The organism is Mesorhizobium sp. M4B.F.Ca.ET.203.01.1.1 (assembly GCF_004791025.1).
Classification (GTDB): domain Bacteria; phylum Pseudomonadota; class Alphaproteobacteria; order Rhizobiales; family Rhizobiaceae; genus Mesorhizobium; species Mesorhizobium abyssinicae.
In genome coordinates, this window is the sequence record NZ_SRUO01000021.1 from 57,672 (window position 1) to 108,264 (window position 50,593).

Here is a 50,593-nt window from a genome sequence, read left to right on the forward strand (position 1 = left end):
GCAACACCGTCAGCCGGATTGCGGTCGGATACACATCGTTGGTCGACTGGGAAAGGTTTACGTCGTCATTGGGGTGCAGTCTCGTATAGTCGCCAACGGCTGCGCCGAGCTTGATCAAGGCCAGGTTCGTTACAACCTCGTTGACGTTCATGTTCGTGGACGTGCCGGCCCCGCCCTGCATCATGTCCACGGGGAAATTCTCTTCGATCCCCCGAAGTCCGATGAGTTCGTCACAGGCATCCGATATGGCATGTGTCTTTTCGGGCGAGAGCAGTCCGAGTTCCATGTTCGCCAGGCCAGCGGCCTTTTTCACCATGGCCATCGACTGGATGAGCTCGGGGAAATCCCTCAGGCGCAGCCCCGAAATGTCAAAGTTCTGTTCCGCTCGACGGGTGTGCACGCCGTAGAGCACATTGCCAGGGATAGCGAGCGGTCCGATCAGGTCGGATTCGATGCGTTCGACAAACATGGTTGCTTCCTCTCTCAGGACAGGATCTGGCACCACACACCGCCCCATCGCTTGCCTGTGGACCCGATCGGCCTGACGGGGCTGCCGCAAGCCTTGGACCCGGGCCTCTGCGGGGTACGACGCTCAGGTTCTCGGCGTCCCACCAGGGCTCGCCTTCAGCGGCGTCCTCTCTGCCGCGGGAGGTGACACCGTCACCTCTGCTTGATGGCGGCGCCAGCCTTGATGGCGAGGGCCGCAACGGTCAGTGCGGGGTTAACGGCCGCTGATGTAGGAAGTACCGAAGCGTCGGTCACGTAGAGGTTTGAGATTTCGTGCGAACGGCAATCGGTCGACACGACCGACGTCTGCGGATCGTTCCCTAGTCTGGCAGTGCCGCACTGATGCGAAGTCGTCTTCCTGCCGAAAGTTCGGGTGAGAACGATGGGAAAGCCCGCCTTGCGCATGACGTGACGCGTCTTGCGGATGAGGGTCTCGTGCGCCCGCATGTTGCTGCGCACCCAATGCATGACGATGCGGCCGTTGCTGACCGTGACGCGGCTGTCGGGATTGGGCAGATCCTCGCTGGTTAGGAACCAGCCATAGCAATTGCGGGCTATCAGACCGGCCAGCCAGCGCGGCAGTAGTGGTGCGTTGGCCTTCAGGATATTTCCCGTAATGTGTCCGAGTAACTGGACGTTTCCGAGCGGAAATCCGGTCTCCGGATCGGCATTGTAGAAGTCGTTGAACGCAAGCGTCTTCTGGTAAACCGATGTGTTGGCGGATAGCGGATCGATCGTCAGCATGGCGGTGGTGTTGTGGTTCATGAAATTTCGGCCGAGTTGGTCGGAGCCATTGGCCAGCCCGCGCGGGTGCGCGCCATTGGCAGACCGCAACAGCAGCGCAGCGGTCTGGACGGCGCCGGCCGCAACAGCGAAGACGCCAGCGCTGATGCGTTGCTCAACGCCATCCTTCAGGAACACCGCGGCAATCACCTGCTGACCGGCCGGATCGGTCTCCAGGCGCAAGACATTCGCCCCAGTCAAGAGGCTGACATTGCCGTGCTCGAGCGCCGCCGCCAGCGGGCCGGCCTCAGCATCGACCTTGCCGGATCCAGTATTGGGAAAAGCATCCCATCCGGTCTTGGCGCGGCGAAGCCATTCATCGATGTCGATGGCCAGGGGAAGACTGGAGGGGTGTACGCCTGCCTTGTTCAGGCGAGCCCGCACAGCGGCGATGGCGGGCTCGTCCTGCACCGGGGGAAAGCGGTAGGGGCTCACACGCGGCGGCTCCGTCGGGTCCTGTGAGGCATCGCCGCGCACCTTGAAGATCGCCTCGGCCCGCTCGTACCACGGCTCGAGTTCGTCATAGGTGATCGGCCACCCTGGTGAAGCGCCATCCATGTGGGGGCGAGGCGAGAAATCTTCCTCTCTGTAGCGGTACAAGACCGCGCCAAAGAACTTGGAATTGCCGCCGACATAGTAATAATTGCCCGGCAGGAAAGCCTCGCCATCGGTGCCAATCCACTCTTCGCTCGATCGATAAAATCCCTTGAGGAATATGGCCGTATCATCGCGCGCTTCGGGGGTATCCCGCAGGTGCTCGCCACGTTCCAGGATCACGATACGCCTGCCGCTATCGGCAAGGCTATAGGCCAGGGACGCGCCTCCAATCCCCGATCCGATGATGACGATATCTGCTGTCTGGTCCAAGTCGGCGCCTCAATCTATGCGTTGTTCGGTCTCAGCATCGAACAGCACGATCTTGGCAGTATCGACAGCGAGGGTCGCGGGCGTGCGGGCTGCTACGGCTCGTGGTGGCACGCGCGCCGTGACCTCGACGCCACCTGCCTGGAACAGGGCAAGCGTGTCGGGTCCGGTCGGTTCGACAACGTCGATATTTACCGACAGCTTTTGCGCAGACTGTGCGCCGGCAAGGCTGAAAAGTTCAGGACGGATCCCGACAAGGACCCTGCGCCCGGCGTATTTGGCAGCCGCCTGCGACGAGACCGGAATTCCGGCGAGTTCAGTGGGCGCCGCGCCAGGGATGTCGATGACAGCAACCGCGCGGCCTTCTTTCACCTCGAGCTTCGCCGGAATGATGTTCATCGATGGCGAGCCAACGAACTTGGCCACATATACGTTCGCCGGCCGGTCGTAGACCGACTGCGGATCGTCGAGGTGCTGGACCACGCCGTCCTTCATCACGGCGACGCGCGTGGCGAGCGTCATGGCCTCGATCTGGTCGTGGGTGACATAGACGATGGTGGTTCCCAATCGTGCGTGGAGGCGCTTGATCTCCGTGCGCATATCGACGCGCAACTTGGCGTCCAGGTTGGAGAGAGGTTCGTCGAACAAGAACAGCTTGGGTTGACGCACGATCGCGCGCCCCATCGCCACACGCTGTCGCTGACCGCCCGAAAGTTGGGACGGCTTCCTATTCAAAAGATGCGTCATCTGGAGCAGGTCTGCCGCGGTCTTCACGGCCTTGTCCCGCTCGGCCTGTGGCACACCGCGTATCTTCATGCCGAACTCGATGTTCTGGCGCACGGTCATCGTGGGGTACAGCGCGTAGGACTGGAACACCATCGCAATATCCCGATCTTTCGGCGAGAGGTCGTTGACCACCTTGCCGGCGATGCGGATTTCTCCGCCCGATATCTCTTCCAGCCCCGCGATCATGTTGAGCAGCGTGGACTTGCCGCAGCCCGAAGGGCCGAGCAGTACGAGGAAGTCACCGGTTCCGATGGAGATGCTGACCTCCTTCAGAACTTCGAGTTCACCATAGAGTTTGCGAGCACGATCGATTTCGAGAGTTGACATGGCATCAGCCTTTCACGGCGCCGGCAGTAAGGCCGCGCACGAAATATCTTCCAGCGACGACGTAGACAAAAAGGGTCGGAAGCGCGGCGATCATGGCGGCAGCCATGTCGACGTTGTATTCCTTGCGGCCCATCGAGACGTTGACGATGTTGTTGAGCGCTACGGTGATGGGGGCATTTTCGCCAGCGGTGAATGACGCCCCGAACAGGTAGTCGTTCCAGATCTGGGTGAACTGCCAGATGCAGGACACGACGATGATCGGCAGGGCCGCCGGCAGCATGATCGATACGAAGATCCTGATGAAACCGGCACCGTCGATCTTCGCCGCTCTTACAAGTTCATCGGGAATGCTGACGAAATAGTTGCGGAAGAACAGCGTGGTGAACGCGATGCCGTAGACCGTGTGGACCAGCACGAGCCCCGGAAGAGACCCGGCGAGACCAAGAATGCCCAACGTTTGCGCCATGGGAAGAATCACTGCCTGGAAAGGCAGGAAGCAGCCGAACAACAGCAGCCCGAAGATCACGTTGGAGCCGGGAAACCGCCATTTAGTGATGACATAGCCGTTGATCGCACCGATGCCGGTCGACATGATTACGGCTGGGATCGTCAACAGCAGCGAATTGATGAAGTAGGGTTTCAGCCCTTTGCAGGCGGTTCCGTTGCAAGCCTCTGACCAAGCGGTGCGCCAGGCATCGAAGCTGATTTGCTGTGGCAGACCGATAAAGGAGCCGGCATAGATCTCATCGAGATGTTTCACCGAAGTGGTGATCATCACCCAGAGCGGCATCAGGTAAAACGCAGCCATGAAAAACAGGCTGCCGTAGATCACGGCACGGCCGATACGATGCTGTCGACGGAAGGACCTGGCATTGGTGGCCAAGGGCGTGGAACTGGTGGCCAAGGACGCGGCATTAGTGGCCATCGCGGGACTCCTTCAGCTCTGAATAGAGATACGGAACGATGATCGCAGCGACGGTCATCAGCATCATCATCGCACTGGCTGCGCCAACGCCCATCTGGTCACGCCGGAAGGTGGCGGAGTACATGAAGGTGGAAGGCATTTCGGTCGCGGAACCGGGTCCGGTGTTGGTCAGCGCCAGAATGAGATCGAAGCTCTTGATTGCGATATAGCTGAGCAAGACGATCACGCTCAGGAAGGCGGGGCGCAGCATCGGCACGACGATTGTCCGATAGATTCGCGGCAGGCTTGCGCCCTCGATCTGGGCGGCCTTGATGACCGAATTGTCGATGCCGCGCAGGCCGGCCAGGAAGATCGCCATGGCGAAGCCGGTCGATTGCCAGACGGCGGCTATCACCACGCAATAGATCGCGAAAGTCGGCTGTGCGATCCAGTCGAAAACGAAGCTGGTCCAGCCGAGCTCATTGATCACTTTCTGCACACCCAGAGCGGGGTTTAGAATCCACTTCCAGGCGGTGCCGGTGACGATGAAGGACAGCGCCATCGGGTAGAGAAAGATCGCCCGCAATGTGCCTTCGACGCGGATCTTCTGGTCGAGAAGGATTGCCATCAACAGTCCGAGCCCGGTGGTCAGGGCCAAAAACAGTGTTGAAAAGACGAACAGATTGAACACGGCCGTGTGCCAGCGCGGCGTCGACCACAGGCGGACATACTGATTGAGGCCGACAAAATCGTATTTCGGCACGATCATGGAAGACGAGAGCGAGATCCAACCCGTCCAGCAGATGAACAGGTAGACCGCAACCAGCACAACCAAGAGGCTGGGCGCCAGCACAAGCCGTGGCAACCAATGCTCAATACGGTTCGATAAAGGGGTGGGTCTGCTCATCGGCTTGCCCTCAGGTTGGGTCAATGGAGCTGCGAGAAAGGCGCTGCCGGGACCTCATGGGAGGCATTGCCCCGGCAGCGAACGCACGCCTCAGCGTGCGTTGTTGATCCCGTCGACCAGGGATTTGACCGCGTCTTCCGCGCTCATATCCGTGACGAAGAACTTGCCGACGACGTCTTGGAACACGCCAGAGAAACGCGGCTCGACAGCAAAGCCGTCGGTGAGCGATCCGTAGATGGCGTTGTCCTTGATGGCAGCGACGCGGTCCGAAAAGCTGCGCTTGGCGCAGTCGTCAAAATCGTCCATCGGCACATCGAGACGAGCCGGGATCGAGCCCTTGATCAGATTGAACTTCTTCTGAACCTCGGGGTCCATGATGGCTTCCGCGACCGCGTCCTGCCCCTTTGCGATATCGCCATTGTCGATCTTGAAGCCGCCGAAGGTATCGAACACGAACTTGTAATTCGGCGTGGCGGTCGGCGTCGGGAAGCAGAGGAAATCGACGCCGGGCTTCATGCCCTTGGCGAGGAATTCACCCTTCGCCCAATCGCCCATGATCTGCATGCCTGCCTGGCCGTTGGCGACCAAGTTGGTCGCAGCCGCCCAGTCACGGCCGGTGAAACCGGCATCATGCAATCCACGCACCTTGCCCAGAAGTTCAAACGTCTTGATCATCTCGGGGCTGGACAGCGCCGTCTCATCAAGATCGATAGCTGCTTTCTTGTAAAAATCGGGGCCGTTCACGTCGATCAGCATGGATTCGAACAGCTCTTCGATCTGCCAGCTCTCGTCGCTCATCGCTATCGGCGTAACACCAATCGCTTTCAGCTTTTCGGCACTGGCAATCAGTTCGTCCCAGCTTGTGGGAATGGCGATCCCAGCCTTGTCGAAGACGGCCTTATTTGCCCAAACCCAGTTCTGACGATGCATGTTGATCGGAGTCGAGAAAAAGCTGTCATCCTGCTCCAGGAATTGCAGCATGACCGGAGGAAGGGCGGCTTTCCAGCTGTTCTTGGCATAAAGGTCATTCAACGAACGCAGCACGCCTTCCTTGGCCCAGCCCAGTCCTTCGAAGCCGAGGAACTGCATCACCGCAGGCGGATTGCCGGCGGCGACACGAGTGCGCAACGCCTGCTGGGCATTGGCGCCATTGGCGCCACCAACCGCGCTGTCCTGCCACTCGAAGCCCATGGTCTTGAGCTTGTCGGTGATGACTTTCAGGGCCCCGACCTCGCTCGCCGACGTCCAGACATGCAGGCCTTCAATTTTGGTTTGTGCCATTGCCTGGCCCGCAAAGGGCAGTCCCAGGGCAGCGGCGAGCAGCATTCTCTTAAGGTTCGTCATCGTTCTTCCCCTTTTGGAGGTTGAAGCCCGGTCGCATTTTCGCTGTTATCGGGCCGGTTGCAGTCAGCTTGGATCGGCCGGCATGGCGTAGCCGACGTTCTTTCTTCCGTAGCGGCGGACCCGGATGTTGGCTTGTTCGGCATGCCCGGCGAACCCTTCCATCAGGCAGAGACGCGAGCCGTACTCTCCGATCAGGGCCGAGGCCTCGTCGGTCAGGATGCGCTGATAGGTGCAGGTCTTGAGGAATTTGCCGACCCAGAGCCCGCCAGTGTAGCGCGCGGCCTTGTTGGTCGGCAGCGTATGGTTGGTGCCGATGACCTTGTCGCCAAACGACACATTCGTGCGGGCACCGAGAAACAGCGCGCCATAGTTTTTCATCTTCTCAAGGAAGTAGTCCGGATCACGCGTCATGACCTGGACATGCTCGGAGGCGATGCGATCGGCCTCGGCCACCATCTCGTCGATCGTATCGCACAGGATGATCTCGCCGAAATCCTCCCAGGCTTTGGCCGCGACAGCCGCGGTCGGCAGGATTTTGAGCAGACGCTCGATTTCATCCAGCGTGTCGCGGGTAAGTTTTTCCGAGTTGGTGATCAGCAAAGCAGGAGAGCTGACGCCATGCTCCGCCTGGCCAAGCAGATCCGTGGCCACGATCTCACCGTCGACACTGTCGTCGGCAATCACCAGCGTCTCGGTCGGACCGGCGAAAAGGTCGATGCCGACCTTGCCGAACAGCAGCCGTTTCGCTTCTGCCACATAGGCATTTCCAGGGCCGGCCAGGATATCGACGGGAGCGATCGTCTCGGTGCCGTAGGCCATGGCGGCGATCGCCTGGACGCCGCCGAGGCAGTAGATTTCGTCGGCGCCGGCGAGCGCCTGGGCGGCGACAATCTTCTCGGCGATCTTGCCCTGAAACGGCGGGGCGCAGGTGATGACGCGCTCGCAACCAGCCACTCGGGCGGTCAAGACAGTCATGTGGGCGGACGCAAGCAGCGGATATTTGCCGCCCGGGACATAGCATCCGACATTCTGGATCGGCACGTTCTTGTGGCCTAGAACGACTCCCGGCAGCGTTTCGATCTCCAGATCGAGAAGGGTCGCGCGCTGGGCTTCGGCGAACCTGCGCACCTGGTCCTGCGCGAAATCGAGATCATCGCGTTCGCGCTTGGTCAACGCGTTGATGCACCCGTCGATCTCGGCCTTGGTCAGGCGATAGTCATCCCTGTCGAACTTGTCGAAGCGGACGGACAATTCGCGCACCGCCTTGTCGCCGCCCTTCTCGACCTGGGCCAGCAAGGCCTGAACTGTCGCGGTAACTGCCGGCTGACCATCGTCTGCGACACTGCCTCGGGCGGACTTGACGGTGCGTATCATTGCAATAGCTCTTCGTTCGCGAGCGCGTGGGCGCCGCATCCTCAACGAGATGGGTGGCGAAGTTTGAGGGCGGGGCCGGCCCGCCCTCACGTCGGTCCTGCTACAGGTGCTGCTCGCGGGCGCGCATCTCGGCGTATCCGGCCTGTTCTTTTTCGTAGTAGGCCGGCGACGGAAAATCCCACCAGCCGGTCGCGAACGGTCCCGCCGCGTCGCGCGAGACAATGACCTCGACAAGAGCCGGGCCTCCGCATTCCAGAGTTGCCTTCAGGCTGCTTTCGAGATCTTCATCCTTCTCGACTTTCCAGGCCTCGAGCCCGAATGCGCGGGCGGAGGCCGTGATATCGGCAGAGTAAGGCTGGCCATTCCCGGAGTGATGGGTAAATTCGGAAGCGATGTGACGGCCCATGAACTTGCGCTGGCCACCGCGGATCGACATGTAACCTGAGTTGTTCAACACGAGGAACACCACATTGATGCCGTTCATCACGGCAGTGCCCATTTCGGGCAGCGACATCATGAAGTCGCCGTCGCCAACGATCGCCACGACCTGGCGATCCGGGCATGCGAGCTTGGCGCCCAAAGCCGCCGGCACCGCCCAGCCCATCGGCGAATAGGAGCCGGAGGTCAGGTGGGTGCGAGGCTCGTAGACCGGGAAGCTTTGCTTCACCGAACCCTGGGTGTTGCCCGAACCGACAACCACAATACCATTGCGGTCGAGGACCTTGCGCAAAGCGACCAGTGGCCGCTGCGATGTGAAGGGCGTTTCGCGGCTGTTTTCGCGCGGCGACACCTGGGCGATCCAGTCGGCCTTCGCCTTCTGGACGTCCGCCAGGAACTTCTCGCGTTTTGCGAGGGCCTTCTTGGCATCTGCCTCCGAGATCAACGCCAGGATTGCCTCCAACGCCACCTTTGCGTCGGACACGATGCCAACCTCGGTCGGATAGGTTTTGCCGATCTCACGCGGGTCAAGATCAATGTGGATCAGCTTGCCCGGGGGGATCGAGAACGAAACGCCCTTGGCGTAGGAAGATGCCGACCAATCTGTAAAGCGGCAGCCTACCGAGATCACGACGTCAGCGGACGCGGTGATCTTGTTGCCGCATGTCGTGCCGGTCTGGCCGACTGCGCCGATGAAGAGCTCATGATCTTCCGAGATGGCGCCCTTACCGTTCCAGGTGATCGAAACCGCCGCGCCGAGCCGCTCTGCCAGACGGGTCAATTCGTTCGAAGCGTTAGCCGTGATGGCGCCGCCACCGGCGACGATGACCGGCCGTTCGGCGTTCAACAGAAGCTTTACGGCCGCCTCGATCGCGCTCGGATCCGGGTAGGCCACACCGATCGGCAGGCGCTTATCCAGCGGATGAATGCTCACCTCGGCCGCCTCGACCTGCACGTCCATCGGTACCTCGACGTGCACGGGGCCCGGACGGCCGGTGAGCATCTCGTTGAAGGCGCGATGCATGATGGTCGGCAGAACCTGAACGGATTGAGCCTGCCAGGCGCGCTTGGTCACCTGCTCGGTGATGCGCGCAAAGGCGTTGTCCTGCTGGCGCTCGATCTCCTGCATGGTGCCGTGGCCATGCATGTAGGTCTGTGGGGAGCCCGAGACATAGAACAAGGAAGTCGAGTCGCAGTAGGCTGTCGCAAGCCCAATGATCGTGTTGGTAGCGCCGGGTCCGACCGACGTCGAACATGCCATGGGCTTGCCGCTGGCGCGGAAATAGCCGTCCGCCATGTGAACGGCGCTCTGTTCATGCATGACCTGGATGAAAGGCAGCTGCGAGCCTTCCTCTAGAAAAGCATCGAACAGGGCCCAGATGCCATGTCCAGGTACGCCAGCCACATATTCGACGCCATATTCCTTGAGCGCTCTTGCGACGATCTGCCCACCGGTCAGTTTCATTGTTCGACCCTCTTATCTTTGGCTGACGAGGCGGTTGCGAGATATGCTCCTCGTTCATGCTCTTAGTAAGCAGCCATGGAAGGCCCTGCGACAAGTTCGCAGGGTAGGTTTATTCGAAGCAATGTGACGCGCTATCAGAGAAGAGTTGCGACAGTAGGGGTTGACCGCTTCCAGCCGCCGATGGGCGAAATATGCCGAGACTGGCTCCAGCCAGGCGCAACACGCGTCCAGATTCCAGGAGATTTTCGACGCGATATAACGCGATAAGTGCTGCATATCGCGCAAGAATTCGCACTACCGCGCAATTCCGCCTCAACAACGCGTATGGCTTGCTTGCTGGTAATGTCAACCACTTATGACGGTGGAACCCATGTCGAAGCGCAACCAGATTGTCCTGCATGCACTCGTCGCGCGATACGGCACGCTTGCACTTGATCTCGATATCGCACACCAGATCGGCTTCGATGGGCTGGAAGCATCCGGCGCCAAGATTCGCGCTTTCCTGGACGCTGGTTTCAGCCCGCAGGAGCTGCGGCGCGTTGTCGGCGATACTTTCATTCCAGGAATTGGATTTCTTCTCGACGTGGAACGCTACGGCGACGCCCGAAAGGACCTGCTGAAAGACGCGGAAGCTTTGACGGACCTTGCCTCGGCGGTTGGATCAAAGGGCATTCAGGTCATTACAGGTCCAATCAGTCTTGAGGCTCTCGATCCCACCAGCGTTACCCGGCTACCCGATCTCTACCGCGGCGTTGTTGGCCTGCCGATAGAGGAGCAGATCGACATCACGGCGTCTGGATTGGCCGCGGTCGCCGACATTGCCGCCCAGCGCAATGTGGTCATCTACCATGAAGCGTTGTCCTGGACGCCGCTCAACACCCTTGACAGGCAGCTTCGGACCATCAGGAAAGCAGCGCGCGACAACATACGTCTCGTCGTCGACTTCTGGCACTGTTACACCTCGGGCGATGGCCCCGAACAAATCTCGCGATTGGACAAGGATCTGATTTACGGCGTGCACATCTGCGACTCTCTGCCGTTTGCGGGCGGAGTCCCCAACGAGCCGGTGCTGCGCGACGTGGAAACAGGCAAGGGCGCGCTAGACCTTCGAGAGTGGGTAGCTGCCGTGAAGTCTACCGGCTACGATGGCTGGTGGAGCTGCGAGCTGTTCTGCAACAAGCAGCATCAGATGAACAGCTACGACGTCGCTCGCGATCTCAAAACCCTCATGCAGGATCTTGTTGAAGGTCCTTAGGTCGTCGATCGTCGAGGTTTCGATTTGGACCCCCCAATGCGCGGTGGATCACCGTGCCCTGCTTGCTAAACAATTGGAGGCTCTCGGCAGTTAGCTGGCGCCCGACCACCAAATGGTCGATCTCTCCAGGTCCCGAAACTTGAAAGGGCGCGACCCTCGACATCCTGTCTGCGGTCGCAAAAGCTACCCGAGCGATGCTCCGCCTGCACATCGCGCGTTTGATTTCAGCCTCGGCAAGGTCGAATGCGGTCAAGCCGACGGAAGCATCTATGGCACAATCGGCGGCAAAGAAGAAATCGGCATGGAACTGCTCCAACTGCGAGAGGCAGACAGGTCCAAAAGAGCATCCTTTGTCCTGGTCGTACAGGCCGCCCAACAGAACCACGCGCACTTGACGATGCCCTGATAATGCCGTCGCGACTGACGGAGCATTCGTCACAACCGTCAAGGCCATGTCACGGGGCAAAGCGGCAGCGCATGCGACGCTTAGGGCTGCTTGATCCATCAGGATCACCGCGCCGGGCTGCACGAGCTTGGTTGCGGTAGCAGCCGGCGCCGCGAGATCGGAGACGGAGATTTTCAACCGCCCGCCTCCCGTGCCGGTCGCTGATGATCTGGCGAGCGCTCCGCCGTAGACCCTGCGGCAAAACCCGGCTTTGGCAAGATCGCGAAGATCGCGGCGTACGGTGTCTTCCGACACACGGAATTCGAGCGCCAGCGCGTTGGCCAGGACCTTGCCTTGCTCCGCTAATCGATCGCGTATGATCGCCTGGCGCTCTTCCGAAAGCATCACCCAAACCTCCCAGACAGATCATGGGCAGCTTCTTTTTCCGTCTTCATGGCTAGCGGATATAACTCCCAACCGTCCCAGGCCACAATGTCATGATGAACCGTCGCTGCAGGTCGAGCCAAGGGCACTGTTCGTCGATCATGTGGTCGATAAGCCTCACTACCAGCCGCTCACCGATGCAATTTCGCACAGTCACCATTCCTGACGCATTTGGACGTTCATTTCCGATGTCGGGAAACGGGGAACGGGGGTCGTGGAGGCCCCCCCGTGATATCCTATCCATCAGACCAACCCCGGGCTGTCGTGATTGATTGCGGGCGCCGATACCATCGCGGCTGAGCGGCGCTCAAGTGGGAGCCTGGACTTGATGCACGACAGACAGCGACCTAGGCACATCGCGTCACTCTGCGTCACAGATTGGAACCGTGCGAACTTGTCGCTCGATCTCGCGAGTGGAAGGATACCGTCGACCGTTCCTCATCGCAGCCGCTGTCGAATAGGACGAGTGCGACACTTCCGACCAAGTCCAAAGATGGACCGAAATGCGCGATGGGGACCTATGAGCCTTCTGACGAACGACATCCCCCGCAAACGTCGCTTTCGCGCCGGCATGGTGGGAGGGGGGCGTGGTTCATTCTTTGCAAGCCGTCATCGAACTGCCATGCGGCTCACCAATCGTTTCGAATTGGTAGCTGGCGCCTTCTCGTCCGACCGGCAGACCTGTCTTGAAGCCGGCGAGGCGCTTGGGGTGGCCGCGGGCCGCAATTACCTCAGCTTCCATGACATGGCGGCCTTGGAAGCGGCACGCGACGATGCGATTGAAGTCGCGATCATCGTCACGCCCAACCATCTGCATTTCGAACCATGCAAAGCGTTTCTCGAAGCTGGCATTCCTGTCATCTGCGAAAAGCCGCTGGTCCACTCGTCGCAGCAGGCGCGCGAGCTTCAGCGGATAGCGGCGGCAAATGACACGTTCTTTGCCGTGACATACACCTACACCGGCTATCCCATGGTCCGAGACGCGCGCGCTCGCATCCGCGCGGGCGAGATCGGGCAGGTTCGCTTCATGCATGTGGAGTATCTGCTCGAATGGCTGGTCAACGACCCGTCGAAGCTGGGCAAGGGCGGGATATGGCGCGGCGACCCAGCAAAGGCGGGACCGACGGGCGCGCTAGGGGATATCGGCACGCACGCTTTCAATATCCTCGAGTTTGTGTCCGGTCTCCGGTGCACCGCACTCAGCGCCAACCTGATGCGAACCGTCGACTCCTTCGGGTTAGACGACACTGACTTGATCCAGCTGGAATTCGAGGGCAACGCCAACGGCCTTTTGTGGTCCTCCTTTGCCGCTCCTGGCCATCGCAATGGCCTGCGCTTCAAGATCGTCGGCTCCAAGGCCACCATGGAATGGCGGCAGGAAGCACCGGAAACGCTCAGTGTCTTCCGGCTTGGCCAAGGCGACCTCACCTATCGTCGCGGAAACAGCGACCTCTCGGCCGACGCGAAACAGGCGACCAGCCTGCCGGCCGGCTCTCCCGAAGGCTACCTCGAAGCGCTCGCCGTCTTGTACAGCGACTATGCGACGGCGCTCGAGGCAGGACGTAACTGGCGAGAAGCGCTGCAGGTGCCGGTTTCCGATGTTTACGAAGGGCTGCGGGGTGTTCTGCTGTCCGAGGTCAGCGTCACGTCGTCAGCGTCGAAATCCTGGGTTGCGTTCCCAGCTTCCTGAAGCAGACAACCACCAAATGATTGGACTCTGCCCTCTCAGAGCCAAAACACATCAGGACTGAAAAAATGGATGACCTCTCTCGCGACGCTTACGCAGTACTCCTGCCCGCCTTTGACAAGGTTGAGTTCACACAAGCGTCGACGTCTTTCTTCACTGCCGGCGGCGTCGCTTCCCTTCTCGGTTCGACGCGCGAAGAATATGTGGCGCGGCGCATGTCGCCGGCCAGGCAGCAATCGGAAACGCCGCAGCTTCTCCTGGACTACCACGACCGTGCGCGGGCGCTTGCTGGCGACGTGCTGGTCGCAATCGATTACGAACTGGGAGGTGTCCACCGCCTCCACAACCTCGGACCCCAGCTTCCTCATCCGCGCGAAGTTCTGGAGATGAAGGAGACCGAGATCGAGCACTTCGGGGCAGAGGCCGCTCGCGCCGCCAGGTCCTGCGGCATCAACTTCTTCCTGGCGCCCGTCGTCGATCTGGTGACCGGAAGCAACCCGTGGCTGCGTGACCGCACCTTTTCCGCGGATAGCGACCTGGTCAGTCGCGCCGCGTCGGCATTCATTAGAGGCGTTCAGAACCAGGGAGTTGCGGCAACAGCAAAGCACTTTCCCGGGCATCCCCATGTGCCGGCCGACCCGCACGACAGCGCGACTGTGACGGTCACTGCTTCGCTGGAGCAGCTGAAACCCAATCTAAAGTGCTTCGACGCGGCCATTGCAGCAGGTGTGTGCGCCATCATGACCGGGCCCATACCGGTCGATGCAATCGATTCGTCCGAGCCTTCGTCGACTTCGGCAAAGGTAGTCGCGATGCTTCGCGGCGCCCACAGGTTCCGTGGCCTGATCGTCTCGGACGATCTCGATCTGCCCGGAACGTTGCGCGGCCGCACGGTTCCGGAAACCGCGGTGGCGTCGCTCAAAGCCGGCGTCGACCTTCTCCTGTTGGCGGGCGGGCCTCAGGTCGATGATGTGGCAAACAGTATCATCGCCAGTGTCCGCGCCGGCAAACTCGAACGAGACGTCGTTGCCCGTTCGGCGAGCGCGGTGCGCCGTCTGGCCGCGGATTCTGATCGGTCCTTGCAGGCTGCCTGAGCAACCACCGGTGCAAATGCGCATGCTTTTGCCGGATGCGATCGCTCGGTGCTGTTCTAGACAGATTAAAGTCGCGCGCCCAGAAATTCGGTCTCGATCCGGCGTTCGACCCAAGCGGCGGCCGCATCGACCAAATGGAGATGGAACCCATGTCAAAGCTCCCGGACTCATCCTTCCTGCACCATCTGGCCGATTTGGCGGATGCCGAGACCCTGCCCCGCTATCTGGTTGACCTCGCCGTAGAGACCAAGGTGAAGGCCGGATACAGGTTCGATCCGGTTACGGAGGCAGATCGCGAGGCTGAAATCGCGTTGCGCGCCGCCATAGTGAAAGAGTTTCCGGACCACGCCGTACTCGGCGAGGAATTCGGCGAGACGGGCGGCGGCAGCGACTGGCGATGGGTCCTAGATCCCGTTGACGGAACGCGACCTTTCATCTGCGGCATTCCGGTCTGGGGGACGCTCATAGGTCTAACCAATCGCGGCCACGCCGAGATGGGGATGCTCAGCCAGCCCTATATCGGCGAACGGTTTTGGGCCGACGCAACGGGCGCATGGCGCCAGCGCGCCGGCGAGCGAAAGGCGCTCAAGACGCGCAACATCGACAACCTTTCCGACGCCATTCTTCACACCAACTCGCCCGAGCATTTTCATGGTGATCTCAAGGCTGGTTTCGAGCGGCTGAACAGCGCGGTAAAGATGACCCGGTATGGCGGCGAATGCTACGCCTTCGCAATGCTGGCCGCGGGCCGGATCGATCTGTCGCTCGAGCCCTCCCTGCAGCCCTACGACATTGTCGCGCTGATACCGATCATCGAGAAAGCGGGCGGCGTCGTCACACGTATCGACGGTGGCCGCGCCGAAGAGGGAGGGCCGGTCTTGGCCTCAGCCACGCCTGCGCTGCATCGCTTGGCGCTGAATGAGCTTGTCGGCACGGCGTAGGCCGGCTTCACGAATAGTGTCAGACGACCGCCTCGTACCGTCAAGGCTTCGAGACTACATCTGGATCATATCGGACCCATCCCCGAGGTACTGTAGCACCTCCCTGGGAATGCTCGGATCACCTCTGTCGATCACTGTAAGCTCCTTGAGGTGACGGCGCTGGAGCAGGCCCGGCCCCTTGTAGTGCAAAGCGACCTTCGTTGAGTAGGGTTGACGAAAGGCATTGGCCGCGATGCCGCTGGCAATGCCGAACATGAACCGCTTGGCGTTTCGCTTGACCTGGGCATAGACGCCGAAGGTGAGCTCGTTGCTCTGAATCCCTTCGAAATCGGCTGTGAACAGCCTGTCCGCCACAGGGAAACTAAAGCCATAGTACTTAAAGACATATTCGGTTTTCCCCGGCTTATCGAAGCTCGGAAACCGCTCAATATAGTAATGCTGCAGAAATTTATCTGGTCTATACAGGCAGAACGCCGATTTTAGAATGAAACCCTTATAGATCGAGGAAAACTGGTAGCGATCATAAACGCCCAGGATCTCGGAATCCTGCACGGTGCTATCAAAAACAATGTTGGAAAGAAAATTCACAAACTCAGGCAGATGCCGGGCAGTGGACATCGCATGAAAAAAATTACCGTCGATCAACGTCCGAAATTCCTCCGGGTTGGAGAAAAGGATCGGAACGCTCAGTCCGAAGAAATTCGCGATCGTGCGCAGATTGGCGCTCGATGGCACATGGGCGCCGGACAAATATTTGTTAAATTGTTGCCGGTTGACGTTTAATTTGCGACAAACGGCTGCCACAGACCCGTGACGGTCGCAAAGGGTTCTCAAATTCGCCGCAAGCGCAGCATTCTCCCCTGCGAGGTGGTTCAATCTGGCGGCCTTCCCCAGTGACGCGAATAGACGCTCTGTGTACGCCACTTTAATTCAGAACTCAATCAGATGCGAAGTTGGCTCCGCGACGCGAATTCGCCCATACTTGGACCGAATAAGGAGCTCCCGGCATGGCAACTCACGGCAAGACGGGGTGGTCGGTTATGGGTACCGGCACCATCGCCACGGAGCAGATGGTCGCCGGGATCAGGGCGCAAGGGCATACTCCCTTGTGGGTGGTCAGTCGACGCAAACTGGATGCCGCGCATTTCGCCCAGGACTTGGATATCCCACAGTGGACAACCAACTTGTCAAGTGCCCTTGGCGACCCTGACGTCGAGTTCATCTATGTCAGTGCCCGAATACAGCGGCGGGCGCATTACATCACAGCCGCGGCGCAGGCTGGCAAGAACGTCCTTTGCGACGGTCCCATCTCCGAAAGCAGCAAGATGGCAGCCGCCCTGGTGCGCGTGTGCGATACAGCCGGCATCGTTCTTGCCGTGCATCACCCGTTCCGGGCTTCGGCGATCCACCAGACGATGCGCAGGTTGATCGTCGACGGCGAAATCGGCAAGGTGCAGTCGATCCTTATCACGCGCGAGGGACCATACAAGCCAACAGCCAAGCGCAGGAAAGACGATCTCGACGGCGACAGCGACATCTATCTCGACATGTCCGTCGACGACATCGACCTGGCTAGATTCCTCACGGGCGCAGAGCCTCAGGAAGTTTCCGCCCTCGGTGCGAATGAAGGCGGTGCTCCCAACCAGATTTCTTATGCATTCAAGCTCGACGATGGCAGCTTATTTCAATCGTTCGAGAGTTTCGCGATCATCGACATGGAAAGCATGGTCGTGGTCGCCGGCGATCGCGGCACTCTGATCGCTCATGGCACGCTGAACGGTAAGGCTTCGGGCACGCTCATGCGACGGCATGGAGCCAAGAATGAGCTCGTTCCTGTTCGTGACGGCGACTCCCACGTCGCGACTGTCGAGGATTTCGTCAGCGCAGGGGACCGAAAGATGTCCTGGCTGGCGCGAGGGTCGGATAACATCGCCGCCCTGCGGGCCGCCGAGGCGGTGGCCGCGGCATCTACAAAGCGCCGAACGATCGCACTTCGGCCGTAACCTGCAGAACCCGGCTGTCGAAATGACAGCCAAGCAGGTAGCTCCGCCGATCACTCGCTCCCGAAGCTCAGGCGGGCATCTTCCCTTCATACCCCATAGCGCGTGATATCTGGTCGGCGATCTCGGCAACGCGCCTGCCTGTCGAGGGAATATCCTCGTCGGTGACGCGCGCGATCGGCCCGCTGATGCTGATCGCACCGAGCGGGCGTCCGGCTTCATCGTAAACAGGGGCCCCGATACAGCGGCCACCTATCGCCGACTCTTCGTTGTCGACCGCATAGCCCCGCTCCCGTATAAGCGGGAATTCGCCACGCAGCTGGTCCAGGGTGATAAGGGTATTTTGGGTGTAGCGGGGTAACCCCGACGCCTTGATGAGCCTGTTGACTTCATGCGCATCCAGCCAGGCGAGTATGGACTTTCCCAAGGAGCTGGCGTGCCACGGATTCGTCACGCCGACTGACGCCCCCTGACGCAAGGTTTGCATGGCCTCGATACAGTCCACGACAACGAGCTCATCGCGCAGCCAGAGAGCGAAGCTGACCGTTTCGTTAAACTGCTCGTGCAGGGTTTCGAGATAGGGACGGGCTACGGTTCGTACATCCCTTCTATGGAGGGATTTCTGCCCCAGAATATAGAGCCCGATGCCCAGGACATAGCGGTTGCCGTTTACCTTAGCGATAAGGCCATGACCGACAAGACTGGAGACATAGCGCGACGTGGTTGGCTGGCCTAGCCCGACCTCGCGGGCAATCATCGACAGCGACATCGGCTGGTCCGCCCGTTCGAGAACGCGCAGAACGGCAACCGCCCGATCGACGGCGTCGAAACGGGCACTCTTCTGCTCAGCGGTGGCAAGGTCGGTGGGCAAGATCGCTCCGGCGAATCTCCATGACAATCGCCCTCTTGGTGCTCCAAGAAGAGGTTGCCGTCAATTAAGGCGCGGCGCGGCTTCCAACAACATCCTCGTGTAACGATGCTGCGGCGAATGGAGGACTTCGCTCGTTCGCCCGGCCTCAACGATGTTTCCGTCCTTCATGATTATGATGGACTGTGCAATTTCCGAGACCAGCGGCAGGTTGTGCGTTATGAACAACATCGCAAGGCCATCCTTTTTCAGATCGAGCAGAAGCTCGACGACCGCAGCCTGCACAGACACGTCGAGAGCCGAGGTAATCTCATCACAAACCAGGAGCTTCGGTTTCAACGCCAGCGCCCGGGCCACCGCGACGCGCTGACGCTCGCCTCCGGACAGATCCGCGGGATAGAGGTCGATTACTCTTTGCGGCAGTCGAACGCGGTCGAGCAGCGACCGGACCTCCGCGCCGATCCTCGTCTTGTCTGTCATCCCGGTCAGGCTAACGGCGCGGGCAATGCTTTGAGCAATCGATTCCTTGGGGTTGAGTGAGCGGTCAGGGTTCTGAAACACGATCTGCATGGCACCCAGATCAGCTTTGGAGCGGCTCGACACGGCGAAGGGCATCGAATGGCCTTCGAACAACAAGGTGCCGGTGGCATTGCCATGCAAACCCGTCACGCACCGGCCTGTCGTGGTCTTGCCGCTGCCGCTGCCGCCGACCAGCCCTACGCATTCGCCTCTGCCGACCGAGAATGAGATACCGTGGACGACCTCAACGTTGCCATGCGAGGCGCGCAGGTTCTTCACCTCGAGGACGTTCTGGAATTCAAGGGCGCTGTCGGTCGTATCATCTGCCGCAGGACCTGGGCTCTCGGCCACCAGTCGCGGTATGGCGTCGAGCAGCATGCGTGTATAATCGTCGCGCGGCTCAGCAAACACCTGCTTGCGGCCGCCCTGCTCGACAATCCTGCCAGAAAGCATGACCGCCACCCGGTCGGCGACGACGTTCACAACCGCAAGGTCATGGGTTACGTAGACCACGCTGGCGTTGCTGGACTTGACCAGCCTGGCGATGAGTTCAAGGATCGTCTGCTGGGTCGAGACGTCCAGGCCCGTCGTTGGCTCGTCCATCACGATCACCTGCGGAGACGTCATAAAGGCCATCGCAATGGCGATGCGTTGAAGTTGTCCGCCGCTCAACTCGAAGGGATAGCGTTTCAAAAACCGTTCATCATTGGGGAGGTCTACGTTGCGCAGAGCCTCGGCCAGCAACTGCTTCAGGCCAGGCCCCGAGTGACCATGCGCGGCAAGAAGCTCGGCCATTTGCTTGCCGATGGACATTCGCGGGCTGAAGCTGGTGGTCGGATTCTGTGGAACCAGTGAGACCTTGCCGCCCTGAAAGGCGCGCCTCTCGCGCCCCGAAAGCGAGAGGATGTCGGTACCGCCAATCGTTATCTTGCCCGACGAAATGCGCATTCCCGGTCGCGCAAAGCCAAGCAAGCTCAGCGCGACAGAGGTCTTGCCCGATCCCGACTCGCCGATGATGGCCAGGACTTCGCCGCGTTTGACGGCAATGGATACGTCGCTGACGATTTCGCGGCCGCTGAGATCGTGCATGAAAAGCGATTGCACGACGAGCGGAATTGCTTCGGCCATTTCAAATCTCTTTCGAGCGACCAACCGAGCGCGCAAAGCTGTCGGTCAGAACGTTGACGGCAACGGAGAAGACGGCAATCGCAAGCGCCGGTGCGATGGCGATCCATGGCGAGATGGTGATGCCGATTCGGTTTTCGCTGATCATCAGGCCCCAGTCGGCCGCCGGCGGCGGCAGGCCCAGACCCAGATAGCTGAGGGAGGCGTAAAGAATGATCGATCCGCAAAGCCGCACACCGAAGTCGGCTGTGACCGGCGTCAGCACGTTGGGAAGGATGTCGAGGAAACAGATCGCCGTCCAGCTCTCTCCGCGGGCGAAAGCCGCCTCCACGTACTCGTTCTTGGAAATATCCATCGTGATCAAACGCACGATGCGGAAGATGCGGGGAGAATGCAGGATGACGATGCCGACTATGACTGTTGGGAGGCTGGGGCCGGTCGAGGCGAGAAGCACCAGGAGGAAGATGGCCGGCGGCAAGGCGTAGATGACATCGGATATTGCGATCAGCACGACATCGAGAGGCCCTCGCCGCAGCCCGGAATAGATGCCGAGGGGCACGGCCACGATATAGGCCGCGACCGTCGCGCTCAGCGCGACAACCAGAACCGTCCTGCCGCCATAGAGGAAACGGCTGAAAGTGTCGCGACCGAGGAAATCGGTTCCGAGCCAATGCTCTTGAGTTATGGGCGCGAACGGAGCGCCGACAATTTCATCAAAAGCGTAGGGGCTGAAATAGGGTCCAAGCGTTGCAAGGGCGACGATAATCAGGACCAGGACCAGGGCGATGCGGGCGGCGGGCTTCGCCAGCGTAAGGCGCAGGACAGAGGTGGACATGGACCGATCTCCCCGGCTCAGTTCTTGCCGCTCGCTACGCGCAGCCTTGGGTTCAGGAGAAGGATAAGCGCTTCCGACACCAAGTTGATCAGCACGTAGGTGGCGGTGATAATCAGCGTGATGGCGAGCACTGTCGGCATGTCACGGTTGATCACCGCATCTGAAAGCGCGCTGCCGATTCCAGGCAGTTGGAAGACGGATTCTGTGACCACGACCCCACCTGCCAGCCAGGCCGCGTTCAACGCGATCGTCTGAATGGTCGGCGTGATGGTGTTGGGAAGGACGTGCCATATCAACACCCGCGCTGGACTAATCCCGCGTAGCCGCACCATGTAGATGTACTCGGCGCTCAGCACTTCGAGGGCCACTGCCCGAACCATGCGCACCACCTGCGCCAGTGTCGTGCCAAGCAGCGTCAGCACCGGCAAGATGAAGAGGCTGGATTGGGACGAAAGAGGCAGGCTGTCGTTGATCAGCGAGACCGGCGGCAACCAGCGCAAATAGACCGCGAAAAGCACGATCAACACTGTGCCAATGACGAACTCAGGCAAGGCAACCGTGACGATGGTCGGAACGGATATCAGGTGATCCGCCAACCTGTCTTTGTAGATCGCCGCGACAATGCCGAGGACGAACGATAGCGGTATCAGCAGGAGCAGCGAGGTGACCGTCAGCACCATGGTGTTGACGGCTCTAGGCCCGATCGCTTCCCAGACCGGCCGGCCCGATGGGATTGATCGTCCAAAGTCGCCAGTGAGGGCGCCTTCGATCCAGCTGAAATATTGCACGACCGCAGGCCGATCCATGCCGAACTCGCGCCTGAGCGCCTCGACAGCGGAGGGGTCGGCCTTGGCGCCGAGTGCCGCGCGGGCGGGATCTCCCGGCAGATATTGAGTCGCGGTGAAGACAACGACCGAGACAGCAAATAGCGTGACGAAAGCCAGGACTATTCTTGTCAGCAGAAGCTGAAGCAATGGCTTGTTCAAGGGCTATCACTCTTCATATGAGAGGAAGCCGCCGTGGCCCGATCGGCGCCACGGCGGCCTTGCTGCTTACGCGAGATAGACACCTTCGAATTGATAGTAGCCGAGGTTTCTCTGGGTCGAAGGAACGATGTTCTTGACCTTGGCGCTGGAGGCGTCGAGGAGATCGCGGAAGCCCCAGATGATGTAGGCCCCTTCGTTCCAGAGCACCTTCTGCGCCTCAACGTAATATTCGCGGCGTTTGGGGGCGTCGAATGTGGTTCTTGCCTTGCTGACCCACTTGTCGAACGCGTCGCTGGTCCAATCCGGTTCGTTCCAGTAAGCGCCGCGCGCATAGCCCTGGCCGAATTGGGATTCGAGGGTGTGCTGGCCCCAGTCCGAACTTCCCATCTGGGTCTTCTTGAAGTTCGGGCCGGAATAGTAGCTATCGGGCGGGACAACCATGAGCTCGATGTTCACGCCAATTTTCTTCGCCTGATTGGCGATGAGGGTGGCAGACGCCTGCATGCCTGGAGCGGCATCTGAAGTGTAAAGCGTGATTGACTGGCTGTTGTCGTAGCCCGCCTGCTTGAGCAGCGATTTTGCCTGATCCGGATCATATGTGCGTTGCGGGATTTCGGACGCATAGTCCGGATCCGTGATGCAGTGCAGATCGTTGCCGATCCTGCCATAGCCGGACAGCGCGTTGTCGAGCAGTTGCTGGCGATCGATCATCAGCCTGAAGGCCTGCCGGACCTTCACGTCGGTAAATGGCTTCAGGTTTGTCATCATGAACTGATCGGTGGTGGCGCCGCTCTTGGAGCGCAGGAGCACAAGCGCGGGATTGGCTTCGATGAGCCGCGCCAGGCTCCCGTCAAGCTGGGCCACAGCGTCGACCTGGCCGGCCACCAGCGCATTCATGCGGGCGGTCGGGTCGTTTATCGCGATGAACTCGACCCCATCCAGATAGGGTTGCCCTGCCGTGCGATAATTGTCGCTGCGTGCAAGTGTCACTCGCTGGCCGCGGGACCATGACACGAACTTGAAGGGTCCGGTGCCGATCGGCTTGTCGAAGTCGGTCGTCCCGTCCTTGATGAGGAACATCACTTTGCTGCCCAGCACTTGCGGCAGCAGGGCATACGGCTGCTTCAGCTCGATTTCGACGGTGCTGGCATCCAATGCGCGCACGCCTTTTGACTCCAGGAGCGGAGCCAGGTTGGGGTAGGCATCGGCTTTGTTGTCGGAATTGAGGATGTACTGGATGGTGTAGGCTACGTCCTTGGCGGTGAAGGGCGCGCCGTCGTGCCACACCACACCTTTCTTGAGCTTGATCTTCCAGATGTTGCCTTCACTGTTGTGGGTGAAGTCATCGGCCAGCTTGTTGTAGAGATTGCCGTCCTTGTCGAAGTCGGTGAGCCGATCGAAGATCGACTGGGCGACCGCGAAATCCATATCGCCGGTCGAGATGAAAGGGTTGAGCGACGACTTCGCGCCGGCTGCTCCAAGGCCGACCCGGAGCGTCCCTCCCCGTTTCGGTTCATCGGCAAGGGCCGGGCGAAGCCCAACCCCCGCAAGCACCATGCCCGTGCCCATCATCAAGCCTGTTTTCAATAGATCGCGGCGCCCGATAAGCGTCGGATCAGCGTTGGGGCGATTGATGTCCTTGTTCATGTCCACATTCCCTCTGTTTTGATTGTTTTGTTTGCTGGTTTAATCGACCACCGGACGGGCAGCCCCAGCCGATCCCGGCTCAGGCAAGCAGTCCGGCATGCTTGAGCGCCTTGATGATGTTGTCCTGATCCTCCTTGGCCAGGTTGCCATTCGGCAGGCGCGGTTCACCCACCTTGCGGCCCAGGGCATTGATCGCGAACTTGATGCGGGCGGGGAAATTCACGCCCTTGGTCATTTCGCGGGCGAGCGGTGCGATCTTGTCCGTGAGCCTGCGGCCGAGCGCGTAGTCGCCCGCTGCATGCGCGGCATGGATCTCCACATATTGCTTCGGGATGACGCTGTTGATGCCGGAAATCGAGGCCTTTGCCCCGAACAGGAAGCTCGCAATATTCACGCTGTCGGCACCAGCGGCGATGACAACCCGGTCTCCGACGGTCTGGACCAGCTCCGTCACGGGCTCCAGCGCCACTTCCTTCACACAGATGACCTCGGGCAGCTTGGCAATGCGCTGCATGACGGCCGGCGGGTTGAAGAAATGATTGTAGTAGATGATGGGAAGCGAGGTCGCCGCCCCGACATCCTGGATGAACTTGTCCAGCCCATCCCCGGACGGGGTATTGTAGATGGGCGGTCCAAGCATGAGAGCGCAGGCGCCGTTCTGCTTGGCGATTTGACCACGCTTTATCGCGTCGCGAGTGGTGGTCGTGATTATCCCGGCGATGACGCGCAGCTTGCTACAGGTTGTTGCGGTCTCCACCAGGATGCCGAGTTCTTCGGCGGAGAGTTCGTCCCCTGAACCGGTGCTGCCGCCGACCACGGCGAGCCTGATGCCCGCGCTCTCCATGAACTTCAGTTCGCCCTTGAACAGGTCAAGGTCCAGATCACCATCGGGTTTGAAGGTCGAAACGAGCGGGGGGATGATCCCCTTGATCTCGTCCTTTTGAAGCACAGTCGTCATTGCCAATCCTTATTTCATTCAGTGAAAGTCACTATTACTGAATGAACATCCCGTGAAGCGCCTCGCTTGTCAAGAGCGTTTTGCGCAGCGGGCTCGAACGACATTTTCGCAGCCAGGTTGTTGAAGGCCTCGGATGGTCGGCTATCGAGGCGGATCGCCGGTCTTTTGTTCATTGCAAGGCGTGAACGCGGACGATTGCCGGCTTCCGTTGGCCTGGATCCGCTTTGCGGGGCTCTGCACCAGAATGACCAAACTGGAAGCAGGCGAGGGAAAACGAGACGACGTCACGGTCCGGGCCACCGCCCGCGATGTCGCCGACGCGATGCCGTTCGCGCCAGGATATGAACGAAGCCCCGCGCCCGCACTTGCTCCTACAGGAAGTCGCGGCGGCCGGCTGTGCGGGTCCGCTGGTGTTATCAACCAGCCGACAAGCAACCGCCGCCGCGATGATGACGCGCACTATTCGAGAACCGATCGAAGTAGGAACCGGGCCGTTGCAGATGACGGCCGGGCATCGTCAATGAGTGCCGGCTCGACTATTGTCCGTTGCGCAGATCATCGATCTTGCCGACGGAAAGTTTGATGTCCGAGAAGACAGCGGTCGTCCCCTCGCCCGTGGGCGATTGAACCCCCATGCCGATATGGACGGGTCGCCTTGCAATGCCAGGCAGGGTGAACCAGCGCAGGAAGTTCCAATATTTGCCGTCGGCCGAAAAATGGAGGGCGATTGCTTCCCCATCGCTGTAGATGCGCAACCACACATGGTCGCCGGGATAGGCTGGACCGTCAGAATCGTCGGACGTCGTGCGCGTAACCACGCTGACGATGGTCGGCTTGCGCGCGGCAGAGAACTCGAAGGCGATCTTCGCCCAGTTGTCGCCGTCGCACTCGATGAAGAGGGCGCCACCGTCAAAGGGGGAGGCGAATTCGACGGATACCTTTGCAGACAATGCAAAATGCTTGTCTTCGACCTCGCCCACCAGTCGCGTGACATTTGCCATCCGGCTTTTGCCCCCTGGTGCGAAGAACCAATCGGTCTTTCCGTTGGCACGCAACCGCACCAGATCGCCCTTGACTGTCGCGTCGCCATTGTCCGTGCCCTCAACGAGTAAGCTGTCGAGTTTCATCAGTGCTTCCTTTCACTTACAGTTGCGTGCCAAGCGGTGCGCCGCTCTGATCATATCCACGCTTAAGCCCGAGAGCCTGCCACCAGCCTGGGCACTATCCAACGCAGTGGCGGTCGGCCCCTATGCAGGATCCAGCCTGGAATGGCCGACGGAGACATGGCTGATCCAGGGTCGCGACGGAATTGGAAGGCTGGTGAGTAAGCACGGCCTTTGTCAGCTGTCAGGGATGAAGTTCTATGGCCAGCCAGACCGAGTCGGTATCCGCGTAGTAGCGATGCCAGGGGTAGGTCCACTGGTTCTTGCCGGTAACCCGGCAAAATGGGTCGTGCGAATATCCGACAGGCATAACCACGTCTTCGTAAATCGTGGCTTCGTCGCGCAGTCGAAACTTCTGCATGCGTCCGCTGCCGTGGATCTGGGTATGCGTTTCCAGGAAAGGGTGCTCGTTGTGGATGAAGCAGTCCGTATCGCCCGGCGACCACCACAGGTTCAGCTTGAGGGTAAACGTCTGCGGCGATCCTGGGGCGGCACGTTCATTGGTGAAGACCAGCGGGTCGGTCGACACCGTACCGATCTCATCCTGCGACGAAATGAACAGCGGCGTATCGCGCGGAAAGCTCTTGATGCGATTGCCGAGCCAGTCCCAACCGCGAAACATGCAGCCGCCAAGATTGGTAGCTTTTCGCAATTTGAGGATAGCCGCTCGGTCCGCGGACTTGATTTGTCCGCCCTTCAGCCATGTCGACTTCCAGGCGGGCACGATTGCCGGATGCTCGTCCCCGGTGATCATGGCGCTGGGGCTGATGTTCACAACGACCGCGTCTTCAACGGCATAGTCGCGGACATCCTCCACGAGTTTGGCCAAGATGAAGTCATCGGCAAACGAAAGATCTCTCGTTTGGTTGGGCACGGTTTTGGTCCATCCTGAGGGTGACTTTCGCCATACCAGACCACAATGCGGCAGTTGGAAGAAGTGCGCGTTGTGACGATTCTTGTCGTGACCTGACGCCCATTATGCGTCGCCCTGCGAAGGCCTTCATACCCGCGATACTGGCACTGGCGCCATCTGCTTTCCAACCATCGCCCCGGACGGCCAAACCTGCCGGGCGTCCATGCCTGAGCCAAGGAGCGACGCCTCTCCCGGCGCGTCATGTTGCGTCTAAGTTCGCCATCCTGCGAACTTGTCAGCGATGCCCGATGTTTGCCTACTAGCGGCCGATGCCTCGGCATTGTCGAGGTTCGCCGCAGTGAATCGAACATTGACGGCGGCGCCCTGGCCCTGAAACCGGGGCCGCTTTTTAGGATATGACCGATGACATCGCATGGCTCGGCTCTCTGGGGCATACGTCCGCAGGAAGAAGTGATGCAAACCAAATGTGACTACATCGTCATTGGCGGCGGCTCGACTGGCTGCGTGATTGCCTCGCGGCTTTCGGAAAATCCCGATGCCTCGGTCTTCCTGTTGGAGGAGGGGCCGCGCGACTTCAATCCTTACATCCATATACCGGGTGCCTACTACAAGACTGCTCAAGGATCGCTCCTGAAACGAATTGCCTGGGAACCGACCTCAAGCCAATCGCGAAGCGAGCAGCCGACCATGGTGCAGGCCCGGGTGCTGGGCGGCGGCAGTTCAGTCAACGCGATGATCTATATCCGCGGCGCTCCGTCCGACTATGCGCGGTGGGAAGCGCTCGGTGCGGATGGCTGGAACTACGCCGATGTACTGCCCTTCTTTCTGCGTTCCGAAGACAACAACCGTTTCTGCAATCAGGCTCACGCGGTGGGCGGACCGCTAGGCGTTTCCGACATCGACCACATCCACCCCCTCACACGTGCCTGGCTGCAGGCGTGTCAGCAGGCCGGGCTGCCCTATAATCCGGACTTCAATTCGGGCGACCAGGCCGGCTGCGGTCTTTACCAGATCACCGCCAAAAATAATCGGCGAAGCAGCGCCGCAACGGCCTTCATCAAGCCCGCCCGGCACAGATCCAACTTACAGATTCGAACAGGTTCCACTGTCACGCGAATAATCGTCGAGAAGGGGCGTGCCGTCGGTGTGGAGTACGTAGCAAAAGGCCGCAAATGGGTGGTTATGGCCAGTCGCGAAGTGATCCTGTCGGCGGGTGCGATTGCCTCGCCGAAATTGCTGATGTTGTCGGGAATTGGGCCCGCCGGCGCTCTGCGCGAACATGGCATTCCTGTTGTTGCTGACCTGCCGGGCGTCGGGCAGAACCTCCAGGACCATATCGAGATATCTCTCGTCTATCAGTTGAACGGACCCCACAGCTACGACAAATACAAGAAGCCGCACTGGAAGGCCGCTGCCGGTCTGAACTACCTCCTGTTCAGGGATGGTCCCGCTTCGTCGAACCTCATCGAAGGGGGAGCGTTCTGGTGGGGCAATACAAGCGAGGCCATCCCGGATGTGCAATACTTCATGGTCGTGGGAGCCGGCATCGAGGAAGGCGTCGACGCCGTCCCGGGTGGGAATGGCTGCACCATCAATCTTGGGCAGATCAGGCCGCGGTCTCGAGGGGAAGTGACGCTGAGAAGCGCCGATCCCTACGATAATCCACGCGTTGCACCGCGATATTTTTCCGACACCTACGATCTCGATGCCGTGGCTGAAGGCACGATGGGCGCGTTCGAGATCATGGAGCAGCCCGCCATCCGCCGCTACATTGCCTCAAGGCAGATCCCGTCCGCGGGCACAGCGACGCCACTCCAGGTGAGAAAGTTCTGCCAGGAGGTCGCGCATCCGGCGCTGCATCCCGCCGGCACCTGCCGGATGGGCAAGGACGGCATGGCCGTCGTTGATTCCGAGCTTCGCGTCCACGGTATCGAAGGACTCCGCGTGGCGGATGCTTCGGTCATGCCAACGCTGATATCCGGCAACCCCAATGCTGTGTGCATCATGATCGGCGAGAGGACCGCGAACTTTATCCAACAGGGCAAGTAGGAACGCGGCTCCGCCCCGAGGACCAGCCTCACGCGCTCGCTGGCCAGCACGCCGGTGATGATGACATGCAGACCAGAGGCCTACGATAGTGAACGATGTCTCGACGATTTCCCAAGGCATCCGACGCAGCCGCTTCTTTTGCAGTCTGTTCTTCCTCGGCGGCGGCATCGGGATCGGGGCCTGGGCCTCCTCCCTTCCGGTCCTCAGCATTCAAATGAATCTGGACAAAGGGCAACTCGGGCTAGTCCTGATCTGCTTTGCTCTCGGCGCCATTTTGATGATGACCAATATCGCCCGCTTGATAGCGATTGTCCCGAGCAGCGTACTAAGCCTGGTGGGATCGATCACGTTTGGGGCAACCCTGACGGCCCTGCCCTATGTCGGGGACGCCTGGCCGCTGGCGGCGATTGTGTTCCTTGCGGGGGCCGGGTTTGGAACGCTCGACGTTTCGATGAATATCGATGCCTCGGCATTGGAGCGTCGCATGCGCCGGCAGGTGATGTCGTCGTTTCATGCCGTGTTCAGTTTCGGGAGCTTGGCCGGCGCGTTTGTGGTCGGTCAAATACTGTCCCACGGTGGCGCTTTGAGCGTATGCCTTGGCGTCACGGGGGCCGGTGTGGCGGCAGTCGCACTTGTCGCTTGCACGGGGTGGAACAATGCAGCCCGGTTAGACGGCCCTGCGGACGCGACAGAGGCGACGGACGGCAAGTTCGACAGCGCTTTGACGAACCATCTCTACCTGCTTGGCGGCCTCGCATTCCTGGGGATGCTCGCCGAGGGCGGGATGATGGATTGGAGCGCCATATACATCGTGACGCGATCCGGCGGCGCAGAAAGCACAGGCGCCTATGGCTTCGCGGCATTTGCAACCATGATGGCAACAGGCCGCCTGTTTGGTGACTTCATCGCAAACAGCATCGGTCAGATGACGATGTTGAGCTATTGCACAATGATCTGCGCGGGTTCAGTGCTCGTACTGATCCTGATGGGCGGCAATCTTCCCGTTGTTCTGGTTGCGCTCGCGGTGTGCGGTCTTGGCCTTGCCAACGTCGTGCCGACCCTTTTTGCAGCCGCTGGACGCGCGGGAGGCACATCGGCCGCTCGCGCAATGTCTATCGTGACAACGATGGGATATGCCGGATTGCTGCTGGGGCCGGGTTTGCTCGGCCTGATCGCCCATGTCGGGTCGTTGACCGGCAGCTTCCTAATCATCCTGCTGGCGTTCATCGCCATCGCAGTTTCAGCACGCTCGGTGCGTCGGGAGAAGGCTTGATCCGCCACAGTCGCCGACGCGAGACGCGGTTATGGCCGTCAAGCGGTGGATTTATTGCAACCACACCCGGACACGACCCACGATCTCTGCCGTTGATATCCCATATCGATCGTGAAGTGTCGGCAGTGCACCGGCATCGAGGAATTCGTCCGGCAAGCCTATCTGCCGGAAGACCGGGTGCACGCCTTCGCGCATGAGGAGAGCCGCAACGCCTTCGCCGAGCCCACCGATGATCGTGTGGTTTTCAGCAACGACGACCAACCTCCCGGGCTTGCGCGCGACGGACAGTATTGCCTCGGTATCGAGCGGCTTGATTGTCGGTACGTGCAGGACCGCACAGCCGATCCGGTCTGCCTCCATCGCCTTTGCCGCCTCCAGGACACGCATAGTCATCAGACCGCTGGAAATGAAGAGCACGTCCTCGCCTTCGCGCAGCAGCCGCGCCTTTCCGATCTGGAACCTGTAGTCGTAATCGTCGAGCACGACCGGAACCTTGCCGCGCAGCAACCGCATATAGACGGGTCCCTTATGGTCCGCGATAGCTTCGGTGGCCTGCTCGATGTCGAGTGCGTCGCATGGATCTATGATGGTCAGGTTCGGCATGCCGCGAAAGATGGCGATGTCCTCCGTCGCCTGGTGGCTGGGGCCATATCCCGTGGTCAAGCCCGGCAGCGCGCAGACGAACTTGACGTCGAGATTCTCCTCGGCGATCGCCATGCAAATGAAATCATAGGCGCGACGCGAGGCGAAGACGGCATAGGTCGTCGCGAAGGGCTTGAAGCCTTCCCGCGCCAGGCCGGCAGCCGCACTCATCAGCACCTGCTCCGCCATGCCCATCTGATAAAAGCGGTCCGGATGCTCCTGCGCGAAAACATGGAGATCGGTGTATTTGCCGAGGTCGGCCGTCAGCCCGACAATCTCCGATCTGCTACGCGCCAGGCGGGCCAATGTATGACCGAATGGGGCGTTGCGCGTCAAAACGCCATCCGGCGCGATCGAGGCGATCATCGCGGATGTGGTCTTGCGCTCTCTTTCGTTCACGGCGAAGCGCGGCTCGAATTTTGACAACCTCACAGCGGACGTCCCTGTTCCAGAGCTTCGAGCGCCAGCGCCCATTCATGCGGCTCGACGCGAATGAAATGCGTTACGTCGCGGGATTCCAGGAAAGGCACGCCCTTCGCCATGCGTGTGTCGCAGATGATCATACGGGGTCGCGGCTCCTTGAGTGAGCGAGCGCAGTCGAATGCTTCGCGCACCGCGTCGATATCGTTGCCGTCCACGCGCTGCGCATGCCAGCCGAACGCCTCGAATTTGTCGGTCACCGGCTCGGAGGACAGCATGGCCGTCGACGGACCGTCGGCCTGCTGGTTGTTGAAATCGACGATGGCGATGAGATTGTCGAGCCTATGGTGGGCCGCCGACATTGCCGCCTCCCAAGTCGAGCCCTCTCCGAGCTCACCGTCGGACAAGAGATTGTAGACGAGGCTGTCGCTCCGCTTGCGTTTCAGCCCCAGGCACATGCCAACCGCAATGCCGAGGCCGTGGCCGAGTGATCCGCCGGTGATTTCCATGCCGGGCGTGTACGCCGCCATGCCAGACATCGGCATGCGGCTGTCATCGGTGCCGTAGGTTGCGAGCTCTTCTTCAGGCAGCACGCCCGCTTCAATCAATGCCGCGTAAAGCGCTATCGCATAATGGCCGATGGACAGCAGGAAACGGTCGCGTTCCTCCCACAGAGTGTCCTCCGGTCGGTAGCGCAAGGCATGGAAGTAGGCGACGGCAAGCACGTCGGCCACTCCCAACGCCTGCCCGACATAGCCCTGGCCCTGGACTTCCCCCATGCGCACGGCATGCCGGCGGATGCGATAGGCACGTTCAGCAAGGCCCACATTGCTGCCGGCTCGAGGCATCTCGGTTTCAGATGCCGCATCAACCATGGATCAGCATCCCGCCATTCACATCGATCACCGCGCCGGTGATGTAGCTGGCTAGGTCCGATGCCAGGAACAGATAGGCCCCCGCCACGTCGCGCGCGTCGCCAAGCCTGCTCAGCGGGATTCCCTTGACGATGTCGGCGCGCATACTATCGGTCAGCTTGTCGCCGGTGATGTCGGTCTGGATCAGGCCGGGGGTCAGGCAATTGACGCGGATGCCGTCAGGGCCGAACTCGCGCGCCATCGCCTTGGCCAGCCCGAGCACGCCAGCCTTGGCGGCGGAATAGTGCGGGCCGCCAAAGATGCCCCCGCCGCGTTGCGCGGAAACCGACGACATGCAGATGATCGAACCGCCGCCATTGTCGCGCATGTGCGGGATGAAGGCCTGGCTGAGGTAGAGGACGCCGCGCAGATTGACGTCGAGGACGCGGTCCCAGTCGGCCGGGCCGATCTCCAGCGTCTTCACCGGCTGCGTTACGCCGGCATTGTTGCAGAGCACGTCGACCCTGCCGAAGGCTTCGCTCACCGCGGCGGCAGCCTTCCTGCACGCGTCGAGGTCGGTGACATTGCAGGCGAGGCCGATATGTTGGCCACCGAGCGACGCGGCGGCATCACGCGCTTGCCCTTCATCAAGGTCGAGTATTGCAATGCGCGCCCCGTGCTCCGCCATCAGCGTCGCAGTGGAACGGCCAATTCCCCGAGGGCTCGCGGCGCCCGAAATAACCGCGGACTTGCCCTTCAGCAACATGTCGAAGTCTCCTGCACTTTCAGTTCTCTCGGTGGATGATCTAGAGCCGGTAGAAGCGAGCAGCGTTGTCGTGAAACAAGGCGAGCCGCTCCTCGTGCGGATAGGCGATCGTGATTTCCTTGAAAGCGTTCACGATGGCGTCGAAGCTCGAAAACAGCTTGTCGACCGGAAAATTCGTCGCGAACATCGAGCGCTCGACGCCGAAGGCCGCTATCGCTTCTTCGACATAAGGGCGGATCGACGCCGTGGTCCATGACCAGTCGCCCATGCCCAGCCCGGAAATTTTGCAGGCGACATTCGGCGCCCGCGCCAACTGCCGCATCCCCCTTTTCCAGGCGTCGAAATGATCCGGGCCGTCTACCTGCATCCCCGTGTGATCGAGAATGATCTGGACGTCTGGAAAGTAACGCGCGAGTTCTAGAAATTCGCCCATCTGCGGGTAGTAGAGCTGCAGGTCGAAGCTCAGCCCGCGTTTTCCCAGTTCGCGGAAGCCTCGACGCCATTCAGGCGTCCGACTGATTTCCGGTCGAGTCTGATAGGTCTTGGCCGGGTCCGGATGATAGTTCATCGACTGCCGGATGCCCCGGAAATTCGCAAACTCCATATGCCGGTCGAGAAGTTCGCCGACATCGGCTTTGGATAGGTCGGCGTAACCGACGATGCCATGCGGAAAGCCGCGCTTGTCTGCGATCCCCTGCAACCAGCGCGTCTCCCCAACCGGGTCTCGAGGGTCGAACCCAACATCCAGGTGCACTGATTTCACCAGGTTCTGGTTCCTGGCGTCTTCGAGATAATCGTCCAGCAGATAGCTCTTGCGGATCGCCTCATAGTCGCCGAAGGCCGCCGGTTTCACACCGTCTGTGAGCCAAGGATAGTAGTGGGTTTCCAGATCCCACAAATGATGGTGCGGATCGATGAACGGCAGTTCGGTCACGATTTTGCTCCTTGATGGGGCGTGGACCCGCCGGTCGACCGGCAGGTCCACTCTCGTGATGCTCAATTGCTTGGTGGGAAAACGCGGGCGATGACCTTCTGCGCCTCGGGGCTGTCGACTTTGTCCGCGGTGACGAGCGGCATCACCAGAGCCAGGTCCTGGGTCACCGGCGCGCCTGTCAGCGCATTGTAGACCTGCTGCGTTCCATCGATGCCCTGGCCCACCGCTTCCTGGAAGAAGATGCCCTGGATCGCCCCTTTCTTCAGCAGCGCGATGGTGGTCGGCGATCCATCTGCGACCGTGATACCGACCTTGCCGGTCAGGCCGCGGGTCTCTACCACCTTGGCGGCACCCGAACCGGCTTCGTCATACATGCCGTAAATGGCCTTGATGTCGGGATTGGCGGTCAGCAGATCGTTTGCCTGCGTGACAGCCTCGTTTATTGTAAGACCGCGCGTTTCGAGCATCTGGACGAGATCGCAGCCATTCGCCGCGAACGCTTCCTTGGCACCCTTCAGATATTTCTGCGCGTTCTCCCTGTCCTGCGGCAGCGACAGCATTCCCACCTTGTTGCCGCCACGCTCCTTGGCGAGTTCGCAGGTGAATTTGCCTTGCGCCTTGCCGGTGTCGTAATTGTTCGCGGTAACCGAGGACGTGTAGTTGGTGAGGCCCGGCTGCGGCCCGATGCCGGCGAACGCGATCGGAACCTTCTGCTTGGCCAGATAGTCGAGGAGCGGCGGCGTCGAGGTGGAACTGACGGGACCGATCACGATGGCCGACACCCCCTTGGTCACGGCCGTCCTTGCATTGTCCATCTGCTTGGCCGGCGAGTTCTCCGAGGTGTACTCGACATAGTCCATGCCAAGTTCCTTGGCCTTCTCCTTCACGCCGTAGCCCACCCATTGCCAGTATGAGATGTCCAGCGAAGGGGCGATGTAGGCAACTGTTTTCTTGTCCTGCGCATAGGATGCGCTGGCCAAGGCGGTTGCCACTGCCGCAAGCAGGATTGTCTTGGTCTTCATCTTAGTTCCTCCCGTTGATGATCTAGAGTCGGTTCTTGTTGCTAAAGCGGTCGATCAGCACCGCAAGCAGGATGGCGGCGCCCGTAACAGACCCCTGCCAGAAGCTGTTCACGCCGATGAGGTTCACGCCGTTCTGGATGCAGGTGATCATGAGCGCACCCAACACTGCCCCTATCGCGCTGCCCGTCCCGCCAAAGAGACTGGCTCCGCCGATCACGACAGCGGCAATCGCTTGCAGCATCAGGCTGGACCCTGCCGTGGCCTCGGCGTTGAGGATGTAGCTGACCGTCAGCAGCCCGGCGAAAGAGGCAAGCAAGCCGGAGATCACATAGGCCGCGAGTTTGATGCGCAGCACCGGAATGCCGAGCAGCCGGGCAGCCACTGCCGACGAGCCCACGGCATAGAACCAACGCCCCAGGACGACCTTGCGCAGCACATACTCCAGCACCACCATCAGGATGATGCAGAACAGGAGATGGTTGGGCACCGAGGGGATGAGTTCGCCGGAGTTCAGGAGCCAAAAATCCGGCGCGCCGATCGGCATCGATCGGCCGTTGGTAACGATGAAGGCAAGGCTGCCGGCAACGGCGTATGTGATCAGTGTAACGACGAAGGGGGCCAGTCGCACGACCGTCACGAGGAACCCGTTGAGGGAGCCGAACACCAGGCCGACGGCCAGACCGGCGATACTGGCAGTGACGCCATCGGCGCCATTGGCCATCGCCAAAGCGGTCACCATTCCGGTCAAGGAAAAGACCGAACCGACCGAGAGGTCGATACCACCCGTGAGGACGACCAGGAAGACGCCCAACGACATGATGATGAGCGGGGCTGCCGCCTGGATGATGTTTTGCATATTGCCCATGCTGAGCGCGGCCGGCACGAACATGCCCACGGCAAGCATCAGGGCGACAATCGCGGCGGCAATCGCAGCCTCGGTGCGATAGGAGAGCAAGAGTCCAGGCGCGCGGGTTGTCGTGGTCCGGATCTTCTTGGCCGCCGCGTTTCCGTTGGTTACGTCGGTCATGCGGCCATCCCCGTCAGTTCCGCGAGCCCGTCTTCGGTGAAACGCTCTTCGGACAGGAAACCTTTGGGGCGCCCATCGGTGTCGAAGGCGAAGATGGCGTCGCACAATTCGAGCAATTCGATGTTTTCGGTCGACCACCAGACAATGATTGCGCCGGCGTCCGCCATGTGCCGGATCAGGGCATAGATGTCGTGCTTGGTGCCGATGTCGACACCGCGCGTCGGCTCTTCCAGCACCACCAGACGCAGGGGCAAGCCGAGCCAGCGGGCAACGATAAGCTTCTGCTGGTTGCCGCCGGACAACGACGCCGGCAGATCCCAGATCGAAACGGCCTTCAGTTTCAGTGCCGAGACGAGATCAAGGCATTCCTGCCTTTCGGCCGCGCCAACGATCTGCCGCCCTTCGCGAACCCTGCGGGCGGCAAGCACGTTGTCGACGATCGGAAGCTGCGAGAGTATCCCCTTCATCGTCCTGTCGCCCGAGATGAATCCGACGCCGGCGCGCGCCGCCTGCGACGGCGATGAAAAGCTTCCTTTGAAACCTTCGCCGGAGACGTGCCAGCCAGCACCCCTGCCGGCACCGACCAGAGGATTGATCAGCCCGGTCGGACCCGCTGGTGCGCCGGCAAGGCCTAGTATGGTGCCGGGCCAGATTTCCATCCTGGCATCGTCCGGGCCCAAGAACTCTACTGGGCTGCCTTGGCGAACCTCCTTCTTCGACTTCAGCCGTCCTGCCACATCGTGCGCCGGCTGCCCCATCTGCTGGACGATCTCGGCATCGCTCAGCAAGGCAACTGGGGTAGCGTTCACCACCGTGATGCCGTCCCGCAGAATAGTGCAGACATGGCAGAGTTCGCGGATTTCCTTCATACGGTGCGAAACGAAAACGATGCCGATGCCCTCGTCATGAACCAGTCGCTTCAGGACGGAGAACAGCTTGGCCGTCTCACCGGCGGTCAAATTGGCGGTGGGCTCGTCGAGAAGCAACACCTCCGCACCGGTCGAAAGAGCACGGGCGATCTCGACGATCTGCCCTTCATGCAAAGAGAGCTTGCGCGCCGGAAGATCGACAATCTCTCGCCCGATTGCCGGATCGATGAGATCGAGCGCGTTCAGCGCAACGTCGCGCATACGGCGATGGCTGCTCCGTGAAAAACCCGACCTCGCATGCACGATCCCGATATTCTCCGCGACCGAGAGCTCGGGGAGCAACGCCAGTTCCTGGTGGACCACGGCAATGATCGGATGGATGCTGTTAGTCTTCGCCGATGAAAACCGGATCTCTCCGGCGTCGCGAGGCGTTAGACCGGTGACGATGCGGACAAGAGTGCTCTTGCCGGCACCGTTGCCGCCCAGCAATGCGTGAATTTCCCCGGAACGGACCTGAAAGTCGACACCGCGCAGAACACGGGTTGCGCCGTAGCTCTTCTCGACATTGGAAGCCTCGATCAAAGACTCCCTGGTGAATGCCTGTCCGGCCGCGGCCACTGTGCCGCCGCCCAGGCTCTGGACCGGTTCCATCCTGCATCTCCTCCCGAGACCTGAGGAATGATGCGACCGATTGACATCCGGCTCAATTCTCGTTTCTTAACTGTTTGTGTAGCTGAGCTTAACTGCTGAGAGCGATGTCCGACCTAAAATTCAAGTCCATGGCTCACTTCGAGGCTGTTGCACGCCTGGGCGGCGTGGCAAAGGCTGCCCAGGAATTGCAGGTCACGCCTTCGGCCGTCAGCCAGCAGTTGCGGCTGCTGGAGCACCAGCTTGGCGTCCGTCTGTTCCAGCGCGAGAAACGCCACCTGTCCCTGACGATCGACGGCGAACGGCTCTATCAGACGACCACTCAGGCCTTCGAATCCATCCGCGAGGTTCGCAATTCCATCGTGCGGCAGCGCGAGGCCTTTCAGCTCAGCCTTCGCGTCAGCCCTTCCTTCGGCGAGAAGTGGCTGGCCCCCCGGCTTGCCGAGTTCAGCAAGGCGTTTCCGAGCTGGAATTTGCGGGTCGACGCAACGCCAAACTTCTCCGACTTCGAAACGGAGGTCATCGATCTCGACCTGCGTTACGGCGACGGTGGTTGGGCCGGCCTGTATTCGGACTGCGTCGTAAACGATCTCATCTTGCCAATGTGTTCGCCATCCTATTTGGCCGAGTTGCAGGCGCTTTCATCTGATCCGCGACAACAGCTTCGTCACGCCAGATTGATAGACAGCGTCAAGGCCTATTTCCGCTGGGATTACTGGCTGCCACGCAACGGCATCCAGGGTGCGCGAATGACGTACCCCTATCGTTTCGACCGTTCTTCCATGTCAGTCCAGTTGGCAAAGGACGGCGCGGGCGTGGTTCTGGAAAGCACCTCGATTGCATTCGAGGACCTTGCAGCGGGAAGCCTGGTGCCCGTTTCGACCGAGTTCGATGTCATCGAGTTTCCAGGATATTGGCTCGTCTGCCCATCGCGACATATGAACCGGCGTGCCGTCCGCCTGTTCTCGGACTGGGTGTCGAATGTCGGCAGGCGCGATACGGATCGCGCCCGTGAGTTTCTGGTGACGAGCGGCCTACGCATATCGTTCGAACGGCGGCCCCATTTCGGCTCCCGAGACGACAAAATCGAAACAGCGCGTGAGTAGTCCCATCCTGCTTGATTTACTGAATCCTTGTCCCACGAAATTGCACCGTCAGGCCTGAGGATCTAGAAGCCGCACACCCTCACCCTTTTGACCAGCGTACAAGAATTCGACGCCAGCTCTTGTTAACGCCGCCTCAATGGCTTGTAGAGTGCTGATCCGGGAGTCCACCTTTCCGTTCTCCAACCTGGCCAACGCGTTCAGCGATACGATTGCTTTGTCTGCAAGCTCCTGCTGCGACCAACCAAGCAATGCCCGCGCGGCTCGAATCTGTCGTGGACTGACCATGAGTCCACAATCGACAGGTCGGATTTCTCCGCCACCTATAGGTGTATTTTACACCTTGTAAGGTGTTTGGAATGCCTTATATCATCGAGATCTGAGCCTTGGGAGATTAGGGATCCAACGCTGGATAGTTCCCGTGGAAGAAGGGCGTTGTCGCCTCTCCCTGCAAAAGATGCGAACCTATGAAGGGCGCGAAATGGAGTTGCTGCAGAGCGGCCTGAAGCTCCGACAATTGCAGGTCTTTCGCGCGGTGCTGCGGGCCGGATCGACGAGGCAAGCAGCTATCGCGCTCGGGATTAGCCAACCGGCGGTGAGCCAGCACATCAAGCAGCTCGAGGCGCTCCTCGGCATCACGCTGTTTGAGAGATCCACCAACCGCATCCTTCCTTCGCGAGAGGCGTGGGAACTCCTCCGCAACGTCGAACTTGCGCTGACATCCCTTGATCGCGTGGAAGCGTCGATCTTCGCGATGAAGAACGAAGAGAGGCAACAAATCGCGATTGCCGCACCCGCGGTCTTCGGTTTCGTGACCTTGCCGAAGGTCGTCGCGACAGTCCGATCGAAGACTGGTTCGAGCGTCCGATCAATTTCAGGAAACTATCACCAAGTGGGCGAGCATATCCTGTCCGGCCGAGTCGACCTTGGCATCTCTCGGCTGCCTTTGGACCCTCGCCTGTTTGAATGGGCGCCGATCGGTTCGGCGCACAACGTGTGCATCTTTCATCCAAAGCACCGCTTTTCAAGGCAGACGTGTGTCGAAGCCAGCGACCTCGCAGGCGAAACGATCGTCGACATCGACCCGGAATTCGCGTCGCACCAGATGAACTTCAACGCCTTGCGCTTCGCCGGCGTCGAGCCGGACATACTGGTGGAATATGACTCCAATGGCTACGAGGTTGGATTCGTTTCGGCCGGCCTTGGCGTATCCATCACCAACGAGATCATTGCACGCGAGTATTCAGCGTTCGAATTGGAAGCAAGACCGGTCGACCCATCTGCGCTCTATCACTACGTGGCCATCTGGCAGAGAGGCAGGACGCTTTCCAGCACCATGGAGGTGTCTCTCGATGCAATCCGGTCGGCCTTCGAAAACTGTCTCCCGGCAAACGATATTGCATGCGACATGAACCGGCCGCCCATGGCGGTCCGACGCTAAGGCTTTCTCGCTTTCGCGAAGCCGCCATCCGTCGCCATGAAGCGCTGGAGCATAGCACGATCAAGCGCATGGGATCGGTATGCGGCTGTCCGGCTTCGCGTCCAAGGATATCCTCATATCTGTTCACCGTGACTTTGACAGAGTTTGTCGTGCCGGTCCTGCTCCACTCGACGCGAAGGCCGCCATCCGGCCTCCTCCCTTCTCGGACCGCACAGCCTGAACCGGCCGAACCGGTGCGCCGCTACGAGCGCGAGAAGCCAGCGAGATGATCCACATCGACATCAAGAAACTCGGGCGCTTCGAGCGCGTCGGCCACCGCATCACCGGCGATCGCGTCGGCCAGTCCAACAGCCGCGGCGTCGGCTGGGGAGTTCGTCCATGTCTGCATCGACGACGCCTCGCGCGTCGCCTTCTCGCAGGTCTTGCCGGACTAGAGGAAGGAGAGCGCTATCGCCTTCCTGAAGGCGGCGGTCGCCTACTACGCCAGCTTGGGCATCGTGGTCGAGCGCGTCATGACCGACAACGGGTCCTGCTACAGGTCGAAGGCCTTCGCCAAGGCCTGCCGCAAGCTTGCCTCAAGCACATTCGCACCAAACCCTACACGCCCAAGACCAACGGCAAGGCCGAGCGCTTCATCCAGACCGCGCTGCGCGAATGGGCCTATGCCATCACCTATCCGACTTCAGATCACCGTTCCGCCGAGCTGCCTGTCTGGCTGCACAGATACAATTGGCATCGCCCACATGGCAGCCTAAAGTCCAAAAACCTATCAGTCGCCTCGCTCTAACCGAGGACAACCTGTTGAGGCTCCACACCTAGAGCGGCTACCGGAAAACTTTTCCCCGAGCGAGCGATGCCACCGCCAGCCTTCTTCGCTACGGCTGGCGCTTGCGCGATGAAGGCCTGCGCATGCTGGGCACGGGTCGAGCGGATGCGGCCGGGGCGGATGCGAAGCTCGCGCTCTGTGCCATGCCGTTGTCCTGCAACGTGGAAAAGAGGATGCCGATACAAAGTCTTGGGCGTTCGGCGCACATTGCGCCGAATGACCGCAATGTGCGCAGGGCACCTGAAAATCCCCAAAAACAAACCGACCGGCCAGCACACAATGTGCGGGCTTTTATCTAGCCATCTTAATCGGTTGTGCTTCCGGTGGTCTTTTCGACATCGTCGTTCCTCTCCTTCTGTGCGATAATATACGAATTTATTCTCTGTGCTACGATGCCGCGTTCTGGCGTCGAGTTCCGATGCGCCGTGCAATCTTCCGCGCTCTGCGACGGGGTTAATCGGCTGCACGAAAGCAGCGCTCGAACCGTCGTGGCGCACTTTTCCATCGGACTGACGGTGCATCGTCACAGGCAATCGAGCGCGGTCCGGCCGTCTGTCGATCGGCGCGGCCGCAGGCAATGTATGGCCCGCACCGTCTGCAAGCGGAATGTTTTGAGTGGGACAACCGGTCTGCACCAATGTATCCGGCCTCGACGCTTCAGGAGTCCTGCCAAGATGGAGATTCGCGCGCCCGGCTCCTAACAAGATACACGACCTCGAAAGGGCCGCTGCCTGCCGACGGGTTTGCCGAACGCCGATCAACCGTTGGGCCATCTCTATGTACATCCTCCCGCAGACTTCATACGGCCGAGCAGTTGCCGGGACGCGCCCGCTCGACCAAACTCGTTACCGTTGGACGCCATCACGGCTTCGTAGGGGCGCTGGTTTGACATCACTGCCCAGGCGATCCGGGCCAGCTTGTTGGCGAGCGCAACGACCACCACGTTGCGCTTGGCGCGCTGCAGTAGCGCTTGCAGCCAGGCGCCGAGCTGGGTGTCCATTCGCGCCAGATATGGCAGTGCCGCTCGCGCGCCATGGATCAACAGCACGCGCATGTAGGTGCTCCCGCGCTTGCTTATCCCCGTCAGCCGCGGCTTGCCGTCGGTCGTGATCTGACGTGGAACAAGCCCCAGCCAGGCAGCGAAATCACGCCCCTTGGCAAACGCCGACACGTCGCCGACCGCTGCGGCCAGCGCCGTTGCGTTGAGAGCGCCAATGCCTGGCACGCTGCGCAGGAGACGGGCTCGTTCATCGCTTTCGGCGAGCGCTTCAAACTCGTGGTCGAGCTGCTTGATCCGATGATCGAGCGCGTGCAGTTCATCGACCATGTCGTGAACGAGTTGCTGCATCCTGGCGGTCAAGGTCGTGTTGTTCGGCGGGTTCTCGCGCAGCCACAGGTTCAGCTTTGGTCGACCTTGGCGATGACGATGCCGCGATCGAACAGCACACCGCGCAGTTGATTGATCAGGGCCGTCCGCGTGCCGACCAGTCGCTCGCGCGCACGGTGCAAAGTCTGGACATCGAGTTGCTCTTCCGACTTGACCGGTACGAAGCGCATGGTCGGTCGTGTCGCCGCCTCGGCGATTGCCTCGGCATCGCGATCGTCGTTCTTGTGCGACTTCACGTACGGTTTCACATACTCTGGCGGCATCAGCCGGACATCGTATCCGAGCGAGGTAAACTGACGAGCGAGGTGATGAGCGCCGCAGCACGCCTCCATGCCAATGATGCAGCGCGGTTGCTTTTCGACGAATGCAGCAAGGGATGGCCGGCGCATCCGACGACGCAGCACAACCGCTCCTTGGCGGTCGAGACCGACCAGGCTGCAGAGCGTTTTTCCGAGATCGATTCCGAGTACGGCGATGTTCATCTTCCGTCGTTCCTGGTCTGCATCGGTCCTCATCCGCCGACGGATCTCTAGTGTCAGATGGCGCCGGTCAGAGTGCCGGCACCGTGCGTTTGTACTGTCGATCTTCTGCTCATCGATGCGTTCCCAGCAGCCTGCGATCCTTGATGTGAGCGCGCGGGGCGGCATCGCTTCGGTTCGCCGCGGACCCGCCGACATAGAACGTTCCGTCGCTCCACATGGCGTGCATGATCACCGCCGGCTTGCGACACAGGCCTTGCGGCGGCAGAAGCCTGTGGCGATCGCGTGGCCCCAGATCTTGACCTTGTCTCGACGACACGATCCGCGTGATCTACCAGGGCGACATTTCGCCGACCAAATACATTCGAGCCCCGATCCCGCTGCCGGACGGCGGCATTGTCGGCAACGCCGAGATCATTGCGACGCTCGCCTACAAGTGTCTGACCGATCCGCACCACCCTGGCAACTACACGAGAGCCGGGCTGGAGGTGACGTTCCGGCCGCATGACGGCAAATTCAAGACGGACGACCAGCTTCACCCCGATTCAAAAAGCTTCTTCTCCAGCATCCGTTCGGGCGGCGAGGAAGAGGAGTTGCGGCGCGATGCTTGGAAATGGGAAAACTGCCTGCACGCCAGCCGCATCTTCCGGGGGTCGAGCCTGCGCAATCCGTGCTTTGACATCCACTACAATTCTCGGCTCGAAGGCCGGAACTTTACGCCCGCTGAAAAGCTGCCCTATGCTCTGGCCGCGACGGCGCGGGCAAAAGGCATTGCGGATTTCTGCGACCAGGTTGTACGCAAGTACGCAACCCAGTTGGAGCCGCTGCGGCCCGTCGTGGAAATACCGATCAGAACCTGAACCTGCTACGAATAAACGGCGGCGCGGCGCATGCGGATGTAGGCGCCGCTCATGTTCAGCCGAAGCTGCAGCATCTGCTCGCTCACGCCGTAGAGATGTTGCGCTTCATCCGTAAGCCTCCGGCGCAGCACATGCATCGCGCCCTCGTCCGTCAGCAGCAACACGCCGGCCAGGAAGTCTGCTTCGGCCTCGATACCGCGGTCGTGCGTCCGTTCGCCGTCGATCGTCAGCGGCGGTGTGAAGCCGTGGCCGAGAAAGCAGTGCGCGAGTTCATGGCAGACGTTGCTGCGCTGCCGGTGCTCATGGTGCTTGTCGTTGTGCAGAATGGCTGTCTGGCCGCCACGCGGCACGGTCACCGCCGAGAAGAACTTCCGGTTTTCGCCATGCAGAAAAGGGGAGTCCGGCTCGACCTCGCTCAGCTTGAGCAGACGGATGTCAAAGCGGGCGCAGACTTGCACGGGGTCGATAGGACAGATCGGCGTCAGGCCGACCTTTTCCCGGACCCGGGCGGCGATACGTTTGGCCTCTGCCTTAAATCCGTGCCTGAACTTCAATGTCAGTCATCCCGCAGCTTCTTGTAGGTACTGATGACGATATCCTCCATGAGCTTCGCCTTATCGCCGGACAGCTTCGGATCGGCGCGCAGCAAGGCGGTGATACGCGCGATCGGTTCAGCTTCTTGCTGACCTGCGCGCGGGATAAACATCTCGGCCTTAAGATTCGACCATGTCAGCAGGGCCGCTAATCCGTTGACGTCAGGCTTGGCACCCTGTCCGATCCTGGACAGGGTCGATGCGTTGACCCCTGCCTCCTCGGCGACCTCCTTCCACGTCATCTGGCGACCAAGACGCGCGGCATTGAGCGCCGCGTAGAAGGCTTCGCTGTCGAAGTGGTCGGTCATCGTATCTCCAATTGCGAAAATTAAATCAATTGCGAACTTGCAATTTCCCCCACGAGATTATAATATCGAATTGATTGCGAAATCGCAATCCTCCTCAAACGGCGCGACGCGCCAAAAAGATATGTACCGATGAATGACCTCAACCCCGAAGAGCGTCCGAAGACGGTGACCATCATCGTCAACGGCCGCAAAAAGACGCTCCCGAAGAAAGAAGAGCTGACCTTTGAAGAGGTCGTTGCCCTGGCTTTCGATAATCCCCCGACCGGCGACGGCATCCAGTACACCGTCCAGTACACCCGCGGTCACGGCCACAAGCCGTCGGGCACGCTGGTCGAGGGCCAGTCGGTGAAAATCAAGGAAGGGATGGAATTCGATGTCACGTCGACCAATCGCTCTTAGTCCAGACCTTCTCCGGATGCAGAACGAGGGTTACGACCTTGACATACGGGGCGGCTACCTGCTCGTCAGGAACGTTCCGTATGTCGATACGTCGGGAACCGTCCGTCTCGGCATCCTGATCTCGAAACTCGAGCTGTCCGGCGACAAGACCGTGAAGCCCACCGATCATGTCGCCTACTGGACCGGGGAGCACCCCTGCCACAGTGACGGCAGCAAGATCACGGCGATCCAGAACTCCTCAGCGCCCCAGGATTTCGGGGACGGGGTCAAGGCGGATCATACGTTTTCCGCCAAGGCGCACTACCGCGACTACCATCACAAGATGACGACTTATATCGGCCGCATCGCCGGCGAAGCGACCAAGGTCGATCCTGTCGCGACGGCCCGCACCTATCAGGCGATCGCGGCGGACGACGAATCCTGCGTGTTCAAGTATGTCGACACCGCCACCAGCCGCGCCGGCATTGGGGCAGTAAACGGCAAGGTGGCCGGCCAGAAAATCGGTATCCTCGGCATGGGCGGCACCGGCGCTTATGTGTTCGACCTGGTGACGAAGACGGCCGCGGCGCAAATCCATATCTTTGACGGCGATGTGTTCTCCCAGCACAACGCTTTCCGCGCGCCAGGCGCCCCATCGCTCGAAGACCTCGAAATCAAGCCCCAGAAGGTGGCGTATTTCGCGACCCTGTATTCGAACATGCACAAGGGTATCGTCGCGCATGACGTTTACCTCGATGAAACGAACGTCGCGCTCCTTGACGGCCTCGACTTCGTGTTCGTCTGTATCGACAGGGGGCCGGTGAAGCGGGTCGTGATCGACCGGCTTATCGCGAACGGCACGCCGTTCGCCGAAGTCGGCATGGGGGTCGTTCTTCACGAAGGCCAGCTGGGCGGGATCGTCCGGCTAACGACGAGCACACCCGATACAAGGGAAGCGGCCGCGCCTCATATCTCCTATGCGGACGATGACGGCGGTGCCAACGAGTACGCCACAAACATCCAGATCGCAGAGCTGAATTCGCTGAATGCGGTCATCGCCGTGATGGCCTGGAAACAGCACTTCGGCATCTACCGGCAGTCCCGGCCGCATTTTTACACCGGCTACTCCATCGGCTCCGGCGAGTTCGTGCACGAGAGTGCGGCATGAGCGGAACAAATCTCCTGGCGCCCTCCTTCGTCGATTTCATTCCCGATGAGCTGGAGGTGGGCGTCATCTATATTTCCCGCCGCTATTCAACCGCCTCGCACCTGTGCTGCTGCGGGTGCGGGCGTGAGGTCGTGACGCCGCTGAACCCGGCGAAGTGGCGCCTTGTTGAAAAGGACGGGAAGGTCTCCCTGATCCCGTCCGTTGGCAACTGGAGTTTTCCCTGCCAATCGCATTACTGGATCAGCGGCAACCGAGTTTCATGGGCGCCGGGCATGGCGCCTGAAGTCATCGCGGCCGTGCAGGCGCGCGATCGCCGCGATGCCGCCAAACATATCCTCCAGCGCCCGGGCTTGCTTGCCCGCATCTCGAGTGTTGCGGCGGAAATTCGCCGGCAGTTGGTCGACTGCTATCGCCACTGGAGAGGCCGCTGGTAGTGGCACTGGGACGATTCGGCTGCGCCGGGCGCAGCGCTATGCGCCGTCCTTCGGCGGCGAAAACCAAGGCTCTGCCTGGAGCCTTGTGCGCAGCTTGGTGACGACCAGTCCCGGAGCGGCTATACAATAAAGGCGCGTTACATCACGCCTAGGCGCGCTGCTCTTGTTCCCGTTTCGCGCGACTTTCTCGGAGCGGTGATGCGCCCTCTTCCGCGCCGCGGCGATTGCGTGCCCTTAAAACGCAAAAACCGCCCCGGTTAGACCGGGACGGTTATTGATTTATGATGAAAGTGGTTGCGGGGACCGGCTTTGAAGCTGCGAGCGGTTAAAGGCAGGAGCAATGGTCCTCTTTGGCGAAATGTAAGCTTGGGTCTGCCATGAGGGTCACGAGGCCTGCTCGCCCCTATTGGCTTGACCTTTGAGTGCGGCGGCATGCAATAAAAACAAGCACTTGCCTTTAAAGGCGGGCTAAGTCACGCTTTCGCACAACAAGGAGATGGTGCCCATCCAAAAAGGATCGTCGATCAAGCCTGCGCTGCGGATGATTTATGAAATCGCCTCTCGCTCGCAAGGCAGGGTAGCCCATTTGCTAGTCTCGCGATGTAACGGTCGTCGGAGCTAACCCTGACGTCACTTTGCAATGGCAACCATCCCATTTCTACGCTCCGACCGCCATTCACCGCAGACTTAGATCATCTCTCTTTTGGAAGTATCCGACAAGATGTAGATCCTGGTCGCTGCATAGAAGCCTGCGTGCAAAGCCGTGGGCACTGCACGTGAGTGCCGACATGAAAAGCGACCCCCTCTCCTATCCTCCTCGCGGCCTCTCACGCGAAGAGGCCGCCCGGTACATTGGCGTGGGCGCAACTAAATTCGACCAAATGGTCGCTGACCGCCGCATGCCAAAGCCGAAGAAGGTTGACAGCCGCGTGATCTGGGATCGCTTAAAACTCGAAGCCGCCTTTACCGAACTACCTGGAGACGAGGAAGAGAATATCGTCGACTTCCTGTTGCAAGGGAATCATCGCAGGGAATAGATTCATCTGCCATGACCGACAAACATCCCGGCCTCTCCTCCTACACCGACCGCCATGGCAAAGTTCGCTGGCGCTATCGGACGAAGGAGCGTGTGCTTAGTCTGCCGGCCCCCAATCAAGCGGGTTTCAAGGAGGCCTACCAAGCAGCGGTCGAGGGCCGGAAAGTCCCCAAGGCTCCCGTCGTCCGTATGCCTGGAGCCGCTCTGCCCGGCACGTTTGGAGCGGCCTTTCAACGGTTGAAGATCTCGGTCAAGTGGTTGGCGCTTGATGAAGCCAGCAAGCGCAAGAACTCGCGGCTGATCGAAGAATTTCTAGAACTGCGAGTGGTCCCTGATCACCCACTCATCTGGCGGGATGTAGCGGTTAAGAACCTTAGACGTATCCATATTGAAGAGCTTCTTGGCCGCTTCATCGCCACCCCCCATAAGGCCAAGCACCTGCTGGTGGGCATACGTAAGCTGGTCTATGTCGCGCTGCGGCAAGACTGGATCGAAATCGATCCGACAGCGGCGGTCGAATGGCGGCCCGCCTATAGCGGCTGGAAAGCCTGGTCGCGCGAAGCGATGGCGCAATTCGAAACCCGTTGGCAGCTCGGCACAGCGGCACGCACTTGCTACGGTTTGGCGCTTTGGCTAGGCAACCGCCGCGGCGACGTCGCGGGCCTTCGCTGGGACCAGAGGGTGACCCGACGTGTCTTCATCGATGGCGTCGAGCGTCATTTCGTTGGGTTCGATATTGTTCAGGGCAAGAACAAGGGACGAACTGGCGGCAAGCGGCTTTTCGTGCCGATCACACCAATGCTGACTGAGATCCTGGATGCGGCCGACAGGCGCGGCGAGACCGTTCTGGTCAACGGCTATGGTGAGCCATTCTCAGCCAAGTCACTGACTGGGATGATGGCGCATTGGTGCAAGCTCGCCGGTCTTCCGAAGGGTCTGACTCTTCATGGTCTGAGGAAGTCGCTCGGTGTTTATCTGGCGGAGGCCGAGGCCTCAACCAGACAGCTCATGGAGGTACTAGGGCACGACGATATCGATCATGCGGAGCTCTATTCGCGCGAGGCATCGCAGGTACGGCTGGCCGTCCAGGGGATGGATCGAGTCGTACGCCTCGTGACGCGCAAGCCGATGCTTGGCGAACCTATTGGCGAACCTCGTGGCGAACCACCCTCTAAAGCATTGATAAATAACGATAATGGTGGGCCCGGAGGATGTGCCGGGACCGTTGATTTCATTGGCTTTCTCGTGGGCCAAAATCAGAAATCTTCCCGTATCGCTCCGTATGGTTCCGCGCCTAAGCAAAGGACGCTGCACAAGATGGGGCTTCATGCAGGTCTGAGCCCCCGACCACTGTGGCGAGCGAGCAATCTTGGGTGAGATGAGCAATGCTGGCCGCAAGCTCCATAGGTCCACCTAGGTGTTCAAGCACCTGGCGGGCAAGCGACTCCGACTCCTCCTTGGAAAGAGGCGGTACGTCGATGACGCTCAGACGGTCTCCAGAAAAGGAATAGCTGCTTGCCTGGGCCCGGATATGCTCAACTCCATATCGTCGGAAGACAATGAGCAATTTTACACGACCCACGTTGGCCGCGGCGTAATTGAACAATGGCTGGAGACTTGTCGCTGTCATGAGCATCATCGACGACGAGGAGCAGGTCACCGGAACCAAGCTCTTCTAGAGACACCTTGGTGATCTCCATTGTCGGTGAGACAAGCCTGATCCTAGTCGCAGACTGATCGGCGGCGATTTGGTCCAGAATGGCTTGGAGCTCGAGATTTGCCGCCGCCGCCAGACCCCGTTACCAGCGTCACGCCAACGTCCGGATTCTTGTGTGCTTCCAAGGCTTCAGCAAGGGAAGCTTCTCTGCCGACCAGCTGCCAAGCATGGGTGAACAAGGTTTCCTTGCGTGCGAGAGCCGCAAAGAATTCCTGAGCCGTTTCCCACGGACTTGTGGGAGAGACGCCGAGAAGGCTATTGTCGATGTAGTCATCAGCATCCCAAAGGCTTCGGGTCGTTCCTAATATTCGGTTCAATCCGCTCAATGACGGGCTCGAACGCGGCATTAGCGACTTCGATGAGCACAGATCGATCAGCCCCGGCGACTGGCAGGGACGCAATGATGGCATTGGGATCCATGAGAGGATGATCCTTTTGGAGTGGCGTTTGGGACATCAGCCTGCGGTCGCCATGCCGACGGTGGTTCTTAGTGTGGTGGCCAATCGAGCCCAGGCGCTACCCTATGCTTACATGCGCACAGGCAGGATACGTGAGAATTTCGCAGATGCGGTCCAAAGCAGATGGGGCAGCACCTGCGGGCAGTCCGTCATCCAGGTCCTGCAAGGTGGGAGCTGAGTTGCTTACCTCAGCAGTGCCGCTCGCCCGCGCTATGGCCGGCAGTTCTAAGCTTTAGAGGAATAATGCGGGGCCGTTTTCGGATGAAAACGCCGATTGCCAAACGCCGCACCGGCTGGAATTTTTCGCGCTCAGCCTCTCCGTAAGCCGTAAAAGCGCGGAAAATTACGTGTCGCTGAATTTTCCGCGCTTTTGGATTCACGAGCGGGAATTTTCCGCGCTTTTAAACTGATCGGAGCTATTTAAATCGCTTGAGAATCCATCCGTTGCTACAATATCAAAGAGCGCACGGGGCAGACCGACACCAACTGGAGGCAAAGCAATGGAAGAGATTCAGAAGCGCCGCGTCGGCCGCCCAATTGGCAGCGGCGTCAAGAACAACGATCAGGCCCTTGCCAAGGTCGCAAGTATCTTGCTGGATAATCCTTCCATGAAGGCGACTTCAGCCATGAGGCGGGTCCTCAATGATATGTCCAGCTCGCGGAGGGAGACAGACGTTACCTTGATCCGTCGATGGCAGGGGCGCTGGAAGCTGAACAGACAGAAATTCATGAACGAAGCGGCGGCAACGAGAGCTGCAAGGACGGCGAGAGCGCCCTCGCGCACGACGTCATCGATCTCCGACTCGGCTAGCGAGTACCTTATGCGGAAAGCCAAAGAGACGGCGAGTATGTACAATTTTTCGGAAGCATCTGCTCTCCAAAAGGCCGCGGCTGGATACCTCGATACGCCCCTCAGGAAAGAGGTACATGGTGTTTTAGACTCACTGGCGCTGAGGACGGCGCTGGGTCTTCACGAATCGTCCATTCAGCGAGAATTGCGGCGCATGACGGATTCCACTGTCATGGGAACGATGCTGAAAGCCTTGGAGGAGCAGGATCGCTTCCTTGCCGAGCTGAAAAAATGGGGTTGAGGCTACAAAAACTGCCCAATAACGGCAATTGACGCCAAGGCAGCGCGCGACCGGTTCGCGAAGGACAGATTTCGGCCCCAGCCGGGACTGAAACGACGCATTTTGTAGTATAATTTTCTAAGATGGCGCTTTTGCAATTGACGCCTGCAAGGGTGCCTCATGCTTGCGCCGTAAAACGCAACACGAGCGCAGACGGTTCAGTCGTAAGCGCTGTTCTCAGGCCACGGCCCTGAGTTCGGGAGCCGGGATGTAGGCCCAGGGCAGCAGGTCGTCGATCTGGCTGTTCGGGTGGCCATTGACGATCCTGGTGAGGACATCGGCGAGATAGCC

46 protein-coding genes and 3 pseudogenes (1 of these 49 running past the window's edge) are annotated in these 50,593 nt (G+C 60.1%); 17 read left to right on the forward strand and 32 right to left on the reverse strand.

The window, feature by feature from the left end; genetic code table 11:
- From EN846_RS29830 to EN846_RS29865, 8 genes are all read right to left on the reverse strand, one after another.
- Positions 1–469: the 5' portion of an aspartate ammonia-lyase gene (locus EN846_RS29830; protein ID WP_127308987.1), read on the reverse strand. The gene continues 941 nt to the left of window position 1, outside the view; 469 of the gene's 1,410 nt are visible here — the first part of the coding sequence; it begins with the start codon at positions 467–469; its stop codon lies off the left edge, out of view.
- 191 nt (positions 470–660) lie between these two features.
- Positions 661–2,157, reverse strand: coding sequence for a GMC family oxidoreductase (locus EN846_RS29835; protein ID WP_127308986.1), 1,497 nt, complete (start codon positions 2,155–2,157; stop codon positions 661–663).
- A gap of 9 nt (positions 2,158–2,166) precedes the next feature.
- On the reverse strand, positions 2,167–3,267 hold the full coding sequence (ugpC, locus tag EN846_RS29840) for a sn-glycerol-3-phosphate ABC transporter ATP-binding protein UgpC (protein WP_127308985.1): 1,101 nt from the start codon (positions 3,265–3,267) through the stop codon (positions 2,167–2,169).
- A 4-nt stretch (positions 3,268–3,271) separates the two neighbouring features.
- A complete protein-coding gene (locus EN846_RS29845; protein ID WP_245478121.1) occupies positions 3,272–4,192 on the reverse strand; it encodes a carbohydrate ABC transporter permease in 921 nt (306 codons plus the stop codon).
- Positions 4,182–5,078 (reverse strand): sugar ABC transporter permease, encoded by an 897-nt coding sequence (locus EN846_RS29850; protein ID WP_127308984.1) that lies wholly within the window; start codon positions 5,076–5,078, stop codon positions 4,182–4,184. The genes EN846_RS29845 and EN846_RS29850 overlap by 11 nt, the downstream gene beginning before the upstream one ends.
- Before the next feature lie 90 nt (positions 5,079–5,168).
- On the reverse strand, positions 5,169–6,422 hold the full coding sequence (locus tag EN846_RS29855) for an ABC transporter substrate-binding protein (RefSeq protein WP_128346049.1): 1,254 nt from the start codon (positions 6,420–6,422) through the stop codon (positions 5,169–5,171).
- Between the two features lie 63 nt (positions 6,423–6,485).
- Positions 6,486–7,796: a histidinol dehydrogenase gene (gene hisD / locus EN846_RS29860; protein WP_127308982.1), complete on the reverse strand. Its 1,311-nt coding sequence runs from the start codon at positions 7,794–7,796 to the stop codon at positions 6,486–6,488.
- Positions 7,797–7,896: 100 nt separating this feature from the next.
- Positions 7,897–9,699, reverse strand: coding sequence for a thiamine pyrophosphate-binding protein (locus EN846_RS29865; protein ID WP_135913931.1), 1,803 nt, complete (start codon positions 9,697–9,699; stop codon positions 7,897–7,899).
- A gap of 370 nt (positions 9,700–10,069) precedes the next feature.
- Here EN846_RS29865 and EN846_RS29870 point away from each other — a divergent pair, with 370 nt between their 5' ends.
- Positions 10,070–10,954, forward strand: a complete 885-nt coding sequence (locus EN846_RS29870) for a sugar phosphate isomerase/epimerase family protein (protein ID WP_127308980.1) — start codon at positions 10,070–10,072, stop codon at positions 10,952–10,954.
- Here EN846_RS29870 and EN846_RS29875 read toward each other — a convergent pair.
- Entirely contained in the window at positions 10,926–11,744 is an 819-nt protein-coding gene (locus EN846_RS29875) for a DeoR/GlpR family DNA-binding transcription regulator (protein WP_127308979.1), read from the reverse strand. The genes EN846_RS29870 and EN846_RS29875 overlap by 29 nt on opposite strands.
- A gap of 559 nt (positions 11,745–12,303) precedes the next feature.
- Here EN846_RS29875 and EN846_RS29880 point away from each other — a divergent pair.
- From EN846_RS29880 to hisN, 3 genes are all read left to right on the forward strand, one after another.
- Complete coding sequence (locus EN846_RS29880) at positions 12,304–13,473, forward strand: Gfo/Idh/MocA family oxidoreductase (protein ID WP_128346048.1); 1,170 nt, start codon at positions 12,304–12,306, stop codon at positions 13,471–13,473.
- Between the two features lie 65 nt (positions 13,474–13,538).
- The gene (locus EN846_RS29885; protein WP_127308847.1) at positions 13,539–14,564 is read left to right on the forward strand and encodes a glycoside hydrolase family 3 N-terminal domain-containing protein; all 1,026 of its coding nucleotides are present in this window, start codon (positions 13,539–13,541) and stop codon (positions 14,562–14,564) included.
- Positions 14,565–14,713: 149 nt separating this feature from the next.
- Positions 14,714–15,505, forward strand: a complete 792-nt coding sequence (gene hisN, locus EN846_RS29890) for a histidinol-phosphatase (RefSeq protein ID WP_127308846.1) — start codon at positions 14,714–14,716, stop codon at positions 15,503–15,505.
- A gap of 54 nt (positions 15,506–15,559) precedes the next feature.
- Here hisN and EN846_RS29895 read toward each other — a convergent pair whose 3' ends face one another.
- Positions 15,560–16,381 carry a helix-turn-helix transcriptional regulator gene (locus EN846_RS29895; protein ID WP_127308845.1) on the reverse strand — a complete coding sequence of 274 codons (822 nt, stop codon included), beginning with the start codon at positions 16,379–16,381 and terminating at the stop codon, positions 15,560–15,562.
- A 131-nt stretch (positions 16,382–16,512) separates the two neighbouring features.
- Here EN846_RS29895 and EN846_RS29900 point away from each other — a divergent pair, with 131 nt between their 5' ends.
- A complete protein-coding gene (locus EN846_RS29900; RefSeq protein WP_127308844.1) occupies positions 16,513–17,508 on the forward strand; it encodes a Gfo/Idh/MocA family oxidoreductase in 996 nt (331 codons plus the stop codon).
- 67 nt (positions 17,509–17,575) lie between these two features.
- On the opposite strand, the gene EN846_RS29905 is transcribed toward EN846_RS29900, so the two are convergent.
- From EN846_RS29905 to EN846_RS29940, 8 genes are all read right to left on the reverse strand, one after another.
- Positions 17,576–18,376, reverse strand: coding sequence for an IclR family transcriptional regulator (locus EN846_RS29905; protein WP_245493282.1), 801 nt, complete (start codon positions 18,374–18,376; stop codon positions 17,576–17,578).
- Between the two features lie 60 nt (positions 18,377–18,436).
- Positions 18,437–20,020: an ABC transporter ATP-binding protein gene (locus EN846_RS29910; RefSeq protein WP_245478095.1), complete on the reverse strand. Its 1,584-nt coding sequence runs from the start codon at positions 20,018–20,020 to the stop codon at positions 18,437–18,439.
- Position 20,021: 1 nt separating this feature from the next.
- Positions 20,022–20,852 carry an ABC transporter permease gene (locus EN846_RS29915; RefSeq protein WP_127308843.1) on the reverse strand — a complete coding sequence of 277 codons (831 nt, stop codon included), beginning with the start codon at positions 20,850–20,852 and terminating at the stop codon, positions 20,022–20,024.
- 17 nt (positions 20,853–20,869) lie between these two features.
- Positions 20,870–21,838: an ABC transporter permease gene (locus EN846_RS29920; RefSeq protein WP_127308842.1), complete on the reverse strand. Its 969-nt coding sequence runs from the start codon at positions 21,836–21,838 to the stop codon at positions 20,870–20,872.
- A gap of 66 nt (positions 21,839–21,904) precedes the next feature.
- Positions 21,905–23,485 (reverse strand): ABC transporter substrate-binding protein, encoded by a 1,581-nt coding sequence (locus EN846_RS29925; protein ID WP_245478094.1) that lies wholly within the window; start codon positions 23,483–23,485, stop codon positions 21,905–21,907.
- 79 nt (positions 23,486–23,564) lie between these two features.
- Positions 23,565–24,443 (reverse strand): dihydrodipicolinate synthase family protein, encoded by an 879-nt coding sequence (locus EN846_RS29930; RefSeq protein WP_127308841.1) that lies wholly within the window; start codon positions 24,441–24,443, stop codon positions 23,565–23,567.
- A 536-nt stretch (positions 24,444–24,979) separates the two neighbouring features.
- Positions 24,980–25,570, reverse strand: coding sequence for a DUF1349 domain-containing protein (locus tag EN846_RS29935; RefSeq protein ID WP_128346046.1), 591 nt, complete (start codon positions 25,568–25,570; stop codon positions 24,980–24,982).
- Positions 25,571–25,790: 220 nt separating this feature from the next.
- Positions 25,791–26,435, reverse strand: a complete 645-nt coding sequence (locus tag EN846_RS29940; protein ID WP_245493280.1) for a hypothetical protein — start codon at positions 26,433–26,435, stop codon at positions 25,791–25,793.
- 498 nt (positions 26,436–26,933) lie between these two features.
- On the opposite strand from EN846_RS29940, the gene EN846_RS29945 reads away from it, so the two are divergent.
- Together EN846_RS29945 and EN846_RS29950 are read left to right on the forward strand one after the other, a co-directional pair.
- A complete protein-coding gene (locus EN846_RS29945; RefSeq protein WP_245478098.1) occupies positions 26,934–28,529 on the forward strand; it encodes a GMC family oxidoreductase N-terminal domain-containing protein in 1,596 nt (531 codons plus the stop codon).
- Between the two features lie 88 nt (positions 28,530–28,617).
- Positions 28,618–29,802 carry an MFS transporter gene (locus EN846_RS29950; RefSeq protein ID WP_187331427.1) on the forward strand — a complete coding sequence of 395 codons (1,185 nt, stop codon included), beginning with the start codon at positions 28,618–28,620 and terminating at the stop codon, positions 29,800–29,802.
- A 51-nt stretch (positions 29,803–29,853) separates the two neighbouring features.
- Here EN846_RS29950 and EN846_RS29955 read toward each other — a convergent pair whose 3' ends face one another.
- The 7 genes from EN846_RS29955 to EN846_RS29985 form a co-directional block, all read right to left on the reverse strand.
- Positions 29,854–30,810: a transketolase family protein gene (locus tag EN846_RS29955; RefSeq protein WP_245493421.1), complete on the reverse strand. Its 957-nt coding sequence runs from the start codon at positions 30,808–30,810 to the stop codon at positions 29,854–29,856.
- Positions 30,811–30,872: 62 nt separating this feature from the next.
- Positions 30,873–31,739, reverse strand: a complete 867-nt coding sequence (locus EN846_RS29960) for a transketolase (RefSeq protein WP_127308835.1) — start codon at positions 31,737–31,739, stop codon at positions 30,873–30,875.
- Positions 31,732–32,484 (reverse strand): SDR family NAD(P)-dependent oxidoreductase, encoded by a 753-nt coding sequence (locus EN846_RS29965; protein ID WP_127308834.1) that lies wholly within the window; start codon positions 32,482–32,484, stop codon positions 31,732–31,734. The genes EN846_RS29960 and EN846_RS29965 overlap by 8 nt, the downstream gene beginning before the upstream one ends.
- A 40-nt stretch (positions 32,485–32,524) precedes the next feature.
- The gene (locus EN846_RS29970) at positions 32,525–33,418 is read right to left on the reverse strand and encodes an amidohydrolase (protein ID WP_127308833.1); all 894 of its coding nucleotides are present in this window, start codon (positions 33,416–33,418) and stop codon (positions 32,525–32,527) included.
- Between the two features lie 62 nt (positions 33,419–33,480).
- A complete protein-coding gene (locus tag EN846_RS29975; protein WP_127308832.1) occupies positions 33,481–34,440 on the reverse strand; it encodes a substrate-binding domain-containing protein in 960 nt (319 codons plus the stop codon).
- Positions 34,441–34,462: 22 nt separating this feature from the next.
- Positions 34,463–35,467 (reverse strand): ABC transporter permease, encoded by a 1,005-nt coding sequence (locus tag EN846_RS29980; protein ID WP_128346515.1) that lies wholly within the window; start codon positions 35,465–35,467, stop codon positions 34,463–34,465.
- Entirely contained in the window at positions 35,464–36,987 is a 1,524-nt protein-coding gene (locus EN846_RS29985; RefSeq protein WP_127308830.1) for a sugar ABC transporter ATP-binding protein, read from the reverse strand. The genes EN846_RS29980 and EN846_RS29985 overlap by 4 nt, the downstream gene beginning before the upstream one ends.
- Before the next feature lie 104 nt (positions 36,988–37,091).
- Here EN846_RS29985 and EN846_RS29990 point away from each other — a divergent pair, with 104 nt between their 5' ends.
- Positions 37,092–38,090 (forward strand): LysR substrate-binding domain-containing protein, encoded by a 999-nt coding sequence (locus EN846_RS29990; RefSeq protein ID WP_128346516.1) that lies wholly within the window; start codon positions 37,092–37,094, stop codon positions 38,088–38,090.
- A gap of 48 nt (positions 38,091–38,138) precedes the next feature.
- On the opposite strand, the gene EN846_RS29995 is transcribed toward EN846_RS29990, so the two are convergent.
- Positions 38,139–38,375 (reverse strand): helix-turn-helix domain-containing protein, encoded by a 237-nt coding sequence (locus tag EN846_RS29995; RefSeq protein WP_127308828.1) that lies wholly within the window; start codon positions 38,373–38,375, stop codon positions 38,139–38,141.
- 193 nt (positions 38,376–38,568) lie between these two features.
- Between EN846_RS29995 and EN846_RS30000 the strand changes: the two genes are divergently transcribed.
- The gene (locus EN846_RS30000) at positions 38,569–39,528 is read left to right on the forward strand and encodes a LysR family transcriptional regulator (RefSeq protein ID WP_128346517.1); all 960 of its coding nucleotides are present in this window, start codon (positions 38,569–38,571) and stop codon (positions 39,526–39,528) included.
- Here EN846_RS30000 and EN846_RS36560 read toward each other — a convergent pair.
- Entirely contained in the window at positions 39,525–39,581 is a 57-nt protein-coding gene (locus EN846_RS36560) for a DUF2274 domain-containing protein (RefSeq protein ID WP_245543666.1), read from the reverse strand. The genes EN846_RS30000 and EN846_RS36560 overlap by 4 nt on opposite strands.
- A gap of 165 nt (positions 39,582–39,746) precedes the next feature.
- On the opposite strand from EN846_RS36560, the pseudogene EN846_RS30010 reads away from it, so the two are divergent.
- A pseudogene (locus EN846_RS30010) lies at positions 39,747–40,347 on the forward strand (IS481 family transposase); the annotation flags it as partial.
- Here EN846_RS30010 and EN846_RS36105 read toward each other — a convergent pair.
- A pseudogene (locus tag EN846_RS36105) lies at positions 40,337–40,539 on the reverse strand (hypothetical protein); the annotation flags it as partial. The pseudogenes EN846_RS30010 and EN846_RS36105 overlap by 11 nt on opposite strands.
- A gap of 680 nt (positions 40,540–41,219) precedes the next feature.
- Positions 41,220–42,223, reverse strand: a pseudogene (locus EN846_RS30020) (IS110 family transposase); the annotation flags it as partial.
- 323 nt (positions 42,224–42,546) lie between these two features.
- Here EN846_RS30020 and EN846_RS30030 point away from each other — a divergent pair.
- The gene (locus EN846_RS30030) at positions 42,547–43,080 is read left to right on the forward strand and encodes a hypothetical protein (protein ID WP_128346386.1); all 534 of its coding nucleotides are present in this window, start codon (positions 42,547–42,549) and stop codon (positions 43,078–43,080) included.
- Between the two features lie 5 nt (positions 43,081–43,085).
- On the opposite strand, the gene EN846_RS30035 is transcribed toward EN846_RS30030, so the two are convergent.
- Both EN846_RS30035 and EN846_RS30040 read right to left on the reverse strand, forming a co-directional pair.
- Complete coding sequence (locus EN846_RS30035) at positions 43,086–43,634, reverse strand: ImmA/IrrE family metallo-endopeptidase (protein ID WP_187331428.1); 549 nt, start codon at positions 43,632–43,634, stop codon at positions 43,086–43,088.
- A 2-nt stretch (positions 43,635–43,636) separates the two neighbouring features.
- Complete coding sequence (locus tag EN846_RS30040; protein WP_127308823.1) at positions 43,637–43,981, reverse strand: helix-turn-helix domain-containing protein; 345 nt, start codon at positions 43,979–43,981, stop codon at positions 43,637–43,639.
- A 129-nt stretch (positions 43,982–44,110) separates the two neighbouring features.
- Between EN846_RS30040 and EN846_RS30045 the strand changes: the two genes are divergently transcribed.
- The 6 genes from EN846_RS30045 to EN846_RS30070 all read left to right on the forward strand — a co-directional run bounded on the left by EN846_RS30045 (position 44,111) and on the right by EN846_RS30070 (position 50,263).
- Positions 44,111–44,380 (forward strand): multiubiquitin domain-containing protein, encoded by a 270-nt coding sequence (locus EN846_RS30045; RefSeq protein WP_127308822.1) that lies wholly within the window; start codon positions 44,111–44,113, stop codon positions 44,378–44,380.
- Positions 44,355–45,527: a ThiF family adenylyltransferase gene (locus EN846_RS30050; RefSeq protein WP_127308821.1), complete on the forward strand. Its 1,173-nt coding sequence runs from the start codon at positions 44,355–44,357 to the stop codon at positions 45,525–45,527. Before EN846_RS30045 ends, EN846_RS30050 begins: the two co-directional genes overlap by 26 nt.
- On the forward strand, positions 45,524–45,961 hold the full coding sequence (locus EN846_RS30055; protein WP_187331429.1) for a DUF6527 family protein: 438 nt from the start codon (positions 45,524–45,526) through the stop codon (positions 45,959–45,961). Before EN846_RS30050 ends, EN846_RS30055 begins: the two co-directional genes overlap by 4 nt.
- A 788-nt stretch (positions 45,962–46,749) precedes the next feature.
- The gene (locus EN846_RS30060; protein ID WP_127221238.1) at positions 46,750–46,998 is read left to right on the forward strand and encodes a hypothetical protein; all 249 of its coding nucleotides are present in this window, start codon (positions 46,750–46,752) and stop codon (positions 46,996–46,998) included.
- 11 nt (positions 46,999–47,009) lie between these two features.
- On the forward strand, positions 47,010–48,374 hold the full coding sequence (locus EN846_RS30065) for a site-specific integrase (protein WP_245511324.1): 1,365 nt from the start codon (positions 47,010–47,012) through the stop codon (positions 48,372–48,374).
- A 1,298-nt stretch (positions 48,375–49,672) separates the two neighbouring features.
- Positions 49,673–50,263 (forward strand): hypothetical protein, encoded by a 591-nt coding sequence (locus EN846_RS30070; protein ID WP_095518981.1) that lies wholly within the window; start codon positions 49,673–49,675, stop codon positions 50,261–50,263.
- Between the two features lie 216 nt (positions 50,264–50,479).
- On the opposite strand, the gene EN846_RS30075 is transcribed toward EN846_RS30070, so the two are convergent.
- A partial coding sequence (locus EN846_RS30075; RefSeq protein ID WP_135913840.1) for a transposase domain-containing protein occupies positions 50,480–50,593 on the reverse strand: 114 nt, incomplete at its 5' end.

Bases quoted from the DNA above. Each gene is read 5' to 3' on its own strand.
- ugpC (WP_127308985.1), bottom strand. From the start codon at position 3,267: ATGTCAACTCTCGAAATCGATCGTGCTCGCAAACTCTATGGTGAACTC.
- EN846_RS29845 (WP_245478121.1), bottom strand. From the start codon at position 4,192: ATGGCCACTAATGCCGCGTCCTTGGCCACCAGTTCCACGCCCTTGGCC.
- EN846_RS29850 (WP_127308984.1), bottom strand. From the start codon at position 5,078: ATGAGCAGACCCACCCCTTTATCGAACCGTATTGAGCATTGGTTGCCA.
- EN846_RS29855 (WP_128346049.1), bottom strand. From the start codon at position 6,422: ATGACGAACCTTAAGAGAATGCTGCTCGCCGCTGCCCTGGGACTGCCC.
- hisD (WP_127308982.1), bottom strand. From the start codon at position 7,796: ATGATACGCACCGTCAAGTCCGCCCGAGGCAGTGTCGCAGACGATGGT.
- EN846_RS29865 (WP_135913931.1), bottom strand. From the start codon at position 9,699: ATGAAACTGACCGGTGGGCAGATCGTCGCAAGAGCGCTCAAGGAATAT.
- EN846_RS29870 (WP_127308980.1), top strand. From the start codon at position 10,070: ATGTCGAAGCGCAACCAGATTGTCCTGCATGCACTCGTCGCGCGATAC.
- EN846_RS29875 (WP_127308979.1), bottom strand. From the start codon at position 11,744: ATGCTTTCGGAAGAGCGCCAGGCGATCATACGCGATCGATTAGCGGAG.
- EN846_RS29880 (WP_128346048.1), top strand. From the start codon at position 12,304: ATGAGCCTTCTGACGAACGACATCCCCCGCAAACGTCGCTTTCGCGCC.
- EN846_RS29885 (WP_127308847.1), top strand. From the start codon at position 13,539: ATGGATGACCTCTCTCGCGACGCTTACGCAGTACTCCTGCCCGCCTTT.
- hisN (WP_127308846.1), top strand. From the start codon at position 14,714: ATGTCAAAGCTCCCGGACTCATCCTTCCTGCACCATCTGGCCGATTTG.
- EN846_RS29900 (WP_127308844.1), top strand. From the start codon at position 16,513: ATGGCAACTCACGGCAAGACGGGGTGGTCGGTTATGGGTACCGGCACC.
- EN846_RS29910 (WP_245478095.1), bottom strand. From the start codon at position 20,020: ATGGCCGAAGCAATTCCGCTCGTCGTGCAATCGCTTTTCATGCACGAT.
- EN846_RS29915 (WP_127308843.1), bottom strand. From the start codon at position 20,852: ATGTCCACCTCTGTCCTGCGCCTTACGCTGGCGAAGCCCGCCGCCCGC.
- EN846_RS29925 (WP_245478094.1), bottom strand. From the start codon at position 23,485: ATGAACAAGGACATCAATCGCCCCAACGCTGATCCGACGCTTATCGGG.
- EN846_RS29930 (WP_127308841.1), bottom strand. From the start codon at position 24,443: ATGACGACTGTGCTTCAAAAGGACGAGATCAAGGGGATCATCCCCCCG.
- EN846_RS29935 (WP_128346046.1), bottom strand. From the start codon at position 25,570: ATGAAACTCGACAGCTTACTCGTTGAGGGCACGGACAATGGCGACGCG.
- EN846_RS29945 (WP_245478098.1), top strand. From the start codon at position 26,934: ATGCAAACCAAATGTGACTACATCGTCATTGGCGGCGGCTCGACTGGC.
- EN846_RS29955 (WP_245493421.1), bottom strand. From the start codon at position 30,810: ATGATCGCCTCGATCGCGCCGGATGGCGTTTTGACGCGCAACGCCCCA.
- EN846_RS29960 (WP_127308835.1), bottom strand. From the start codon at position 31,739: ATGGTTGATGCGGCATCTGAAACCGAGATGCCTCGAGCCGGCAGCAAT.
- EN846_RS29965 (WP_127308834.1), bottom strand. From the start codon at position 32,484: ATGTTGCTGAAGGGCAAGTCCGCGGTTATTTCGGGCGCCGCGAGCCCT.
- EN846_RS29975 (WP_127308832.1), bottom strand. From the start codon at position 34,440: ATGAAGACCAAGACAATCCTGCTTGCGGCAGTGGCAACCGCCTTGGCC.
- EN846_RS29980 (WP_128346515.1), bottom strand. From the start codon at position 35,467: ATGACCGACGTAACCAACGGAAACGCGGCGGCCAAGAAGATCCGGACC.
- EN846_RS29985 (WP_127308830.1), bottom strand. From the start codon at position 36,987: ATGGAACCGGTCCAGAGCCTGGGCGGCGGCACAGTGGCCGCGGCCGGA.
- EN846_RS29990 (WP_128346516.1), top strand. From the start codon at position 37,092: ATGTCCGACCTAAAATTCAAGTCCATGGCTCACTTCGAGGCTGTTGCA.
- EN846_RS29995 (WP_127308828.1), bottom strand. From the start codon at position 38,375: ATGGTCAGTCCACGACAGATTCGAGCCGCGCGGGCATTGCTTGGTTGG.
- EN846_RS30000 (WP_128346517.1), top strand. From the start codon at position 38,569: ATGGAGTTGCTGCAGAGCGGCCTGAAGCTCCGACAATTGCAGGTCTTT.
- EN846_RS30040 (WP_127308823.1), bottom strand. From the start codon at position 43,981: ATGACCGACCACTTCGACAGCGAAGCCTTCTACGCGGCGCTCAATGCC.
- EN846_RS30045 (WP_127308822.1), top strand. From the start codon at position 44,111: ATGAATGACCTCAACCCCGAAGAGCGTCCGAAGACGGTGACCATCATC.
- EN846_RS30050 (WP_127308821.1), top strand. From the start codon at position 44,355: ATGTCACGTCGACCAATCGCTCTTAGTCCAGACCTTCTCCGGATGCAG.
- EN846_RS30055 (WP_187331429.1), top strand. From the start codon at position 45,524: ATGAGCGGAACAAATCTCCTGGCGCCCTCCTTCGTCGATTTCATTCCC.
- EN846_RS30060 (WP_127221238.1), top strand. From the start codon at position 46,750: ATGAAAAGCGACCCCCTCTCCTATCCTCCTCGCGGCCTCTCACGCGAA.
- EN846_RS30065 (WP_245511324.1), top strand. From the start codon at position 47,010: ATGACCGACAAACATCCCGGCCTCTCCTCCTACACCGACCGCCATGGC.
- EN846_RS30070 (WP_095518981.1), top strand. From the start codon at position 49,673: ATGGAAGAGATTCAGAAGCGCCGCGTCGGCCGCCCAATTGGCAGCGGC.